Annotated in this window: 50 protein-coding genes (1 of these 50 only partly in view); 24 read left to right on the forward strand and 26 right to left on the reverse strand. The window is 65.8% G+C overall.

Annotation, left to right across the window (positions count from 1 at the left end; all coding sequences use genetic code 11):
- Positions 1–786 precede the first annotated feature (786 nt).
- On the reverse strand, positions 787–1,632 hold the full coding sequence (locus tag CRO22_RS13025) for a prephenate dehydratase (RefSeq protein ID WP_097070601.1): 846 nt from the start codon (positions 1,630–1,632) through the stop codon (positions 787–789).
- Between the two features lie 125 nt (positions 1,633–1,757).
- Here CRO22_RS13025 and CRO22_RS13030 point away from each other — a divergent pair, with 125 nt between their 5' ends.
- The 6 genes from CRO22_RS13030 (at position 1,758) to CRO22_RS13055 (ending at position 9,593) form a co-directional block, all read left to right on the forward strand.
- Positions 1,758–2,435: a c-type cytochrome gene (locus CRO22_RS13030; RefSeq protein ID WP_097070602.1), complete on the forward strand. Its 678-nt coding sequence runs from the start codon at positions 1,758–1,760 to the stop codon at positions 2,433–2,435.
- A gap of 131 nt (positions 2,436–2,566) precedes the next feature.
- A complete protein-coding gene (locus CRO22_RS13035) occupies positions 2,567–4,462 on the forward strand; it encodes an extracellular solute-binding protein (protein ID WP_097070603.1) in 1,896 nt (631 codons plus the stop codon).
- A 49-nt stretch (positions 4,463–4,511) separates the two neighbouring features.
- Positions 4,512–5,663 carry a microcin C ABC transporter permease YejB gene (locus CRO22_RS13040; RefSeq protein ID WP_097070604.1) on the forward strand — a complete coding sequence of 384 codons (1,152 nt, stop codon included), beginning with the start codon at positions 4,512–4,514 and terminating at the stop codon, positions 5,661–5,663.
- Positions 5,663–6,769 carry an ABC transporter permease gene (locus CRO22_RS13045; protein WP_097070605.1) on the forward strand — a complete coding sequence of 369 codons (1,107 nt, stop codon included), beginning with the start codon at positions 5,663–5,665 and terminating at the stop codon, positions 6,767–6,769. The genes CRO22_RS13040 and CRO22_RS13045 overlap by 1 nt, the downstream gene beginning before the upstream one ends.
- Positions 6,766–8,370: an ABC transporter ATP-binding protein gene (locus tag CRO22_RS13050; RefSeq protein ID WP_097070606.1), complete on the forward strand. Its 1,605-nt coding sequence runs from the start codon at positions 6,766–6,768 to the stop codon at positions 8,368–8,370. The genes CRO22_RS13045 and CRO22_RS13050 overlap by 4 nt, the downstream gene beginning before the upstream one ends.
- Positions 8,367–9,593, forward strand: coding sequence for a glycosyltransferase (locus CRO22_RS13055; protein WP_097070607.1), 1,227 nt, complete (start codon positions 8,367–8,369; stop codon positions 9,591–9,593). Before CRO22_RS13050 ends, CRO22_RS13055 begins: the two co-directional genes overlap by 4 nt.
- 181 nt (positions 9,594–9,774) lie before the next feature.
- Here the strand turns inward: CRO22_RS13055 and hemN are convergent, their stop codons facing one another.
- Entirely contained in the window at positions 9,775–11,130 is a 1,356-nt protein-coding gene (hemN, locus tag CRO22_RS13060) for an oxygen-independent coproporphyrinogen III oxidase (protein WP_097070608.1), read from the reverse strand.
- Between the two features lie 57 nt (positions 11,131–11,187).
- Between hemN and fnrL the strand changes: the two genes are divergently transcribed.
- Complete coding sequence (gene fnrL / locus CRO22_RS13065; protein WP_097070609.1) at positions 11,188–11,934, forward strand: transcriptional regulator FnrL; 747 nt, start codon at positions 11,188–11,190, stop codon at positions 11,932–11,934.
- 30 nt (positions 11,935–11,964) lie between these two features.
- On the opposite strand, the gene CRO22_RS13070 is transcribed toward fnrL, so the two are convergent.
- From CRO22_RS13070 to CRO22_RS13075, 3 genes are all read right to left on the reverse strand, one after another.
- A complete protein-coding gene (locus CRO22_RS13070) occupies positions 11,965–12,570 on the reverse strand; it encodes a DUF1638 domain-containing protein (protein WP_097070610.1) in 606 nt (201 codons plus the stop codon).
- Positions 12,567–12,737 carry a hypothetical protein gene (locus tag CRO22_RS18890; RefSeq protein ID WP_176518640.1) on the reverse strand — a complete coding sequence of 57 codons (171 nt, stop codon included), beginning with the start codon at positions 12,735–12,737 and terminating at the stop codon, positions 12,567–12,569. The genes CRO22_RS13070 and CRO22_RS18890 overlap by 4 nt, the downstream gene beginning before the upstream one ends.
- A gap of 155 nt (positions 12,738–12,892) precedes the next feature.
- Positions 12,893–13,591: a corrinoid protein gene (locus CRO22_RS13075; protein WP_097070611.1), complete on the reverse strand. Its 699-nt coding sequence runs from the start codon at positions 13,589–13,591 to the stop codon at positions 12,893–12,895.
- A gap of 172 nt (positions 13,592–13,763) precedes the next feature.
- Here CRO22_RS13075 and CRO22_RS13080 point away from each other — a divergent pair, with 172 nt between their 5' ends.
- The gene (locus CRO22_RS13080; protein ID WP_097070612.1) at positions 13,764–14,870 is read left to right on the forward strand and encodes a PA0069 family radical SAM protein; all 1,107 of its coding nucleotides are present in this window, start codon (positions 13,764–13,766) and stop codon (positions 14,868–14,870) included.
- A gap of 102 nt (positions 14,871–14,972) precedes the next feature.
- On the opposite strand, the gene bmt is transcribed toward CRO22_RS13080, so the two are convergent.
- From bmt to CRO22_RS13095, 3 genes are all read right to left on the reverse strand, one after another.
- Complete coding sequence (gene bmt, locus CRO22_RS13085; protein WP_097070613.1) at positions 14,973–15,986, reverse strand: betaine--homocysteine S-methyltransferase; 1,014 nt, start codon at positions 15,984–15,986, stop codon at positions 14,973–14,975.
- A gap of 67 nt (positions 15,987–16,053) precedes the next feature.
- Positions 16,054–18,048, reverse strand: coding sequence for a phosphatidylglycerol lysyltransferase domain-containing protein (locus tag CRO22_RS13090; protein WP_176518642.1), 1,995 nt, complete (start codon positions 18,046–18,048; stop codon positions 16,054–16,056).
- Positions 18,049–18,272: 224 nt separating this feature from the next.
- On the reverse strand, positions 18,273–18,587 hold the full coding sequence (locus CRO22_RS13095; protein WP_097070615.1) for a DUF1476 domain-containing protein: 315 nt from the start codon (positions 18,585–18,587) through the stop codon (positions 18,273–18,275).
- 278 nt (positions 18,588–18,865) lie between these two features.
- Between CRO22_RS13095 and purC the strand changes: the two genes are divergently transcribed.
- The 7 genes from purC (at position 18,866) to CRO22_RS13130 (ending at position 27,223) form a co-directional block, all read left to right on the forward strand.
- On the forward strand, positions 18,866–19,627 hold the full coding sequence (purC, locus tag CRO22_RS13100) for a phosphoribosylaminoimidazolesuccinocarboxamide synthase (RefSeq protein ID WP_097070616.1): 762 nt from the start codon (positions 18,866–18,868) through the stop codon (positions 19,625–19,627).
- 212 nt (positions 19,628–19,839) lie between these two features.
- Positions 19,840–20,079, forward strand: coding sequence for a phosphoribosylformylglycinamidine synthase subunit PurS (gene purS / locus CRO22_RS13105; RefSeq protein ID WP_097070617.1), 240 nt, complete (start codon positions 19,840–19,842; stop codon positions 20,077–20,079).
- A 68-nt stretch (positions 20,080–20,147) separates the two neighbouring features.
- The gene (gene purQ / locus CRO22_RS13110) at positions 20,148–20,816 is read left to right on the forward strand and encodes a phosphoribosylformylglycinamidine synthase subunit PurQ (protein ID WP_097070618.1); all 669 of its coding nucleotides are present in this window, start codon (positions 20,148–20,150) and stop codon (positions 20,814–20,816) included.
- A gap of 138 nt (positions 20,817–20,954) precedes the next feature.
- Entirely contained in the window at positions 20,955–22,658 is a 1,704-nt protein-coding gene (locus CRO22_RS13115; protein ID WP_394341495.1) for a sensor histidine kinase, read from the forward strand.
- 6 nt (positions 22,659–22,664) lie between these two features.
- Positions 22,665–23,993: a sigma-54-dependent transcriptional regulator gene (locus CRO22_RS13120; protein ID WP_097070620.1), complete on the forward strand. Its 1,329-nt coding sequence runs from the start codon at positions 22,665–22,667 to the stop codon at positions 23,991–23,993.
- A gap of 204 nt (positions 23,994–24,197) precedes the next feature.
- A complete protein-coding gene (locus CRO22_RS13125) occupies positions 24,198–25,772 on the forward strand; it encodes a cobyric acid synthase (RefSeq protein WP_097070621.1) in 1,575 nt (524 codons plus the stop codon).
- Positions 25,769–27,223 carry a cobyric acid synthase gene (locus CRO22_RS13130; RefSeq protein WP_097070622.1) on the forward strand — a complete coding sequence of 485 codons (1,455 nt, stop codon included), beginning with the start codon at positions 25,769–25,771 and terminating at the stop codon, positions 27,221–27,223. Before CRO22_RS13125 ends, CRO22_RS13130 begins: the two co-directional genes overlap by 4 nt.
- Here CRO22_RS13130 and CRO22_RS13135 read toward each other — a convergent pair.
- Together CRO22_RS13135 and CRO22_RS13140 are read right to left on the reverse strand one after the other, a co-directional pair.
- Positions 27,207–27,494: a DUF6525 family protein gene (locus CRO22_RS13135; protein WP_097070623.1), complete on the reverse strand. Its 288-nt coding sequence runs from the start codon at positions 27,492–27,494 to the stop codon at positions 27,207–27,209. The genes CRO22_RS13130 and CRO22_RS13135 overlap by 17 nt on opposite strands.
- Positions 27,491–28,699: a GTP-binding protein gene (locus CRO22_RS13140; protein WP_097070624.1), complete on the reverse strand. Its 1,209-nt coding sequence runs from the start codon at positions 28,697–28,699 to the stop codon at positions 27,491–27,493. The genes CRO22_RS13135 and CRO22_RS13140 overlap by 4 nt, the downstream gene beginning before the upstream one ends.
- A gap of 529 nt (positions 28,700–29,228) precedes the next feature.
- Here CRO22_RS13140 and CRO22_RS13145 point away from each other — a divergent pair.
- A complete protein-coding gene (locus tag CRO22_RS13145; protein WP_097070625.1) occupies positions 29,229–31,322 on the forward strand; it encodes a putative bifunctional diguanylate cyclase/phosphodiesterase in 2,094 nt (697 codons plus the stop codon).
- Positions 31,323–31,355: 33 nt separating this feature from the next.
- On the opposite strand, the gene CRO22_RS13150 is transcribed toward CRO22_RS13145, so the two are convergent.
- The 4 genes from CRO22_RS13150 to lhpI form a co-directional block, all read right to left on the reverse strand.
- On the reverse strand, positions 31,356–32,606 hold the full coding sequence (locus CRO22_RS13150) for an NAD(P)/FAD-dependent oxidoreductase (RefSeq protein WP_097070626.1): 1,251 nt from the start codon (positions 32,604–32,606) through the stop codon (positions 31,356–31,358).
- A 64-nt stretch (positions 32,607–32,670) separates the two neighbouring features.
- Complete coding sequence (locus CRO22_RS13155) at positions 32,671–33,603, reverse strand: 4-hydroxyproline epimerase (RefSeq protein WP_097070627.1); 933 nt, start codon at positions 33,601–33,603, stop codon at positions 32,671–32,673.
- Positions 33,594–34,553 (reverse strand): dihydrodipicolinate synthase family protein, encoded by a 960-nt coding sequence (locus tag CRO22_RS13160; protein ID WP_097070628.1) that lies wholly within the window; start codon positions 34,551–34,553, stop codon positions 33,594–33,596. The genes CRO22_RS13155 and CRO22_RS13160 overlap by 10 nt, the downstream gene beginning before the upstream one ends.
- A gap of 32 nt (positions 34,554–34,585) precedes the next feature.
- The gene (gene lhpI, locus CRO22_RS13165) at positions 34,586–36,262 is read right to left on the reverse strand and encodes a cis-3-hydroxy-L-proline dehydratase (RefSeq protein WP_097070629.1); all 1,677 of its coding nucleotides are present in this window, start codon (positions 36,260–36,262) and stop codon (positions 34,586–34,588) included.
- Positions 36,263–36,419: 157 nt separating this feature from the next.
- On the opposite strand from lhpI, the gene CRO22_RS13170 reads away from it, so the two are divergent.
- Together CRO22_RS13170 and CRO22_RS13175 are read left to right on the forward strand one after the other, a co-directional pair.
- Entirely contained in the window at positions 36,420–37,070 is a 651-nt protein-coding gene (locus CRO22_RS13170; RefSeq protein ID WP_097070630.1) for a helix-turn-helix domain-containing protein, read from the forward strand.
- 48 nt (positions 37,071–37,118) lie between these two features.
- Entirely contained in the window at positions 37,119–38,156 is a 1,038-nt protein-coding gene (locus CRO22_RS13175) for an Ldh family oxidoreductase (RefSeq protein WP_097070631.1), read from the forward strand.
- Positions 38,157–38,220: 64 nt separating this feature from the next.
- Here CRO22_RS13175 and CRO22_RS13180 read toward each other — a convergent pair whose 3' ends face one another.
- The 4 genes from CRO22_RS13180 to CRO22_RS13195 all read right to left on the reverse strand — a co-directional run bounded on the left by CRO22_RS13180 (position 38,221) and on the right by CRO22_RS13195 (position 41,147).
- The gene (locus CRO22_RS13180; protein WP_097070632.1) at positions 38,221–38,943 is read right to left on the reverse strand and encodes an amino acid ABC transporter ATP-binding protein; all 723 of its coding nucleotides are present in this window, start codon (positions 38,941–38,943) and stop codon (positions 38,221–38,223) included.
- Entirely contained in the window at positions 38,936–39,589 is a 654-nt protein-coding gene (locus CRO22_RS13185; protein ID WP_097070633.1) for an amino acid ABC transporter permease, read from the reverse strand. The genes CRO22_RS13180 and CRO22_RS13185 overlap by 8 nt, the downstream gene beginning before the upstream one ends.
- Positions 39,590–39,598: 9 nt before the next feature.
- On the reverse strand, positions 39,599–40,264 hold the full coding sequence (locus CRO22_RS13190) for an amino acid ABC transporter permease (RefSeq protein ID WP_097070634.1): 666 nt from the start codon (positions 40,262–40,264) through the stop codon (positions 39,599–39,601).
- 76 nt (positions 40,265–40,340) lie between these two features.
- Complete coding sequence (locus tag CRO22_RS13195) at positions 40,341–41,147, reverse strand: ABC transporter substrate-binding protein (protein WP_097070635.1); 807 nt, start codon at positions 41,145–41,147, stop codon at positions 40,341–40,343.
- A gap of 247 nt (positions 41,148–41,394) precedes the next feature.
- Here CRO22_RS13195 and CRO22_RS13200 point away from each other — a divergent pair, with 247 nt between their 5' ends.
- Positions 41,395–42,909, forward strand: coding sequence for an aldehyde dehydrogenase (NADP(+)) (locus tag CRO22_RS13200; RefSeq protein WP_097070636.1), 1,515 nt, complete (start codon positions 41,395–41,397; stop codon positions 42,907–42,909).
- Positions 42,910–42,966: 57 nt separating this feature from the next.
- On the opposite strand, the gene CRO22_RS13205 is transcribed toward CRO22_RS13200, so the two are convergent.
- From CRO22_RS13205 to CRO22_RS13235, 7 genes are read right to left on the reverse strand one after another with little or no spacing between them, the layout of a single operon-like run.
- Positions 42,967–43,764, reverse strand: coding sequence for a dimethylarginine dimethylaminohydrolase family protein (locus CRO22_RS13205; RefSeq protein WP_097070637.1), 798 nt, complete (start codon positions 43,762–43,764; stop codon positions 42,967–42,969).
- On the reverse strand, positions 43,761–44,687 hold the full coding sequence (locus CRO22_RS13210) for a DMT family transporter (protein ID WP_097070638.1): 927 nt from the start codon (positions 44,685–44,687) through the stop codon (positions 43,761–43,763). The genes CRO22_RS13205 and CRO22_RS13210 overlap by 4 nt, the downstream gene beginning before the upstream one ends.
- Before the next feature lie 23 nt (positions 44,688–44,710).
- A complete protein-coding gene (locus CRO22_RS13215) occupies positions 44,711–45,889 on the reverse strand; it encodes a M20 aminoacylase family protein (protein ID WP_245860978.1) in 1,179 nt (392 codons plus the stop codon).
- 1 nt (position 45,890) lies between these two features.
- Positions 45,891–46,679, reverse strand: a complete 789-nt coding sequence (locus CRO22_RS13220) for an ABC transporter permease subunit (protein WP_245860979.1) — start codon at positions 46,677–46,679, stop codon at positions 45,891–45,893.
- Positions 46,676–47,395: an ABC transporter permease gene (locus CRO22_RS13225; RefSeq protein WP_097070640.1), complete on the reverse strand. Its 720-nt coding sequence runs from the start codon at positions 47,393–47,395 to the stop codon at positions 46,676–46,678. Before CRO22_RS13225 ends, CRO22_RS13220 begins: the two co-directional genes overlap by 4 nt.
- A gap of 56 nt (positions 47,396–47,451) precedes the next feature.
- Positions 47,452–48,228: a transporter substrate-binding domain-containing protein gene (locus tag CRO22_RS13230; protein ID WP_097070641.1), complete on the reverse strand. Its 777-nt coding sequence runs from the start codon at positions 48,226–48,228 to the stop codon at positions 47,452–47,454.
- Between the two features lie 42 nt (positions 48,229–48,270).
- On the reverse strand, positions 48,271–49,044 hold the full coding sequence (locus CRO22_RS13235) for an ABC transporter ATP-binding protein (protein WP_097070642.1): 774 nt from the start codon (positions 49,042–49,044) through the stop codon (positions 48,271–48,273).
- Positions 49,045–49,312: 268 nt separating this feature from the next.
- On the opposite strand from CRO22_RS13235, the gene CRO22_RS13240 reads away from it, so the two are divergent.
- Together CRO22_RS13240 and CRO22_RS13245 are read left to right on the forward strand one after the other, a co-directional pair.
- Positions 49,313–49,954, forward strand: a complete 642-nt coding sequence (locus tag CRO22_RS13240) for a TetR family transcriptional regulator C-terminal domain-containing protein (protein ID WP_097070643.1) — start codon at positions 49,313–49,315, stop codon at positions 49,952–49,954.
- 2 nt (positions 49,955–49,956) lie between these two features.
- Positions 49,957–51,156, forward strand: a complete 1,200-nt coding sequence (locus CRO22_RS13245) for a pyridoxal phosphate-dependent aminotransferase (RefSeq protein WP_097070644.1) — start codon at positions 49,957–49,959, stop codon at positions 51,154–51,156.
- Between the two features lie 4 nt (positions 51,157–51,160).
- On the opposite strand, the gene CRO22_RS13250 is transcribed toward CRO22_RS13245, so the two are convergent.
- On the reverse strand, positions 51,161–52,090 hold the full coding sequence (locus CRO22_RS13250) for a LysR family transcriptional regulator (protein WP_097070696.1): 930 nt from the start codon (positions 52,088–52,090) through the stop codon (positions 51,161–51,163).
- 180 nt (positions 52,091–52,270) lie between these two features.
- On the opposite strand from CRO22_RS13250, the gene CRO22_RS13255 reads away from it, so the two are divergent.
- The 3 genes in view from CRO22_RS13255 to amaB are tightly spaced (at most 29 nt apart) and all read left to right on the forward strand, a layout consistent with a single transcriptional unit that may run on beyond the window.
- Complete coding sequence (locus CRO22_RS13255) at positions 52,271–53,554, forward strand: NAD(P)/FAD-dependent oxidoreductase (protein ID WP_097070645.1); 1,284 nt, start codon at positions 52,271–52,273, stop codon at positions 53,552–53,554.
- Positions 53,555–53,562: 8 nt separating this feature from the next.
- Positions 53,563–55,002, forward strand: coding sequence for a hypothetical protein (locus tag CRO22_RS13260; protein WP_097070646.1), 1,440 nt, complete (start codon positions 53,563–53,565; stop codon positions 55,000–55,002).
- 29 nt (positions 55,003–55,031) lie between these two features.
- Positions 55,032–56,139: the 5' portion of an L-piperidine-6-carboxylate dehydrogenase gene (amaB, locus tag CRO22_RS13265; RefSeq protein WP_217991903.1), read on the forward strand. Its footprint extends 404 nt past the window's final position; the window shows 1,108 of its 1,512 coding nt (coding positions 1–1,108); its start codon is at positions 55,032–55,034; its stop codon lies beyond the right edge, outside the window.

Consider the following 56,139-nt stretch of genomic DNA (forward strand, 5'->3'; position numbering starts at 1 on the left):
TGACGCGGAAGCGTGGCGGCCCGGAGGGACACGCAGCCGCAGAAACTCCCGATCACGGAAGATCCTTCTCGTCGCCTGACTATTTCAGCAACCTGTTAACAGTCCTCCGAAGGTGGGGTCACAGGTTCAGAGTTTTTCTTGAGTACGGCATTTTTTGTTTGCATTTGTATCGTAACTTATTGATTTTATTTACTAGTGGTCGCCTGCGTTTACAGGCTTTTCCGCATTAAAATCATGGGAAACTGCGAGCCTCATAATCAAGGGGTCGTGCGGTCGATTCCCCCCTCGCCATCATTTTTGCATTACCTCAATATTTTATTGCAAATATATGTTTGGGTCGCGCTAGCTCTACCTGATTGGCGCCATTCCAACTAGCCATTCTAACGAGTTTGACGGCGTGACTGATCCAACCGGGACTAGGGCGTTTCTTGGACCTGAAAACTCCGGCAAAGTTTTCCGAGACCCTACCTCGACCGAAGTGATCAGGCGCGCATCCCCCCGTGCCGCCCCGCGCCCTCCACATGCCGGGCCGCCAAAAGGCGGCCACCCCACCCCCCTTCCGATCCAGCCGCGCGGGAGGGCTCGAAGGTCTTCGACGGCGGCCCTGTCACGCCCCTGCCTCGCGGAACACCCAGATGGCCGCTTCTACTATATAGGGGCAAGACGCGCCGCCTCTCCGGATCAATCTGGTACAAGTGCCGTTAGGAGGGGCTACTCAACCTATCATCAATGCCGGGCAGGTCTGAGAGCAAGCGGCAGGCCGCGAGCGGGCAGACCGTCTGCGCTTCAGTCGTAACGCTTCAGATCGGCCGGATAAGTGCCGAGCAGATGCAGATGCGAGGTGAAATAGCGCAGCTCCTCAAGCGCGAGCTTCACATTGGCATCCTCGGGATGACCTTCGATATCGGCATAAAACTGGGTGGCAGTGAAAGAGCCGTCGAGCATGTAGCTCTCAAGCTTGGTCATGTTCACGCCATTCGTCGCAAAGCCGCCCATCGCCTTGTAAAGCGCGGCGGGAATGTTGCGCACTTCGAAGACGAAGGTCGTCATCATCCGTTCGGCGCGCCGGTTCAGATCGGGCGCGCGCCCCATCACCAGAAAGCGGGTGGTGTTGTGGCCGTAATCCTCGATATCTCGGGCGAGCACGTCGAGCCCGTGGATCCGGGCCGCGAGTTCGGAGGCCAGCACGCCTTCCCCCGGCATGCGATGCAGCGCGAGATCGGCCGCCGCCCCCGCGCTGTCGGCCGCGGCGATGCCGGTGATGCCATGGTTGCGCAGAAACCGCGCCGATTGCGGCAAGAGCACCAGATGGGCGCGCACCAGCTTCACCGCGTCAAGCGGCGTCCCGGGCAGGCTCATCAGCGCGATCCGCACCCGCAGGAAATGCTCGTCCAGGATATGCAGACCGGAGGAGGGCAGCAGACGGTGAATGTCAGCCACTCGCCCGTAGGTCGAGTTCTCGATCGGCAGCATCGCGAGTTCCGCCCGGCCTTCGCGCACCGCCTCGATCACATCCTCGAAGGTGTTGCAGGGCAGGGGCGCATGGCCCGGACGGGCCAGATTGGCCGCTTCATGCGAATAGGAACCCAGCGCGCCCTGAAAGGCGATCAGGCCCGGCTCTGCGTGTTCCATCCCATCCTCCAGCCACTTCGACCCCCTCTATGGCGCAAGCGACGCGGCAGGAAAAGCGCCGATTTTCCGCATAAAAGGGGCCGAGCGGTTCTATTTGACGCAGCCGATTCCGGCGCGAACCGTATATGATCCTTGAAATCCCGGCCGCGAAGCGCGTAGATGCGCGCAACGGCCAAATTGAGAATGCAAATCGCGGGGGAGCCATGCTCAAGACGCATATGATGAAGTTGGGGGCCGCGCTGTTCGGCGTGGTGCTGTTCTACGGATTTATCTCCATGACCTCGGCGGCGCTTTTTGCGACGCGTCCTGCGACGGCGGTGCCGGTCGGCGAAGACGGTCGCGCGATCGCCATGGATCCCAATGTCGTGCTGGCCGAAGCGGCCCCGGCAGCCTCTGCCGCCCCGGCGCCCGCCGCCGATGACGCGGCCCCGGCCGCCGAAGAACCCGCCGAAGCGCTGGCGCCCCGCACGGAGATCGACCCGGCCACCATCGTGGGCGACGCGACCGCGGGCGAAGCCGTGTTCCAGAAGAACTGCAAGACCTGCCACAAGGTCGATGGCAAGAACGCCGTTGGCCCGCATCTGGACGGCGTCGTGGGCCGCGCCACCGCCACCGTCGAAGGCTTCAAATATTCCAAGGGCATGCAAGCGCACACCGGCTACTGGACGGCGGAACGCATGACCGCCTACCTGACCGATCCGAAAGCCGAAGTGCCGAAAAACAAGATGGCTTTCGCCGGCTTCAAGGACGATACCACCTCGATCGAGAACGTGATCGCCTATCTCTACTCGCTGTCGAAATAATCGATCCTTCGAGCGATGTTCCAGGGCTGCCCCTCCGGGCAGCCCTTTGCTTTGGTCGCGCCCGTTTCACACCTTTGCAACTTGCCGACGGCGCGCAGAGGCCCTTTAGTGGAGCAAACGAGGAGAGATGCATGGGCAAGGCGAAAGCGTCACTGGGGATGATCGAACGGCGCGCGCGGCATTTGCCGCGGCTCGCCGGGGCGGGGCTTGCGGCATTGGCACTGGGGGCCGGGGGCATCCTCCCCGCCCGGGCCGAAGAAACGGTCACCGCTGCCGCCATCGCCACGCTCGGCGCGGTCAAATACCAGCCCGGCTTTGCGCATCTCGACTATGTCAACGCCCTGGCGCCGAAAGGCGGCGAGATCTCTGAATGGTTGCCGGGCGGGTTCGACAATTTCAACCCCTTCACCATTGAGGGGCGAGGGGCAGCACTGGCCTCAATCCCGCTGGAGACGATGCTGACAGGCACGGCCGACACCGTGGGCGAGGCCTATTGCCTTTTGTGCGAGAGCCTCGAATATCCGCCCTCGAAAGACTGGGTCATCTTCACCCTGCGCCCGGGGATCACCTTCTCCGATGGCAGTCCGCTCACCATCGACGACGTGCTCTTTTCCTTTGAGCAGATGCGCGACAAGGGCCTGTCGAGCTTCCGTGCCGTGGTGGCGCAGCAGATCAAAGGCGCCGAGGTGCTCGACGATCGCCGCATCAAGTTCACCTTCACCGCCGATGCTCCACGCCGCGACATCATCCAGCTCGCGGGCGGCTTCCCGGTGTTCTCGAAAGCGCAATTCGCGCGCGAGGGCATCGACCTCGAAAAGCCGAGCCAGATCCCGCTGATCGGCACGGGCCCCTATATGTTCGACAGCGCCAAGGACGGGCGCAGCGTGGTCTGGCGGCGCAACCCGGACTATTGGGGCAGAGCGCTGCCGATCAACATCGGGCGCAACAATTTCGACCGGTTGCGGGTCGAATATTACGGCGATTATCAGGCCGCTTTCGAAGGTTTCAAGGCGGGCAGCTACACCTTCCGCAACGAGTCGAGCTCGCTCATCTGGGCCACGCAATACGACTTTCCCGCCCTCACCAAAGGCCAGGTGGTGAAGGCCGAACTGCATGACGGCGATGTGGCCAGCGCCCAGGCCTTTGCCATCAACCTCCGGCGCGAAAAGTTCAGCGACATTCGCGTGCGCGAGGCGCTCGGGCTGATGTTCAATTTCGAATGGTCGAATGACTCACTGTTTTACGGCCTCTACACGCGGGTCAATTCGATCTGGGAGAACTCGGATCTCGCCGCCACAGGCACGCCCGGGCCCGACGAACTGGCGCTGCTTGAGCCGCTCAAGGCCGACCTGCCAGAGGGGGTGCTGACCGATCCCGCGGTGATGGCGCCCACCTCCGGCGCACGCCAGCTTGACCGTGCCAACATGCGCAAGGCGGCCGCGCTGCTAGATGCGGCGGGCTGGGAAGTGGGCGCGGACGGGATGCGGCGCAATGCGAAGGGCGAGCTTCTGAGCATCGATTTTCTCAATGACAGCCAGACTTTCGACCGGGTGATCAACCCCTTTGTCGAGAACCTGCGCGCGCTTGGTGTCGATGCGAAAATGTCGCGCGTGGATGACGCGCAATACGAGGCGCGCAAGCGCAATCACGATTTCGACCTGATCACCACCCATTTTGCGCAGGATCTGATCCCCGGCGCGGGGCTGCAGCAATATTTCGGCTCGGACTCGGTAGGAGATGTGTTCAACGCCGCTGGCATCGCCAATCCGGCCGTTGATGCGCTCATCCGCAAGGTCGAGGAGGCGCAGACCCATGAGGATCTTCTGCCCCGTGTCCATGCGCTTGACCGGGTGCTGCGCGCGCTGCGCTTCTGGGTGCCGCAATGGTACAAGGACAGCTACACCGTTGCCTATTACGACATGTATGAACACCCCGCCGAGATCCCGCCCTATAGTCTGGGCGAGATGGACTTCTGGTGGTATAACGCCGAAAAAGCCGCAAAACTGAAGGCTGAAGGGGCGTTCTGACCCTCTCGCACCGCGAAAATGTTGTAAAAGTGCAGGGCTAAAAAACACGATGGGCGCCTATATCCTGCGGCGGTTGATGCTGGTGCTGCCGACGCTCTTCGGCATCATGCTGATCAACTTCGCCTTGACGCAATTTGTCCCCGGCGGGCCGATCGAACAGATCATCGCCCGCGTGCAGGGCGAGGCGGATGCCACCCGCAACATCACCGGCGGCGCCGATGCGGGCCAGTCTCAGGGGCTGGACGAGGGCGGCTATCAGGGCGCACGCGGCATCTCGCCCGACCTCTTGGCGCAGCTCGAGGTGCAGATGGGCTTTGCCCGCGTCGTCTGCGCGGAGGGCTTCACTGGTACGCCGGATCTGAAGAACCCCGCCTGCGAAAAGGAAAAGATCTCCGCCACCGAGCGCTTTTTCACGATGATGGGGAATTACCTGCGCTTCGACTTTGGCACCTCGTTCTTCAAGAACAAATCGGTGGTGGATCTGGTGATCGAGAAGATGCCCGTTTCGATCTCGCTTGGCCTGTGGTCAACGCTTCTGGCCTATATGATCTCGATCCCGCTCGGCATCCGCAAGGCGGTGAAGGACGGCACCGCCTTTGACACATGGACCTCCGCCGCGATCATTGTCGCTTATGCGATCCCGACGCTGATCTTTGCCGTGCTCTTGATGGTGCTCTTTGCGGGCGGCAGTTACTGGAAGCTCTTCCCGCTGCGCGGCCTCACCTCGGATGATTGGGAGAGCCTGAGCCTTGTGGGCAAGGCGCTCGATTACCTCTGGCACATCACCCTGCCGACGATCGCGATCACGCTTTCAAGCTTTGTGACGTTGACGCTGCTGACCAAGAACTCCTTCCTCGACGAGATTAACAAGCAATATGTGATGACCGCCCGCGCCAAGGGGCTCACTGAGGGCCGCGTGCTTTATGGCCATGTGTTCCGCAATGCGATGCTGATCGTGATCGCGGGCTTTCCGGGGCTTTTTCTCTCCGTGCTCTTTTCCGGCTCGCTGATCATCGAAACCGTGTTCTCGCTCGATGGCCTCGGGCTTCTGGGCTATCAGGCCGCGGTCGAGCGCGACTATCCGCTCGTCTTCGGCACGCTTTACGCCTTCGGGCTGATTTCGCTGGTGATCGGTATCGTCTCCGACATCACTTACACGCTCGTCGATCCAAGGATCGACTTTGAGAAGAGGGCGGGCTGATGGCACTCTCTCCGCTCGCCCGGCGCCGGTGGCGCAACTTCCGCGCCAATCGCCGCGCCTTCTATGCGCTGATCGTGTTTTCGGTGCTCTTCATCGCGTCGCTCTTCGCGGAATTGATCGCCAACGATCACCCGATCGTGGTGAAATATCGCGGCGAATATTTTTTCCCGGTCTACACCTTCTACCCCGAAACCGCCTTTGGCGGCGATTTCCGCACCGAGGCGGTCTACCGCGACCCCGCCGTGCAATGCCTGATCATCGCAGGCGGGGCCGAGGCCTGCTGGGATGACCCCGAGGCGGTGATGGAGGAGGCCAGGACCAAGGGCACAGTCGAGGGGCAAAAGGTCGAGACCGGCTGGATCCTCTGGCCGCCGATCCCCTACCATTACCGCACCATCAACAACGTCGGCACCGCTCCCTCCGCCCCCGATGCCGATCACTGGCTCGGCACCGATGACACCACCCGCGACGTGGCAGCCCGCGTGATCTACGGCTTCAGGATCTCGGTTGCCTTCGCGTTGATCGTGGCGGCGGCCTCTTCGGTGCTGGGCGTGGCGGCGGGCGCGGTGCAGGGCTATTTTGGCGGCAAGGTCGATCTGATCTTCCAGCGGCTGCTGGAGATCTGGTCTTCCACCCCCTCGCTTTACGTGATCATCATCCTCTTCGCGATCCTCGGGCGCTCGTTCTGGCTTCTGGTCTTCGTCACCATCCTCTTTGGCTGGCCGGCGCTGACGGGCGTGGTGCGGGCCGAATTCCTGCGCGCGCGGAACTTCGAATATGTCCGCGCGGCCCGCGCGCTCGGTGTCTCTGACAGGGTGATCATGTTCCGCCACATCCTGCCCAATGCGATGGTGGCCACCATCACCATGCTGCCCTTCGTCATCACCGGCGCAATCTCGGGCCTCGCCACGCTCGATTACCTTGGCTACGGGCTGCCCTCCTCGGCGCCCAGCCTGGGGGAACTGGCGCTTCAGGCCAAGCAGCACCTGCAGGCGCCCTGGCTCGCCTTCACCGCCTTCGTCACCTTTGCCACTATGCTCTCGCTTCTGGTCTTCATCTTCGAGGGCCTGCGCGATGCCTTCGACCCGCGCAAGGTGTTCAAATGAGCCCCGCAAAAGATCCCGTCCTGTCTGTCGAGAATCTTCGCATCACCTTCACGCAGGAGGGCCGCGAGATCCCCGCCGTGAAGGGGGTGAGCTTCACCGTCGCCAAGGGAGAGACCGTGGCGCTGGTCGGCGAATCCGGGTCAGGCAAGTCGGTCACGGCGCTTTCCACCGTCGCGCTTCTGGGCGGCAATGCGCGCGTGGCGGGCTCGGTGCGCTATCTTGGGCGCGAGATGGTCGGCGCCTCCGAGCGCGATCTGCGCGCGGTGCGCGGCAATGACATCAGCTTCATCTTTCAGGAGCCGATGACCTCGCTCAATCCGCTCCATACGATTGAAAAGCAGATCCGCGAAAGCCTCGCGCTGCATCAGGGGCTGACGGGCGCACCGGCGCGGGCGCGCATCATCGAGCTTCTGACCCAGGTGGGCATCGCGGACCCCGAAAGCCGCTTGGCGGATTATCCGCACCAGCTTTCGGGCGGGCAGCGCCAGCGCGTGATGATCGCCATGGCGCTGGCAAACGGGCCGGAGCTGCTGATTGCCGACGAGCCCACCACCGCGCTCGATGTGACGATCCAGGCGCAGATCCTCGCGCTTCTTGCCGATCTCAAACGCGATCTTGGCATGAGCCTTCTCTTCATCTCGCACGATCTGGGCGTGGTGCGCCGCATCGCCGACCGGGTCTGCGTGATGCAGGCGGGCGAGATCGTCGAACAGGGGAGGGTGGCGGAGATCTTTGCCAATCCGCAGCATCCCTATACGAAAAAGCTCCTCGCCGCCGAGCCGCAGGGGCTTGCCGATCCGGTTCCGGCGGGGGCGGAGACGCTTTTGACGACCAAGGATCTCAAGGTCTGGTTCCCGGTCAAGCGCGGGTTCTTGCGCCGCACGGTCGGGCATATCAAGGCGGTGAACGGGGCGAGTCTTTCGGTGCGGGCGGGCGAGACGCTCGGGATCGTGGGCGAGAGCGGCTCGGGCAAAACCACGCTTGCGCTTGCGTTGATGCGGTTGATCGAAAGCGAGGGGCCCATCCTTTATACCGGGCAGGACATCTCGCGCTGGCAGGCGCGCCAGCTCCGGCCCCTGCGACGCGACATGCAGATCGTGTTTCAGGATCCGTTCGGCAGCCTTTCGCCCCGCATGACGATCGAGCAGATCATCGCCGAGGGGCTCACCGTGCACGGGGTGGAGCCCGGGCGCAACCGGCGCGAGATGGTGGCCGAGATCATGACCGAAGTGGGGCTCGATCCGGCCGCGATGAGCCGTTACCCACATGAGTTTTCGGGTGGGCAGCGCCAGCGCATCGCGATTGCGCGCGCGATGATCCTGCGCCCGAAAGTGGTGGTGCTCGACGAGCCCACCTCGGCGCTCGACATGACCGTGCAGGTGCAGATCGTGGCGCTCTTGCGCGAATTGCAGCGCCGCCACGGGCTTGCCTACCTGTTCATTTCGCACGACCTGCGCGTTGTGCGCGCGCTCTCTCACCAGATCCTCGTGATGAAATCGGGCGATGTGGTCGAAGCGGGCGCGGCACAGGATATTTTTACCAGACCAGTGACAGGATATACCCGCGCCTTGATTGCGGCCGCACTGGGAGAGGCTTCATGAAAATACTGTTCGTGCATCAGAATTTTCCGGGCCAGTTTCCGCATCTCGCGCCTGCGCTGCAAAAGCGCGGCCATCAGGTGCTGGCCTTGACGGTGGAGACGAACAAGCGGCCCTCGCCGGTGCAGGTGCTCAAGTATCGCAAGCCCGCCGAAGTGAAGCTTGAACCGCGGTTGACCCGGCTTTATGCCGAGGTTGCCGAGCGCGGTATGAGGGTGGCCTTTGCGGCGCGGCAGATGCGCGCTCAGCATAACTTTGTGCCGGATGTGATCTTCGGCCATCCCGCCTGGGGAGAGACGCTGTTTTTGCGCGAGGTCTGGCCGGAAGCGAAGCTCCTTGTCTATGCCGAGTTCATGTATAAAACGACCGGGCTCGACACCGATTTCGACCCCGAATTCGCCAAATACGCGCTCGAAAACCGCATCGCCACGGTGACGCGTTCGGCGCATCTGGTCCAATCCATCGTGCAGGCCGATGCGGCGCTTTCGCCCACCGTGTTTCAGGCCGGAACCTTCCCGCCCGAGCTGCGCCAGAAAATCACGATCTGCCATGACGGGGTGAATACGGCGCGGCTTGCGCCCACCCCCGAGGCGCGCTTCACCGTGCCGGGGACAACGCTCACCTTCCGCCCCGGCGACGAGGTGATCACCTTCATCAACCGCTCGCTTGAGCCGTACCGTGGCTATCATACTTTCATGCGGTCGCTCCCCGATGTGCTGGCGGCGCGGCCCCAGGCGCATGTGCTGATCATCGGCGAGGAGGGGCAGAGCTATGGCAGCCCGCCCCCCGAGGGGAGCTGGAAACAGAAATTTTTGGATGAGGTGAAGGACCGGCTCGATCTCTCCCGCGTGCATTTTCTGGGGCGTGTGGCCTATGCCGATTTTGTCGCGATCATGCAGATCGGCCGGGCCCATGCCTATCTGACCTATCCGTTCGTGTTGAGCTGGTCGGTGCTTGAGGCGATGGCGGCGGGGGCGATGGTGGTGGGCTCGGATACGGCCCCGCTGCGTGAGGTGATCGAGGACGGGGTGACGGGCAGGCTTGTCGACTTCTTCGACATCAAGGGGTGGTCGGAGGCGTTGACCGATGCGCTCGCCCATCCCGAGAAATATGACGCGATGCGGCGCGCAGCGCGCGCTTCAGTGGTCGCGAAATACGATCTGGAGACGATCTGCCTGCCGCGGCTGATCGAGTTCGTCGAGACCGCTGGCGGCACGCTGGCGTAAATTCCGCCGGGAGTGCGCCCTCCTCGGGCGGGCCCGGGGCCCGCACCTCGTCGGGCGCCCGGGGGCGCGGCCCGGGATATTTGGCCGAGTCGAAGGCAAGCCCTCTGCCCCCGAGACGACAGAAAAGAAAGGGCGCCTTTCGGCGCCCAGTCTGCCCTTCCCGGTATGCTCCGGGAAGTTCTCAGATCGCCGAGCTGTGCCCGGCTTTCGAGAGGTCATAGGCATCGAAATGCCGCGCGATCATCCGCGTCAGCGGACGACCCGGCTCGGGGATCGCGAGCCCGGTCTCGGTAATCTCGACCATCTCGCCGAATTTTGCCACGCAGGCGGCGAATTCGCTGTCGAGGACCGCCGGATCGGCGCCCCATTGCTCGACCAGTTCCTGTTTCGATACCGCAAAATCGCACATCAGCATCTCGATCAGCCGCGCCCGCATCAGGTCTTCGGGCGTGAAGACATGGCCGCGATGGGTCGAGAACCGGCCCTCGCGGATCGCGCCGGTATGCGCGCCGGTGGCAGATTCGTTTTGCGCATAGCCTTGGGGGAACCGCGAGATCGAGGACGCACCGATGCCTACCAGCGCCTCGGCCAGGTCGTCGGTATAGCCCTGGAAGTTGCGGCGCAGCAGGCCGGTGCGAAGCGCTTTCGAGAGCCCGTCACTCGGCAGCGCGAAATGGTCGATGCCGATGATGTCATAGCCCGCGTTCGAGAACAGCTCCTGCGAGCGCTCGAAGAGGCCAAGCCGCTGTTGCGGGGTCGGCAACTGGTCCGAGGGGATCAGCGTCTGCCGCCGCGCCATCCACGGCACATGGGCATAGCCGTAAAGCGCCACCCGGTCAGGCTTCAGCGTCAGCACCTTCTCGATGCTTTCGGTGATCTTCTCTTTGGTCTGATAGGGCAGGCCGTAGAGAATATCGGTGTTCAGGCTGTCGATGCCGCGCGACCGGATCATGTCGACCACTTTCGCGGTGACTTCGTAGCTTTGCTCGCGCCCGATCACCGACTGGATGAACGGGTCGAAATCCTGAATGCCGATCGAGGCGCGGTTCATCCCTGATTGCGCCAGCGCATCCATGCGCTCGTCGTCGATCTCGTTCGGGTCGATCTCGACCGAGAACTCGCCGTGCTCGCCCAGCTCCACCGCATTGAAGACGGCATCGGCCACCATGCGCATGGAATCAGCCGGCAGCAGCGTGGCGGTGCCGCCGCCCCAATGCAGCCGCGAGAGCTTCACGCCGCGGGCAAGGTGCTTTTTCAGCATGCCGAGCTCGGTGACGAGCGTCTCGGCATAGGCCTTCACCGGCGCATCGGTCTGCGTGCCCTGGGTGCGGCAGGCGCAGAACCAGCACAGCCGGCGGCAGAAGGGCACGTGGATATAAAGCGAAATCGCGGCGCCCTCGGGGATCGCTTCGATCCACTCCACGAATTTCGGAGCCCCGACGGCGGTCGAGAAGTGGGGTGCCGTCGGGTAACTGGTATAGCGGGGCACCCGGGCGTCGAACAGGCCGAGCCGGGCGAGTTGCGATTCATGTTTCATAGGCGTATTCTATCCTTCAAGACGCGCACCAGGATTTGACCCATATCAAGCAAGGCAATGTCTCACGACGACGTGTACCCAGCCTCGTTGCAATGCGGAGATTGCCCGATTCGACACCGGGCCGTCTGCGCGCGCTGCGAGGCCAACGAACTCGATGAACTCGAATCGGTCAAGTACTACCGAAGTTTCGAGGCGGGCCAGACGGTGATCTGGTCGGGCGACAAGATGGACTTTGTCGCCTCTGTCGTATCGGGCATCGCAACCCTTACCCAGACCCTCGAGGATGGCCGCACGCAGATGGTGGGGCTCCTGCTTCCCTCTGATTTTGTTGGCCGTCCGGGGCGGGACCGCGCCGCCTATAACATTACGGCGACGACAGATATCCTGATGTGCTGCTTCCGCCGCAGACCGTTCGAAGAGATGATGGAGCGCACGCCGCATATCGCGCAGCGTCTGTTGCAGATGACGCTCGACGAGCTCGATGCCGCGCGCGAGTGGATGCTTTTGCTCGGCCGCAAGACCGCGCGGGAGAAAATCGCCTCGCTTCTGTCGATCGTGGCGCGGCGGGATGCGTCGATACGTCACCGCCGGACAGACAACCGTCTGACCTTCGATCTGCCGCTGACGCGCGAGGCGATGGCCGATTATCTCGGGCTGACGCTCGAGACGGTGAGTCGGCAGATCTCCGCGCTCAAGCGCGAGGGCGTGATCGAACTCGAGGGCAAGCGGCATGTGACCGTACCCGACATGCAGCGCCTGTTGATCGAGGCGGGGGATGACAGCGACGGCGGGCTGATCGTCTGACGCGGGGTGCCCGGGCGGGAAACGCGCGGCTCAGAGCTGCGCGAGTTCCCGGGCAAGGTCGCCATAGCCGGTAAAGCGGCGCTCATAGGCAAGGCCGAGCCGCGTGGCAGATTCCTCGGCCTTCGCGTCCAGCGCCGGGTCTTCGGTCTGGGCGAGATAGACGAGCTTTTCGTAATTGCCGAACATCATCGCGATCAGTTCGGGATGGCGATCAAAGCCCATCGGGCGCCAGACGAAGGCCTCGAACTGGCGCACCAGGAAATCGGTGAGATAAAACGCTGTCGTTTCGCTCTCGGCATGGGCGGCGAAAGTGTCGTTCCCCTCGAAAAAGGCATAGCAATGCGGCCCCGGCACCATCTCGACACCCAGCTCGGCGCATTTTGCGGCGAGTCGCCCGCCTGTGCCGCAATCGGCGTAGACAACATAGATCGCGGCATGGTGGGGGCGGTGCTTTTCCACCGCGGCTGCCACGGCCTCGGTGATCCGCTCGGGGTAAAGGTGCAGGTTCGCGGGCAGGCAGGTCAGATCCAGATGATCCCAGCGATTGGCCGCTTTCAGCGCAAGGATCTCTGTGGCGAGGGCACCGCAGGCGATCAGCAGCACGCGCTCCGCCGCTGCGCCTTCGGCTGGGCTCATTCGACGCGTTCGAAGAGCCGCATCAGCGCGGCACCGATCAGCGCGGCAAGACCCAGCGCGGCCAGAGGTACCGCTGCATGCACCGCCACGACGATGGTGAGCGCGGCGGCAAGAATCACCACAAGCAGCATCAACAGGAAATGGGGCAGGGGCATGGGCTGGAACATGGGCACTCTCCTTGAACCGAATATGGAGCGCCTTTCGCCAAAGGAAAAGGCCCCAGTCGCAGCATGGGGCCTTTAAGGTTCACATTTCGTTGCCAGCGGTGCGATTGCGCGCGGCCCTGTGCCCGTGTTTCAGGCAGGGCCGGCACCGGCAGGCCTCAGGCGCCCATGCGGTTGTGCTTGCGCGCAACCATGTCTTTCGCGGTTTCCACCGCGACCGCGGCATCGCGGCAATAGGCATCGGCACCGATCGCCTTGCCGAACTCCTCGTTCAGCGGCGCGCCGCCGACGATCACCAGATAATCGTCGCGGATGCCCTTTTCCTTCATCGTGTCGATCACGACCTTCATATAGGGCATCGTCGTGGTGAGCAGCGCCGACATGCCGAGAATGTCGGCTCCCTCGCGGTCGAGCGCTTCGAGATAGCTTTCCACCGGGTTGTTGATGCCGATGTCGACCACTTCGAAGCCCGCGCCCTCCATCATCATCGCCACAAGGTTCTTGCCGATGTCATGGATGTCGCCCTTGACGGTGCCGATCACCATCTTGCCCATGCGCGGCGCGCCGGTCTCAACCAGCAGCGGTTTCAGGATCGCCATGCCGCCCTTCATCGCATTGGCGGCGAGCAGCACTTCCGGCACGAACAGGATGCCATCGCGGAAATCGTTGCCGACGATCGTCATACCCGCCACCAGCGCCTTGGTGAGGATGTCATAGGGCGTCCAGCCGCGGTCGATCAGGATATGAACGGCCTCTTCGATCTCTTCCTTGAGCCCGTCATAGAGATCGTCATGCATTTGCAGCACGAGCTCTTCGTCGTCGAGTTCCGAAAGAATGATGTCGTCTTCATCGGCCATGGGGGTTCTCCTGAGGGGACTGTTCCGGTGATGCGAAAATTGCGCCCCGGTTACTACTGTGTTTGCGACATGCGGCGCTCCGTCCCCGACGCGGGGGCAGGGCAGGGGCGAGACCCGCCGCGAAGCGACGAATCCCTTGCATGATGTTCTCTCTATGTTCTAGTTTTGTGGCATGAGTCTTGCGCCGAATCTGCCCTTTGATCTGCCGCCTTCCGATCCGCGCCAGCGGCTTCGGGCGCGGGGTGCCGCGGCCAATCCGGCGGGGCGGTTCGAGCCCTATGCGCGGCTTGTCGAGCCCGATGGCTGGGAGATCGCGGAGGAGGAAAAGCTCTTGCGCACCGAGGTGAGCCTTGAGCATCCGAAAACGATCATTACCCGCAATACCTCGCCCGATGTCGCCTTCGACCGGTCGGTGAACCCCTATCGGGGGTGCGAGCATGGCTGTGTTTATTGCTACGCGCGCCCGACACATGGCTATCTCGGCCTCTCGGCGGGGCTCGATTTCGAGACGCGGATCGTGGCGAAGCCCGAGGCGCCGGAGCTTCTGGCGCGGGAGCTTTCGAAGCGCGGCTATGCGGTGGCGCCGCTTGCCATCGGCACGGCAACCGACCCGTATCAGCCGATCGAGGCCGAGCGGGGCATCATGCGCGGGCTTCTGGAGGTGCTGAGCGCTTTCAACCATCCGCTCTGCCTCACCACCCGCGGCGCGGGGGTGTTGCGCGATCTTGACCTCTTGAGCAGCATGGCCAGGCGCGGGCTCGTGCATCTGGGCATCTCGCTCACCACGCTCGACGAGGAGCTTGCGCGTAAAATGGAGCCGCGCGCCCCCACGCCGCAGACCCGGCTCAGGATGATCCGGGAGGCGGCGCGGGCGGGCATTCCCGTCCGTGTCATGGCCGCGCCGGTCATCCCGGGGCTGACCGATCACGCCCTCGAGGCAATCCTGACCGAGGCGCGGCGCGCGGGGGCAAAGGCCGCCCACATGATCCCCTTGCGCCTGCCGCATGAGGTGGCGCCCCTTTTTGCCGACTGGCTCGCGCGGCATTACCCTTTGCGGGCCGAAAAGGTGCTCAATGCGGTCGCCGCCTTCCGCGGCGGCAAGCTCAACGACCCGCGCTTCGGCACGCGGATGGAGGGGGAGGGGACCGAGGCGGAGTTGCTCGCGCGCCGGTTCGAGGTCTCGTGCCGCCGTCTCAGCCTCGCGGCTGATCTGCCCGCGCTTGATTGCCACCGGTTCGGGGTGCCGCCGCGGCCGGGCGAGCAGCTCGAACTGTTCTGACCTTTCCGCCATCGTTTGCCCTCATCGGCTGGCAATAGACCATCGTTCCAGAAAGACGCTTTCGTCTTTCTGCCACGAATCCATGACTTTGCAACGGTTTCTTCAGCTGCGGCGGCGGCCGCGACGCTCCCGCCCCGGGCCGTCGTCGTCGCCCGTGCCATCGGAAGCGGAAGAGAAGGCGCCGAGTTTCGCGGTGATGTCCTCAAGGCTCGGACGGGGCCCGCGCGGGCGTGTCGTCAGCGCTTCATGCATCGCCTTCAGATGCTCGGGCATCGTGCCACAGCAGCCGCCGATAATCGTCGCCCCCGCATCGCGCGCAAGGCAGGCGTAATCGCCCATCAAGGCGGGCGTGCCGTCGTAATGGATGTGGCCGTCGTGATATTTCGGGATGCCCGCATTGCCCTTGGCGATGATCGGCCGCTCGGTGCCCGCCGAAGCAAAGCCCATCACCGTGCGCATCAGATCGGCCGCGCCGACGCCGCAATTGGCACCGAAGGCGAGCGGCGGGTTCGGCAGCTTTTCCACAAGCGCAGCGAGTTGCGCAGAGGTCACCCCCATCATCGTGCGCCCGGCGGTGTCAAAGCTCATCGTGCCGCACCAGTCCATGCCCGCAAGGCGTGCGGCCTCCGCGGCGGCCTTGAACTCCTCGGGCGCCGAGATCGTCTCGACCCAGAGCACATCGGCGCCGCCTTCCTTCAGACCCTCGGCCTGTTCGTGGAACATCTCGACCGCAAGCTCATGGGTCAGCGTGCCCATCGGCGCGAAGATCTCGCCCGTCGGCCCAATCGAGCCACAAACCGCGACCGGGCGGCCCGCCTTGTCGGCGACCTCGCGGCCGATCTCGGCGGCGATGCGGTTGAGTTCGCGCACGCGCGCTTGCGCATTGTGCAGCTTGAGCCGCGAGGCATTGCCGCCAAAGGAGTTGGTCAGGAACAGGTCCGAGCCCGCCTCGACGGCAAAGCTGTAGAGCTTCGCGATCCGGTCCGGATGCTCGACGTTCCAGAATTCCGGCGGCTCGCCCGAGGAGAGCCCCATGTTGAACAGGTTGGTGCCGGTGGCGCCGTCCGCCAGCAGCCAGTCGCGCGATTGCAGAAGGCGGGTGAGCGTGTTCGTCATGGGGCCTCTCCTGATCCGGTCGCGCTCTCCCTGCCACGGGCCGGGCGAAGTTGCAATTTCCTTTCGTTCAAGATGATCTTGAGGCTGGCATGAGCTCGGCAGTCCGGGCGCTGGCGCAGATGTTGGGAACCACCGTCACGAGCGCGGCGGGGCGATGGATCGCATGGGCGATCTCGGCCGCGGCCAGAGCGAGCGCAGCCCGCGAGGGGGCGGCAATGTAGCGGGTGGAGCTTTCGGGGGCGAAGCTCATCTTGAACTGGCGCAATCCCGCGGCGCCCGCGCCCTTCTCGGCACGGCGCCAGATATGTGCGGCCGGGCCCTCGACATCCTCGGCCCGGGGCGGCAAGGCGGCGAGCGAAAGCCGCGCCACGCCGGCCTCGGCGGCCGCGGAGATCGCGCCGGCGATCAGCGCCTGCATCGTGCCGTCGGGCGCGCCCTCGGCAGGGCGCATCAGGTCCAGCACCCATTCGGAGCGATTGGCATGGAAAGAGGCAAAGCCCACCAGCGTCTCGCCCAAATAGGCAAGCATCACCTGTTGATGGGCAACATATCCGGGCGCGAACCGGCCCATCGAGAAGCCGCGCTCGCCGCCACGGGCGCTTCGCCAGCCCTCGGCAATGGTCGCCATCGCGGCGAGCGGCAGCGGCCCTTCGGCGGCGCGCACGCTCAGGCCCGATTTCGCCGCCTTGCGCAGCTTGCGTCGCAGCCCGGCGCGGGAGGGGCAGTCAAGCGTGAAGTTCTGCGGGGCGAGCCAGACTTCGGTGGCAACCGGGGCGACGACCCAGCCAGCACGGCGCGCAACGGCTGCGGTGCGCGCAGAGATCTTGTAAAGGCTCGCGCGACGTCCCTCGGCCCGGGCCGCGGCCTTGAGGGCGGCGAGCATCTCGGGGCGGGCCTGTGTGCCCACCGGGTCGAGCACCGCGGCAAGCGTGCGCCCGGCGCGCCCGGCCATCCATCCGCCCGGCGCCCGGTCGCAGCGCAGAAGGCCAAGGTCTCCCTGCCGCATCAGGCCGAGTTCCGCCTGACGGTCCTGCGCGACCAGATGGGTGATCTGCGGGCAGTCGAGCGGCGCGGCGACGATGCGGGGATGATCGAGCGGGCGGCCCGGGCGCAGCGCGACGAGGGCGGCGGCGGCAAGCGCGGGGAGGCCGAAATAGACGATCCGCCAGGCGAGAATCGCGGCCAGGAGTTCGGGCTCGGGCGTGGCGGGGAGAAGCGCGACGAGGGTGATCTCGAACGGGCCGACGCCCCCCGGCGTGCCGGAGACGAAGCCTGCGCCGAGTGCCAGCAAAAAGGCGGGGTAGAGTGCGAGAAGGCTCAGCTCGCTGCCGGGCGGCAGCAATACCCAGAGCGCGAGCGCGGCAAAGGCCGTGTCGATCAGCGCCAGCACGAGGATCTTGCCAAGCATCGCCGGGGCGGGAAGGCGCAGCGTGAAGCGACCGATCTTCAGACCCGGCAGCTTCAGGGCTGCAAGCGCCAGCGCGCCGCCGAGCGCGAGGCCCAGAAGTGCGAGCCCCTGCACCGCCCAGACATCGAGATGCGGATGGGCGATCGGGGCCACGAGCAGCACCGCCGCAGTGAGCACCGCCCAGGCAGCAAGAAAGGTCGCAGCGACGGTTGCCGTGATCTTTGTGGCCTGCGCAAGCGTGGTTTCGGGAAGCATGCGCCAGCGCACCAGCGCCCCCGAGACAAGGCCAAAGCCGATCGTCTGCGACAGCGCGATCGAGGTCCAGCCCGCGCGGCGCGCGGCATCGGCGGGCGTGGGGCGGTGCAGCATCCGGTGGATCAGCGCGTCATAGCGCGCGAGCGCGGCGAAGCTCGCGCAGGTTGCGCCGAGCGCCAGCGCCCAGTCGAGCGGCTCAAGACGCGCAAGCGCGGCGAAGACGGCTTCAGTGTCGAGCGCGGCAAGTCGGTCGCGCAATGCCCAGAGAAAGGCTGCGACAAGGGCGATGCCCAGAACCTGTCGCCCGGCGGCGGCGCCCATGCGCAGCCCGCCCGACGGTCCTCCCTGCACCGTTTCCATCACGCGCGCGCGCGTGATCCCGTTGCGCTGCTCAGCCATGTGTCCCCCGTCACCTACAAACGTTACCGACAAACTCCCGGGTGAGGTTTGCGGCCGGAAGGCTAAAAAAGGCTGAAAATCGTTCTGGAAACGGGGGAATTGGTGAGCGCGCGTTAACGCTTTGGGCCGGAGCTCCGGCCGATTTGGCAAGCCGCCGCGGACAGGCATAAAAAAGCCGGCATTCGCATGCCGGCCTCAGGGCGATGTGGGCCTCGGGGCGGTGTTCAGCCGACTTCGGCGATTTGCTTGAGCGCGGCGCCCATCGCCTCGCGCACCCGTGCGCGGATCGCGCCCTCATCGGCCAGGCCTGCGAGGTCATTGATCAGCTTGCGGATCACATCCTCCTGCCCGGCTTCCTCGAAATCGGCAGCAATCAGGGCCGCGGTATAGGCTTCGGCCTCAGCGCCGGTCTTGCCGAGAAGCTCCGCCGCCCATTGCGCGAGGATCTTTACAGAGCGCGCCTCAACCTTGAAGCGCAGATCGGCGTCATGGGCGAACTTGGCTTCGAAAGCGTGTTCGCGATCGTCGAAAGTGGTCATCTGTCCCCCCAAAGTCGATTCCTTCTTCTGATATGGTTTCTTGGCCCCCCGCTGCAAGAGTTGATCGTGTCGCGGAGAAGTGATTGCGCTAGCAGGTCAAATCTCTGCCGCGCCGCCGCACGAATCATGCCGCGGGGCAGCGTTCCCTCCCCGCAGCGGGAACGGGGCGCGCCCGGCCGCCTCGCCGGCCTTGCGGCGCAGGCCTGCTTGGCCTATAGGGCGGCAAGGGGAGCCCCTCGGCAGCGGGTCCGTCGGACCCCAGAGTTATCGGAGAGCCCATGGCACCGCGTCGCAAGAAGATCTACGAAGGCAAGGCGAAGATCCTTTACGAAGGCCCCGAGCCCGGCACGCTGGTGCAGTATTTCAAGGATGACGCGACGGCCTTCAACGCGCAGAAGAAGGCGACGATCGAGGGCAAGGGCGTGCTCAACAACCGCCTGTGCGAGTTCTTCATGAACGGGCTGACGAATGTCGGCATCCCGAACCATTTCATCCGCCGTCTGAACATGCGCGAGCAGCTGATCCGGCAGGTGGAAATTGTGCCGCTCGAAGTGATCGTGCGCAATTTTGCGGCAGGCTCCATTGCCAAGCGCCTCGGCCTCGAGGAGGGCACGGCGCTGCCGCGCCCGATCGTCGAATACAGCTACAAGAACGATGAGCTTGGCGACCCGCTGGTGCCCGAAGAATACATCATCGCCTTCGGCTGGGCGAACCAGCAGGATCTCGACGATATCGTGAGCCTCGCGCTGCGCGTGAACGATTTCCTCTCGGGCGTGTTCTTCGGTGTCGGCATCAAGCTCGTCGATTTCAAGATCGAGATCGGCCGGGTTTGGGATGGCGACTACATGCGCCTGATCGTGGCTGACGAGATCAGCCCCGACAGCTGCCGGCTGTGGGATGTGAAAACCGGCCAGCACCTTGACAAGGATGTGTTCCGCCGCGATCTGGGCTCGCTCACCGATGCCTATACCGAGGTGGCGCGTCGGCTCGGCGTGCTGCCCGCCAATGCCACGCCGATGAAGCCGACGCTGATCAACTGATCGACGCCTAGGCAGAAGCGTTCGGAGGGGCGGCCGGGGGCCGCCCCTTTTGCCTTCGGGCGAGCCCGGTTGAGCTGCGCAACACGTCAACGGGCGGGGCCGTGCACGGCTTCGGCGCTTGCCCCGTGACGGGGCTTGCGCTATCAGGACGCCAACCGGCCGTGCACCCGAGCGGAGCGCACGGCAACGTCCGCCAAGCGAGGAGAGCTGCCATGAAAGCGCGCGTGCATGTGATGCTGAAGGACGGGGTGCTTGACCCGCAGGGCGAGGCGGTGCGGCATGCGCTTGGACATCTGGGGTTTTCGGGTGTGGAAGGCGTGCGGCAGGGCAAGGTGATCGAGCTTGATCTGGCCGCCACCGACAAGACCGCCGCCGAAGCCGAGGTGAAGGTGATGTGCGAGAAGCTGCTCGCCAATACCGTGATCGAAAAATATACCGTCGAGATTGCCTGATCTCGGCCATATCGGGGGCACCGCCCCCGGGGTATTTCGGGCAAGATGAAAGCAGGAGCCCTGTCGCGATGAAAGCCGCCGTCATCACTTTTCCGGGGTCGAATTGCGACCGTGACCTCTATGATGCCTTTGCCAAGAGCGGTGCCGAGGTGGTGCGGGTCTGGCACAAGGAAACCGCGATCCCGGAGGGCACCGATGTGGTGGGGGTGCCGGGGGGCTTTTCCTTCGGCGATTACCTGCGCTGCGGCGCGATCGCCTCGCGTTCGCCGATCGGCGAGGCGGTGGTGGATTTCGCGCGCCGCGGCGGCCATGTGATCGGCATCTGCAACGGTTTTCAGGTGCTGACCGAAATGGGGCTGTTGCCGGGCGCGCTGATGCGCAATGCCGGGCTGAAGTTCGTCTGCCGTCAGCAGCGGTTGACAGTGGCCACGAGCACGAGCCCCTTCACCGAGGGCTATGCGCGCGGCGCGGAGATCACCTTCCCGATCGCGCATCACGACGGGAACTATGTGATCGACGCCGAAGGGCTCAAACGCCTTGAGGGCGAGGATCGGGTAGCATTTCGCTATGTCGACAACCCGAACGGATCGGCGGCCGATATTGCCGGCGTGCTGAGCGAGAACCGCCGCGTGCTCGGCTTGATGCCGCACCCCGAGCGCGTGGTCGAGCCGGCGCAGGGTGGCACGGACGGGGCGGCGCTTTTCCGCGCGCTTACCGGGCTGCTCGCCAAGGCGTGATCGGCCGCGCTTGTTGGGGCGGGCGGCTTCGCCTAATCTGACGCCATGCCCGAGACCGCGCTCCGCTCCGATATCCCGACCCGCGCCGAGACCCGGCGACGCATCCGTCGTGCCGCCTACCGGCTGCTGGCGGTGCTGATGCTGGGGGCCACTGTCGCCGGGGTCTGGATGACGAACACCTGGCTCACCGAGCGGTTTACCGAGACCACGCGGATGCGCACCGAGCTGCGCCTCGCGCTCTATTCCGGCAATATCATTTCCGAATTGCAGCGCACCTCGGTGGTGCCGCTTTTGCTCGCGCGTGATCCGGAGCTGTCCAAGTCGCTCAATTCCGGCGATTTTTCTACCACTTCGGGGCTTCTGATCGCAGCGCGCGACGAGGTGGGCGTGGCCTCGATCCGGCTTTTGGACCTGCAGGGCCGGGTGGTGGCGGCGACCGATCGCAACGTGCTGAGCACCACGTTCAAGGATGCGCCGTTCTTCGTCGATGCGCAGCGCTCGCGCGACACGATCTTCACCGCGGTCAAGGGGGTCACCGGCGCCTCGGACTTCGTTTATTCGCGCGCGGTGCTCTCCGAAGGCAAGCTCATCGGCGTGATCGTCGTCGGCGCCGATCTCGCGCGCTATGAGCGCGCCTGGGCCGGGATTTCGGATGCGGTGGCGGTGCTCGACAGCTCTGGTCAGATCGTGCTGGCCACCGAGCCGCGCTGGCGGGGCGTGACGATGGAAGAGGCGCTTGCGGTGCGCTCCGCCCCCTCGGCAATCGAGCGCGCGTTGCAGGCGACGGCCGATTGGGCCAATGAGCCGCCCGATGCCTGGGTCTCGGGGCAGGCGGTGATGCGCACCGAGGCGCGGCTGCCGTTTCGCGGCTGGCGGATGGTGGCCTTTACCCCCTACACCTCGGTGCGCGACCGCGTGAACGCGGTGATTGCGCTTGAAATCATGGGCTTTGCAGTGCTGATGGCGCTGGGCTTCTACTTTGTGTCGCGTCGCGCCAAGGTGCAATCCGCCGTCTACCGGCGCGAGTCGGCCGAGCTGCGGGCGCTCAATGCCCGGCTCAAACGCGAGATCGCCGAGCGCGAACGGGTGCAAAAAGACCTGAGCCTTGCCGAACAAACGCTTGAGCAAAGCTCAAAGCTCGCCGTGCTGGGCGAGATGTCGGCGGCGGTGAGCCATGAGCTCAATCAGCCGCTCGCCGCGATGAAAACCTACCTTGCCGGGGCGCGGCTGTTGCTTCAGCGCGAGCGGGTGGCGGAGGCGCTCTCTTCCTTCCAGCGCATCGACGATCTGATCGAGCGGATGGGCGCGATCACGCGCCAGCTCAAATCCTATGCGCGCAAGGGCGGCGATGCGGTCGAGCCGGTCGATCTGCGCGCGGCGCTCTCCTCTGCGCTGGCGATGATGGAGCCGCAACTCAAGGCGCGCACGGTGCGGATCTTGCGCAACCTGCCGCGCGGGCAGGTGATGGTTCTGGCCGACCGGATCCGGCTCGAGCAGGTGATCATCAACCTGTTGCGCAATGCGCTTGATGCGACCAAGGCAGTGCGCTCGCCCGAGATCGAGATCAGCCTCACCGCGGACGAGATGGCGGTGCTGACGGTGGCCGACAACGGGCCCGGGATCTCCGATCTCGAGAAGCTGTTCGAGCCGTTCTGGACGACGAAAAAACCGGGCGAGGGGACGGGGCTGGGCCTCGCGATCTCTTCGTCCATCGTGAGCGATTTCGGCGGTCGGCTGACCGCGCAAAATGCCGAGACCGGGGGCGCCGTGTTCGAGTTGCGGCTGCCGCGGCTGACGGCGGGGATGAATGCGCCCGAGAGCGGGCGCCGTGCAGCGGAGTGACACGCGATGCGGATGATGAAAGTGGCGATCGTTGACGATGAGGAAGACATCCGCCAGTCGATCGGGCAATGGCTGGCGCTTTCGGGCTTCGACACCGAGACCTTCGCCTGCGCCGAGGAGGCGCTGAAAGTGATCGGCCCGGATTGGCCCGGCGTGGTGATTTCCGACATCCGCATGCCGGGCATGGACGGGATGGCCTTTCTCAAGCGGCTGATGGGGCTCGACAGCGGGTTGCCGGTGATCATGATCACGGGCCACGGCGATGTGCCGATGGCGGTCGAGGCGATGCGGCTCGGCGCCATGGATTTCATGGAAAAGCCCTTTAACCCCGACCGGATGACGGAACTCGCCAAACGCGCCACGCAGGCGCGGCGGATGACGCTTGATGCGCGCGCCCTGCGTCGCGATCTGGGCGAGGGGACGAAGGTGATGGGCAAGCTCATCGGCACGTCGGTGCAGATGGAACGGCTGCGCGAGGATCTGCTCGACATCGCGCAATCGGATGGCCATGTGCTGATCGATGGCGAGACCGGCACCGGCAAGACGCTGGTGGCGCATGCGCTCCATGCCGCGGGCACGCGTGCGGGCAAGAAATTCGTCACGCTTTCCTGTGCGGCTTTCACCGAGGAGGCGCTCGCCGAACGGCTCTTCGGCCCGGTCGCCGAGGGGGGCGGGCTGCCGCTGGTGGAAGAAGCGCGTGGCGGCACGCTGGTGCTCGAGGATATCGAGGCGCTCAGCTCCGGGCTGCAGGCGCGGCTGCTCACGCTGCTCAACGAGCAGGGCACACCGGCAGAGACCCGGATCGTGGCGATCTGCAATGCGCATGGCGAGGGGCGGATGCTCGAAGACCTGTTGCGGCCCGATCTCTACTTCCGGCTTGCCGCACACAAGCTCACCCTGCCCCCCCTGCGTGCGCGGGGTGAGGATGTGCTCACGCTCTTCAACCGGATGGCGGAGCAATTCGCCGATGATTACGGCTGCGAGCCGCCCGAGGTGAGCGCACAGGAGGCGGCACAGCTTCTTCAGGCGCCTTGGCCGGGCAATGTGCGTCAGCTCATCAACGTGGCCGAACGCGCGGTGCTGCAGGCGCGCCGCGGACAGGGCTCGATCGCCTCGCTCCTGATGGCGGAAAGCGACGATCTCGGCACGGCGATGACCACCGAGGGCAAGCCGCTCAAGGAATATGTCGAGAGCTTCGAGAAAATGCTGATCGACAACACGATGCGCCGCCACAAGGGATCGATCGCGGCGGTGATGGAAGAGCTCTGCCTGCCGCGCCGCACGCTCAACGAAAAGATGGCGAAATACGGGTTGAGCCGGGCCGATTATACCTGAGGCCGGGCGAAAGTGGCGGCGATCCGGGGCGGGGCGTTTCTCCGTTACAAGGCTCGCCCGCCGAGCATAATGTTATTTAGATCAATGTTTTGATCGTATCGGGGCGAGCCGGAGTAACACCGGTCCGAGTTCGTCTCGATCCCCGCAAAGGGAAGTGGTAGCGTCACCCACCTGATTGCCTTGAACGACCGAACGGACCCCGACATGACTTTCGACCTGCCCGCCGACGACCCGGTGCCGCCCTTGCCGGACCTCGATTTGCCCTTTCTGACCCCACCACCGCCGCGCCGCGGACGGGCGCTGATGATTCAGGGCACGAGTTCGGATGTGGGCAAGAGCCTGCTTGTCGCCGGACTCTGCCGCGCCTATGCGCGCCGTGGGCTGAAAGTGGCGCCCTTCAAGGCGCAGAACATGTCGAACAATGCCGCGGTAACGGTGGACAGCGATCTGCCGGTCGGCCCCGATGGGGCGGTGCATCGGGGCGAGATCGGCCGGGCGCAGGCGTTGCAGGCGCGCGCAGCGGGGCGTGCCGCCTCGATCCATATGAATCCCGTTTTGTTGAAGCCGCAGGCGCTGATCGGATCGCAGGTGGTGCTGCGCGGTCGCCCGCTCGGCAACTGGCCCGCGCGCCATTATCACCATCTGAAACCCTTCCTGATGCCCGCCGTGATCGACAGCTATCGCCGGATTGCCGCCGAGGCTGATCTGGTGCTTGTCGAAGGTGCGGGGGCGGCGACCGAAACCTGGATCAAGGAAAGCGACATCACCAATATGCGGTTGGCAGAAGAGGTCGATCTGCCTGTTGTGCTGCTCACCGACAATGACCGAGGTGGCGCGCTTGCCGCAGTCGTCGGCAGCTGGATGCTCCATGACGCGGCCGAGCGCGCGCGCGTGAAAGGTATTCTTGTCAACAAGTTCAGAGGGTATCTTTCGCTTTATGAGCCCGCCTGCCTGACCATGACCGAGTACACCGGCTGGCCCGTTCTCGGGGTCGCGCGCTGGTTCGAGGGGGCGGCGCAACTTCCTGCCGAGGATGCGCTCGCGCTCGCGCGGCCTGCCGAGGGGCAGGGCGCGGGGCTCGTCATCGCGGTCCCGCATCTCGACGGCGTGGCGAATTTCGACGATCTCGACCCGCTTGGCGCCGAGCCCGGGGTCGATTTGCGCTGGGTGCGCCCCGGCCAGCCGATCCCGGCCGACGCCGATGTCGTGCTGCTGCCGGGGTCAAAGACCACGCGCAAGGCGCTCGAAACACTTCGCGCAGAGGGATGGGATACCGATATCCGCGCGCATCTGCGCCGCGGCGGCCGCGTGGTCGGCATCTGTGCGGGCTTTCAGATGCTCGGCCGTCTGGTGCGCGACCCCGAAGGTATCGAAGGCGCGCCGGGCGAGACCGCGGGGCTCGGGCTTCTCGATCTGGAAACGGTGATCGGGGCCGAAAAGGCGCTCACCGAGATTACAGCCCTTGACCGGATCAGCGGCACGCGGATCCGCGGTTACGAGATGCATATGGGGCGCACCAGCGGAGAGGGGCTGTCGCAGCCGTGGTTCGACCTGGAGGGACGGCCGGAAGGGGCGATTTCCCCCGATGGCCGGGTGATGGGGGGCTATCTGCACGGGATCTTCGGGGCGGACGGGTTTCGCAATCACTGGATTGAGGCAATGGGGGGGCGTGCCGCGGGGCGCGATCACGAGGCGCAGATCGACGCGGCGCTTGATGCGCTCGCCGACCAGCTTGAAAGAGACCTCGATCTCGACGCACTTCTGGCGCTCGCGCAATGAGCGCGCGGCGGCTGATGGTGCTTGGCACCGGCTCGGACGTGGGCAAAAGCCTGTTCGTGGCGGGGCTTGCGCGCGCCTATGCCCGGCGCGGCCTGAGAGTCGCTCCGTTCAAGGCGCAGAACATGTCGAACAATGCCGCCGTCACCGCGGATGGCGGCGAGATCGGCCGGGCGCAGGCGTTGCAGGCGCGCGCGGCGGGAGTGGCGCTCTCGGTCGATATGAACCCGGTGCTTCTGAAGCCCGACACCGATATCGATGCGCAGGTTGTGGTGCAGGGCGAGGTGCTTGGCCGCTACTCCGCGGCCGGGTATCAGCGCCTCAAGCCGCAGCTCCGGCCGCGTGTGCTTGAGAGTCTGAACCGGCTTTCCAGCTCGCATGACCTCGTGCTGATCGAGGGGGCGGGAAGCGGAGCGGAGCGGTATCTGCGCGCGCAGGACATTTCCAACATGGGGCTTGCAGAGGCTGCCGATCTGCCGGTCCTGCTTCTGGGAGACGAGTCGCGCGGCGGCGTGACCGCGGCGACGATCGGTCATCATTATCTCTGGAGCGGTTCCGAACGCGCCCGGGTCGGCGGGGTGGTGGTGACAAAATTCCGGGGTGATCCGGCGATTTTCGCCCGCGCCGCGGCCGAAATTCGTGCCGAGACCGGCTGGCCGGTGCTCGGGCTGCTGCGCTGGTCGGAAGCGGCACGGCGTCTGCCGGAAGAAGACTCGCTCGGGCTTGGCCGCGCTGCGCGCCGCAAGGGCGCGCTCGTCATCGCCGTGCTCGACCTGCCCCGGGTCGCAAATTTCGACGATCTCGACCCGCTTGCGGCCGAACCCGGGGTTGATCTGCGCTGGGTGCATTCCGGCCAGCCGATCCCGGCCGAGGCTGCCGTGGTGATCCTGCCCGGCTCGAAAGCGACGCGCGCGGCGCTTGCAACGGTTTTTGCCGAGGGATGGGACATCGATCTGCGCGCCCATCTCCGCCGCGGCGGGCGGGTGGTGGGTATCTGTGCGGGCTTCCAGATGCTCGGCCGCAAGGTCTGCGACCCCGATGGCATCGAGGGCGCGCCGGGCGAGACCCCCGGTCTGGGCTTGCTCGAGATTGACACCGTGATCGGAAAAGCGAAGCGGCTGGCGGAGATCGACGCGTCCGATACCCTCTCCGGTGCCAGGGTGACGGGCTACGAGATGCATATGGGCGAGACCCGCGGTGCGGGTCTCGCTCGCCCCTGGCTTTGCCCCGGCGGTCGGCCCGAGGGGGCAGTTTCCGCCGATGGCCGGGTGGCAGGCACCTATCTGCACGGAATTTTCGCTGCCGCGGGCTTTCGGGCGCAGTGGCTCGCGGGGCTCGGCTGTGCCGCCCAGGCGCAGGACCATGGCGCGCAGCTCGAGGCGGCGCTTGATGCCTTTGCCGCGGAGATCGAGGCCGATCTCGATCTTGAGGCGTTGCTCACTCTGGCCCGCTGAATCGCTGCGCCGCAGGCGGCGGAGATCCCGCCGGAGGGCGCCCCTCGCGGGCGAGGGTGCGCCTCTCGGCGGCGTCGAGATATTCGCGCGCGGCCTGTGCGCACCCGCTCTCCGCCAGCGCCCGCGCCCAGAGCCGGGCCACCGAGGCGGCTGACCAGGGCAGCACCGCCTGCGCCAGCCAGGCCCGCGCGGGGGCGGGCAGGCGGTCATAGGCGGCCATCGGATCGCGGCGCATCCGCCGAGGCAGCGGGCTGGAGAGATTGCGCCTCATGCGGCGCGGCCCCAGCGTGGGAACGGGTCTTCCAGCCCTTCCCAAAGCCTGGGCAGAAAGGCGGTTTCCGGCACGAGACAGCGGTTGAGCATGCTCTCGATGCGGGCACGGTTCATCGCGTCCATCCGGCCGATGAATACCATCTCCTGCCGCCGGTCGCCAAACTCCTGCGCCAGCTTTGCCGCCATCCGTGCGCGCGCCTCTTCGGGCCAGTGTTGCTCCGGCACGGCAGCCCACCACAGGCCAAGCGCCTTCACCTCCAGCATCGGCCCGGCGACCGAGAATTCCCCTACCCAGTCGGGCCGCGTGGCGAGCCAGAAATGCCCCTTGGCGCGGATCACGCCGGGCAGCGGGGTTTGAAAGAACTCCGCCAGTTTCGCCGGCTCGAAGGGACGCTCGGCGCGGAAAACGAAGGAGGTGATGCCGTATTCGGCGTCTTCGGGCACATGGTCGGCAAAGCCGTAAAGCTCCTGCGCCCAGGTGGGGTGGCGATGCGCCGCCGCGAAGCTGAAGCGCCCGGTGCCAAGGATGTCTGAGGGCGCGACCTTACCGTGATCCGTTTCGATGATTCTGGCATCGGCATTCAGCGCCCGCAGGATCGCGCGGGCATTGGCCAAGTCTTCGGTGCTGGCCGAGGAGACCTTGTTGAGCACGATCACATCGGCAAATTCGATCTGTTCGGTCAGAAGCTGCACAAGGCTGCGTTCATCCTCGGGCCCCAGTTCCACGCCGCGATCGGCCAGAAACTCCGGTGCGGAAAAATCCCGGGTAAGGTTGGCCGCATCGACCACCGTCACCATCGTGTCAAGCCGCGCGATATCATCGAGGGCCGCCCCCTTGTCATCGCGGAACTCGAAGGTCGCCGCGACCGGCAGCGGTTCGGAAACCCCTGTTGATTCAATCAGCAGGTACTCGAACCGCCCTTCCTCGGCGAGGCGGCGCACCTCCACCAGCAGATCGTCGCGCAGGGTGCAGCAAATGCAGCCATTGGTCATCTCGACCAGTTTTTCCTCGCCGCGGCTGAGGCTGGCGCCGGCGCGCACCAGATCGGCGTCAATATTCACCTCCGACATGTCATTGACGATCACCGCCACCTTGAGCCCCGCGCGATTGGCGAGGATGTGGTTGAGAAGAGTGGTTTTTCCGGCACCGAGAAAGCCGGAGAGAACAGTGACGGGAAGGCGATCCGGGGTGGGGGCGGCCATGCAGAGCTCCTGTTACAAGATAACTATTGTTATAGTATAACAGTCATCGAAGGCAAGTGCCCGATCCTGCGCCATGTCTGGCGGCTGGGGCCGCCGTGCGACAAACCGCGCCCTTGAAGCGGGTTGCGCCCGGCTTGAGTGCCCAACCAATACCTGCGCGAGCTTCCGAGACACCGGGGCAGGCCCGCAGATACGCCTCCTCGTCTTTGATGCTCCAAGAGAGGCGCTCGACAAAACGGTCTCCCGCCAAGCTGCAAGCTGAGGCGCTTTGTTTCACGAGGGTGGGGAGAGCACGGCGCGGATGCTGCATTTTGACGCGGCCGGGGGCGCAGATCTGCGCCGGCTCGCTCTTCCTCGGCGCTTCGGCCTCGGCCGAAGGGCCTCTCGCCCGTGGCCAAAGCGCCGTACACACTTCGTTAATGTCCTGTCGGTTATGAAATACCGACAATTCTACTGATCTGCTTGAAGTCGCGATGCCAAATGGCGCGCGAGTTCGGGCGCAGGGTGCAGCGTGCCGAGGGTGACAAGTATGACGGAAGCGCCGGGGCATCCCGCCGCACAGGTGGAGCCAGCGGCACCGGCCGGAGCCTCTCCGCTTCCGGACAAGATCGAGCGCTGGCTTCTCAAAACGGCCTACAGCAACAATTTCGCGAATATCGGCGTCAACCTCGTGGCCGGGATTGCGATGACGGCGCTGCTTGCCCGCGCCTCGCAAAGCGCTGTTCCGGCGATTCTTCTCGGTATCGCGCTGTTTCTGCTTTCGGCCGGACGTTTCGCCCTGAGCTGTGGCGTCGGGCTCGGATGCGATGATATCCTCGCGACCCCGGCCCGCAGGCTCAGCCGGTTGCGCCTGCTCTATGGCACCGGGCTCTTTCTCGGCGCGCTGTGGTGGGTGGGAATGACCGCGCTTGCCTTCGAGAGCGGGGATGACAGGGTGCGCTATGCGGTGCTGATCGTGCTTTCCGCGCTGGCCGCCGGCGCCACCGGTATTCTTGCCGCGCAAGTGCAGATCGGGCGGTTCTACATCGCGCTGATGCTGATCCAGGGCTCGGCACAGCTCGCCCTTTCGAGCGACGGCGATATCGTGCTGGCGGGGCTCGGGCCGGTGTTTCTCGTGGTGATGCTGATCGTGCATCGCAACAACCATGCGATCCTCGTGCAATCGCTCGACCTGCGCTTTCGCAACGATGACCTTCTGGCCGATCTGAAGACCCAGAAAGGCGCGCTGACCGAGCTCAATACCACGCTCGAAGGGCGCGTCGCGCTGCGCACCGCGGATCTCAAACATGCCGCCGAACATGATTGCCTGACGCAGTGTCTCAACCGTCAGGGGATCCTCGAATGGGTCGACCAGCAGACCAGCCCGGGCCGCTTCTGCACCACGATCTTTCTTGATCTCGACCGCTTCAAACAGATCAACGACGGGCTCGGCCATACGGTGGGCGATTGTGTGCTGACCGAAGTGGCGCGCCGGCTTGAAGCGGCGATGCCCGAGGGCGCGGCGCTGTGCCGTTGGGGCGGCGATGAATTCGTGGCGATCGCGCCGAGCTGCGAGCCGGAGGCAATCGCCACGGGTGCGGCGCTTGCCGACCGGCTGCGCAGCGCGATCCGCGAGAAGATCAGCGTGAGCGGGTGCGAGATTCATGTCTCTCTGAGCGCCGGCGTCGCCGTTTGCGCGCTTGAGGCGGCCGCGGTGAGCGAGGCGATCCGCTTTGCCGATCTTGCGGCGAGCGAGGCGAAGGGGCGCGGCCGTGGCGCCACCGTGGTCTTTTCGGAAGATTTCGCCGCCCGGCAGGAGCGCAAGGCGATCCTCGGGCAGGCACTCAAGGGCGCGGTTGGCAATGGCGAGCTTTCGGTCGTGTTCCAGCCGATCGTCGATGCGGTGACGCAGGAGCCGGAGGCCTATGAAGTGCTTCTGCGCTGGACGAACCCGGTTCTGGGGCGGATCTCTGCCGAGGAATTCATCCCGATGGCGGAGGAAACGGGGCTGATCGTCGAGATCGGCGCTTTCGCGATCGACGCGGCGTTCAGCCGGTTCTCCCGCTGGCCGCAGCGCAAGGAAAGCTGCCGGATTGCCCTGAATGCCTCGATCCAGCAATTGATCGCGCCGGGGTATGTCGAGACACTGCGCGCGGCGGCGCGTCGATATGGCATCGCGCCAAAAGCCATCGTGATCGAGGTGACGGAATCGATTTTTGCCGATGCTTATATGGACCTGACGCAGAACGTGCTGTTCCGGCTTCAGGATCTGGGCATCGATATTCATATCGACGATTTCGGCACCGGATTTTCCTCGCTTTCGCGCCTTCATGAGATGCCGGTTCAGGCGATCAAGATCGACCAGTCCTTCGTGCGGCGGATGGATCCGCAGGCCGTCGCGATCATCGAGGGCAGCGTCAGCATCGCCGAGAAATTCGGCATTGCCACCGTTGCCGAGGGGGTGGAGACGCAGGCACAGGCCGCGCAGCTTCGGGCAATGCGGGTCACTTATATGCAGGGCTATCTGTTCGGTCGGCCCGAGATCGCCCCGACCCTGACCCCGGCCACCGAAACCGCTGCCGCGCCACGGGCTGCGCCCGGCGCGGAGGGGTTCGGCGGGGAACAAGCGCGCCGAAGCGCCTGACAGGCGAAGGCGCGCGGATGAACGCGCGCGGGTTCAGAAGCGGTTCGGAGCGAAAGGCGCAAGCGCGATCGGCGCGGCGCGGTGCGCGGCGAGCGCGGCCACGAGTTCCGCCGTGCCCGCCGATTGCGTGAGCCCGAGGTGCCCGTGCCCGAAGGCATAGATCACCCGCGCGCAGCCCGGTGCGCGGCCAATCACCGGCAGGCTGTCGGGGAGCGAGGGGCGGAAGCCCATCCATTGCACGCCCCCTTTCGGGTCGAAGCCGGGCAAAAAGGCCGCGGTCTTTTCCACGAGAATTTCGGCCCGGCGGTAATTCGGCGCGAGGTCAAGCCCGCCCAGTTCCACCGCCCCGCCGACGCGCAGCCCGCCTCCGATCTTGCTCACCACAAAGCCGTGGTTGGAAAATGTCACATGCGTGCGCAGATCGACGCTCGCGGTCGGGAAGGTGGTGTTGTAGCCGCGCTCGGTCTCAAGCGGGATCTTGTCGCCCAGCATCTGCGCGATCCGGTGCGACCAGGCCCCTGCGGCGACCACGATCCGCCCGGCGCGGCGCAGCCCCGCGGGCGTGACCACCTCGACCCCGCCGTCAAAGGGGCGCACCGATGTCACCTCGGTAATCTCGATCGTGCCGCCCTGCGCGCGGAAACGCTCGGCCAGATGTTCGGTCCAAAGTGCGGGATCGACGGTGTTCATCCAATCCGGCGTAAAGCCCGCATGGGTAAAGCGCGGGCTCAGCCCGGGCTGAATTTCTGCAATCGCCTCGGGGCTTTGCAACAGATCAAAGGCGATGCCATGGGCACGCCGCATCGCCCAGGCGGGGGCGGCGGCGTCGAATTCTCCGCGGCCCTCATAGAGCTGAAGCTGGCCCTCGCGCCGCATCAGCGCCTCGCCGTCGACAGCCGCGATCTGCCGCTCCAGCGCGGCGCGCGAGAGCGCCATCAGCCCCGCCTGTGCCTCGATTGCGGCGGCAAAGCGGGCCTTGGCCGTGGCGCGCCAGAAATGCACCATCCAGGGCAGGATCTTGAGCGCATAGGCCGGGCGCAGCGACAAGGGCCCGAGCGGATCGAGGAGCCATTTCGGCGCCTTGCGCATGATGCCGGGCGCGGCGAGCGGCTCGACATCGGTGAAGGCAAAGGCCCCGGCATTGCCGCGCGAGGCCTCTGCCGCCACGCCCTTGCGGTCAAGGATATAGACCCGATGCCCCTCTGCCTGAAGGGCGAGGGCGGTGCTGATGCCGATGATCCCGGCGCCGATGACGAGGATATCCGGTTCGGTCGATTGAGGCATGGCGAGGCTCGCGCGGTTGGATAAAAGGCGCCCCCGAGGCACCGGGTGCCGGGGGCGCAGGGGGTCAGAGGTGAATGCCCTGCCGGAACGGGTCATTCGGCAGGAAGAAGAGCTGGCTTTCGGCCATCACATGCGCCTGTCCGGTGATCGAGGGGATCACGCCGCCGCCCGGACCGGGTTGCCACGAGAGCCGATAGGAGCTGCCGATCACGCTTTCCTGCACGATCTCTTCGCCCTGGGGCAAACGCCCCTCGGCGGCGAGGCAAGCGAGGCGGGCCGAGCTGCCGGTGCCGCAGGGGGAGCGGTCATAAGCATCGTCGGGACAGAGCACGAAGTTGCGTGAATGCCCCTCGGGCGTGCGCGCGGGGCCATAGAAGATCACGTGATCGACGGGCATCCCGTTCTCGCCGCCAAGCCGGGCTTCATGGAGCGCCGTGCGCACGGCGATGGTCGCCTCGGTCAAGGCCTTGATGTTGCCGGGCTCGACCGGGATCGGGCTCGGATCGACGAGGAAGAAGCAATTGCCGCCATAAGCGATATCGCCCGTCACGGTGCCCAGCCCCGCCACCTCGACCGAGACGGCGCGGTGAATGCGCCGGCTCTCGATATTGGTCACGGTGACGGTGTTCGGGTCGCGCACATCAACCGTCACCACGCCCACCGGCGTCTCGATCCGGTGCTGGCCAAGCCCGATCCGGCCCATATGCACGAGCGTCACCGCAAGCCCGATGGTGCCGTGCCCGCACATGCCAAGCACGGCCTCGGCGTCGAAATAGATCACGCCTGTGACGCAGCTCGGATCGACGGGGGGCACCAGCAGCGCGCAGACCATCGCCGCCTGACCGCGCGGCTCAAGGATCACCGAGCGATAAAAATCGCGGTGGTCGGTGGCGAGGGCGGCCGCGCGTTCCGAAAGCGGCCCGGTGCCAAGGTCCGGCCCGCCATCGAGGATCACCCGCGTCGGCTCGCCGCCGGTGTGGCTGTCGATCACATGCATTCAGCGATCACCCCGCCCTGTTTCGACCAGTTCGCAAACCAGCGGTTGAACTGGTGGAACTGCGCCTCGCAGAACTTGGCTTGCGAGGGCGAGAGCGCATCGGTCTCGTTGAGGTTGATCGCATATTGGGTCTCGCCCTTCAGCACCATCAGATGCTTGAAGTAGAGCACGAGATCGACGCCTTCATCGAATTTTGCCAGCACCGAGAAAGCTTCGGCGAGTTCGCGCGCGCGCAGGTCCGCCTCCGGGCAGCCCTCGGCGGCGCGCTTCGACAGCGCGACCTGCAGGAGCGACTCTTTCGGGAAGATCGAGCCGATGCCGGTGATCGTGCCAACGGCCCCGCATTTGACGAAACCGTGGTAGACCTCGGTATCGACGCCGACCATCAAGATCACCTCGTCATCTTGCGAGGTGATGTGCTCGGCGGCGTAGCTCAGATCGGCCCGGCCCCCGAATTCCTTGAAACCGATGAGGTTCTTGTGCTCGGCGCGCAGCGCGAAGAACAGATCGGCCTTGGTCGAATAGCCGTAATAGGGGCTGTTGTAGATGATCGCGGGCACATCGGGCGCCGCTTCGAGGATCGCCTTGAAGTGGTTGCGTTGCGCGGGCACCGAGAGCGAGCGGGACAACAGCCGCGGGATCACCATCAGCCCCGCCGCGCCGATCTTTTGCGCATGGGCGGCATGGGCCACCGCCGATTTCGGGCTCACCGCGCCGGTGCCAACCACCACGGGCACGCCCGCCTTGGTGAGCCGTTCCACGCCCTCCATCCGCTCTGCGTCGGTCAAAAGCGGCCATTCCCCGCAGGAGCCGCAATAAACGACGCCCGACATCCCCGCCGCGATCAGCTCCTGCCCCTTCGCCACCAGCGCGTCAAAATCGGGGCGGCGGTCGGGCGTGCAGGGGGTCAGCAGCGCGGGGATCGTGCCGAGGAAAACATCTTTGTTCATGAGGGGCTCCGTTGGTTGTTCGTGTAGGGCGCTCAGGCCGTGATCCATTTGGGAGGCGCGGCGGGGGCAAGGCCGGTGCGCAAGGTGCGCGCGCAATCGGCAAGGCTGCCAAAGCGCACCGCGCGCTGGCTCAGCCCCGGCGCGTAATGGGCGTATTTACCCGAATTGGTCATCAGGACTTTCGTTTGCGGCGGGAACACCGGCTCGGAGATCGAGCACCAGCACAGGTCCGGGATGATCCGCACCCCGGCAGCCTCCAACGTCGCGCGCACGCCGTTTTGCGAGATCTCGGAGAGCGTGGCGCGCCCCAGCGTGACAATGGTGCTCAGTCCGGGGGCGGGCGTGGCCCCTTCGACGAGCCGCGCAAAGGCGGCGCATTCGGCCCCCGAGAAATGCGGGCTGCCAAGCGCGATCAGTTCGACCGTTCCGGCGCCGCGATTGAAGATGCCCCAGAGACGGGCGAAATCGGCGGAGGTGAGCGTGACATGGTCAGCGCCGGGGGCGGGTGGCAGGTCCGCCTCGGGCGTATGGCCCGCAATGTGCAGCATCGGCGCGGCCGAGGTGGTGCCAAAGGCGGCACAGAGCGCCTTGAGGTCATCTTCGGTGGGCTGTGCCGTCTCGAGCCCGCGCAGAAGCGGAATGCGGTCCGGCGCGGCTTGCCCCAAAAGCCAGCCAAGCATCGGCCAGAAGGCATCGTCCGCGCCTTCGGGCATGACCACATCCACGATCCGGCGCGGTGCGCGGTGGGCGGGAAGGTACACCCCCGCCTGCGCCGTGCGGCCGGTGAGCGCGATGCACAGATCCATGAAATCGGCGTGTTTCACGGTGCGCGCGCCCAGCACGCTGTTGGCATAGATCACCGCATTGCTCTCGGCCCAGGCGATGTCTTCGCCCTGCGCGGGGCGGTCGGCGAGCAGATAGGGCGCGCAGGTGAAACTCGGCTTCGCCCCCATCTCGACATAGGCATCGGCCAGGGCGGCGGCGGCGGCGCCATAGCGCTCCGCAACGCCCTGGCGGCGCCAGTTCGCATGATCGACCGAGATCGCATTCATCGTGGTGGGCACCCGAACCCGGCCCCCGCGCCCCGCCATCGCGCGGGCGAAGGTGAGAAAGGCGGGGCTTGCAAAGATGCAGCCGTCGATATGCACCCGGGTCACATCCATCAGGCGCGGCGCGCCCTGGGCGCGCGCCATCGTGGTGATGACCTCCATCGCGAGCCGTGCGGCCGAGCCGTGCGCCCCGTCCAGAAAGGCCCGATCCTCGGGGCTCAAGGCCAGCGCGCCTGCTACGGCATGGAGCGGAAGTTCGAGCGCCCCCGCCTTCAGATGCGAGGCCGTGATCTCGGCGGTGTTTTCGTGCGCGAGCGCGTCATATTCCGCAGCCTCGAGCCGCAATACTGCGATGTCATGACCAAAAAGCCGCCCCGCGACGAGGGCGCCGAGGGTGAGAATATCTTCCCCCTCGCGAAAGATCAGCGCGCGCGGCGCGGTGCCGGCAAAGGCGAGCCCCAGCAGCACGCCGCTGCCGGTGCACGAGCCCCGGCTTGTCGGCATCATCACCACATGCCCCGCGAGCGATGCGCCGTGTTGCGGGTGCAGCGCGTCGATGATTACCCCGGTTTCGGGGTCGACCCCGCCCCAGACGCTCAAGCCCTCGGTGCAGACCAGAACCGGGCCTTCAACGCTGGCGGGGACGATGACTTGTGCCATTGTGAACCTCGTTCGGTCGAAAAACGGTCGCTCCGCTGACCCAGCGGCATCCGCTCGCAACCGCCTTTGGGACTCTCTTTGCTGCGGCGCGCTTGCTAGTGTTGCAACGGCCATGGAAATGTGCTTAAACGATCACAAATGGTAAGAAAAGAAAAATATGACGCAAACGGAAAAATCTTCCCCCGATGAGGCGGAGCCCGCGTCCAGCGCCGAGGGCTGGGAGGCGGAGCGGCTGCAATTGCGCTCGGACCTGGGCAGCCGGATGAAGGCGGTGCGGCAGGCCTGCGGGCTCACGCTTGAGGCGGCGGCGCAGCGCACCGGGCTCGCGCTCTCGACCATCCACAAGATCGAGAACGGCCGCGTCTCGCCGAGCTATGAGAACCTCGTGCGGATCGCGCGCGCCTATGACATCGGCATGGAGCGGCTGTTTTCGGCCGATCATGAGGCGGTGCAGACGACACGGATGACGGTGACAAAGGCGGGGCAGGGGCGCAAGGTGCGCTCCAAGAACTTCGAATATGAGGTGCTTTGCAACGCGCTCGCGGAAAAGAAGATCATCCCGCTCGTGACCAGGGTGGAGCAGCGCGGCCCGCTCAAGCCCGAGGAGCTGGAGGCCCATACCGGCGAGGAAACGCTTTATGTGCTCTCCGGCCGGATCGAGCTGGTGGTCGAGCATTACCAGCCCGTCGTGCTGGAGCCCGGCGATTGCGCCTATTTCGACAGCACGATCCGGCACGGGCTGCGCGCGCTTGATGCCGAGGAGGCGCGGGTGTTCTGGGCCTGCACCTATGTCGACGTTGACAAATAGCGCCCCCGCGCTGCCGATCTGATCCCTTCTCAAGGAGTTTGCCCGACCATGGCCGAGCCGAACATGATTTCCTACGAAGCGCTTTTGGCGCGCGTCGAGACGATTTTCACCACTGTGGGCGTGCTGCCCGCCGCCGCGAAGGCGGTGGCGAAAGTGATCGTCGCGGGCGAGCGTGACCATTGCAAATCGCACGGGATCTACCGCCTCGAGGGCTGCTTGCGGGTGCTTGCGGCGGGCAAGGTCAACCCCGAAGCGTTGCCCGAAATCCATGATGCGGGCGCCTCGGTGATCGAGGTTGATGCCAAGGGCGGATTTTCCAACCCGGCCTTTTATGCCGCGCGGGAGGTGCTGGTGGCGCGGGCGCGCAAGCATGGCATCGCCGCGCTGGTGATCCGCGATTGTCTCCACTTTTCCGCGCTCTGGCACGATGTCGAGGCGCTGGCCGAAGACGGGCTCGCCGCGCTTTCCATGTGCCCGAGCTATGCCTTTGTGGCCCCGGCGGGCGGCAAGGAGCCGCTTTTGGGCACCAACCCCTTTGCCTTCGGCTGGCCGCGCCCGGGCGCCTTTCCCTATGTGTTCGACTTTGCCACGAGCGTTGCGGCGCGTGGCGAGATCGAACTCCATCGCCGCGCGGGCAAACCGATCCCGGAGGGCTGGGCCGTGGACGCGGACGGCCACCCCACCACCGACCCCGAGGCGGCGCTCGGCGGCGCGATGCTCACATTTGGCGGCCACAAGGGCTCGGCCATCTCGACGATGGTGGAGCTGCTCGCGGGCGCGATGCTTGGCGAGTTCATGAGCAAGGAAGCGCTTGATTTCATGGGCGGCACGGATCTTTTGCCGCGGCATGGCGCGCTGGTGCTGGCGCTCGATCCGCGGGTTTTTGCGGCCCGCAGCGGCCGCGACCCGATTGCAGAAGGGGAAAAGCTGCTCACCGCGATTGGCGCGCAAGGCGCGCGGCTGCCCTCCGAGCGCCGCTTTGCGGCGCGGGCAAAAGCGATGGCGGAGGGGATCGCGCTCAGCGAGGCGGAACTGGCGCAGCTTGACCGGTTCGAGCGGCTCGGCCTCGACGCGCTCAAGGCCTGACCCCACGCATATAAAAGGCGCGCGTCCCGGGCTGGGGCGCGCGCCTTTTATTTTATGTGCCGTCTCAGCGCACGCTGGCGAGAAACTTTTGCGTTTCCGGGTGTTGCGGGTCGTTGAAGATCTGCTCGGGCTTGCCGATCTCGGCCATGATGCCCTTGTGGAAATAGGCCACCCGGTCCGAGACATCGCGCGCAAACGCCATCTCGTGGGTCACGCAGATCATCGTCATGCCTTCCTCGGCGAGCATCTTCAGCGTTTCGAGCACCTCGCCCACAAGCTGCGGGTCAAGCGCCGAGGTCACCTCGTCAAAGAGCATGTAATCGGGCGACATGGCGAGCGCGCGGGCAATCGCCATGCGCTGCTGCTGCCCGCCCGAAAGCCGCGAAGGATAGGTGGAGAGCTTGTCGCCCAAGCCCACATGTTTGAGCTGCTTTTCCCCGATCGCCTCGGCCTCGGCCTTGCCCATGCCCAGCACCTTGCGCGGCGCCAGCGTGACGTTTTCGAGCACGGTCAGATGCGGGAAGGCGTTCCATTGCTGGAACACGATGCCGATCTTCTGACGCAGCTTGTTGAGGTTGGTGGATTTCGCATGCACCTCGGTGCCGTCCACCACGATCTTGCCGGTGTCGATCGGCTCAAGCCCGTTGATGCAGGTCAGAAGCGTCGACTTGCCCGAACCGGAGCCGCCGATCACCGTCACCACTTCGCCCTTCTCGACCGTCAGGTCGATGCCCTTGAGCACCTCGAGCTTGCCAAAGGACTTGTGGACGTTCTGGATCTCAATCATTGGACCACCTTTTTTCGAGATATCCGCCGAGCCTGGCAAGCGGGAAGCTGATGATGAAGTAGAAAGCGCCGCAGATCATCAGCAGGAACAGGGGCTCCTGCAGGCGCGTGATCAGGATCTGGGTGGATTTGAGAAGCTCGGTCACCTGCACCACATAGACGAGGGCGGAGTCCTTCATCACGCCGAGCGCGAGCCCGATCCAGGAGGGGAGCGCCACGCGGGTGGCAAGCGGCGCCACGATGTAGCGCATGTCCTGCCACCAGCTCATGCCGAGCGAGCGCGCCGCGCGCCGCGTGGTGGCGGGCACCGCACCGATGCCGCCGCGCACGATCTCGGCGCAGTAGGCCGCGGTGTAGAGCGAGAGCACCATGCAGGCGATGGTGAAGCCCGAGAACCGCAGATGCAGCACCATGCCCATGAAGGCATTGGCGAGCACAAGCTGGATCAGGAGCGGCACCGAGCGGAAGATGTCCAGAAAGAAAGTCAGCGGCGCGGCAAGCACGGCGCCAAGCTGCACCCGGATCACCCCGAAGAGGATGCCGAGCACGGTGCCAATCGCCACCGAGATCGCGGTGACGATGATCGTCATCCCCGCGCCCTTGGCGAGAAAGATCAGATCGGCGGCGGAGAGGGCGGTGTCGAACATGGGGCCCCCTCAGTACCGGAACAGCCGCCAGGCAATCGCCCGGGCGCCGAGGGTGATGATCTTGGTGATCAGATAGAAGATCACCGCGGCAATGGCGAAGAGCTCGAAGGTGCGGAACGTGAGTGCGTTGAGATCCTGCGTCACGCCATAAAGGTCGGTATTCATGCCGACGGTGACGCCGAGCGAGGTCATCAGCACCGCCCAGACCATCTGGTTGGTCATCGGCAAAAAGGAGATCCGCAGCATCTGCGGCAGGATGATGTAGCGAAACGCCTGCCCCTGCGACATGCCGAGCGAGCGGCCGGCGCGGGTCTGCGTTTCCGGGATGGCCTTCAGCGCGCCGCGGAAGTTTTCCGCCAGATAGCCCGCATTATTGAAGGTGATGCCGATCAGGAGCGACACGAAGGGGCTGAAATGGATGCCGAAGCTCGCAACGCCGAAATGGGCCATGTAGATCTGGAACAGCGCCGGGGTGTTGCGGGCCACTTCGACCCAGGTGGTGGCAATCGCCCCGAGCGGGCGGGAGCCGGAGAGGCGCAGCAGCGTCAGGAAAATGGCGAGCGCGATGCCGATCAGCATCGAGAGCACCGCCACTTCCATCGTCACCGCTGCCCCGTCCAGGATCTTCGGGAGCCGGGCGAGCGCCTGGTTCCACTGGAAGGTATATCCGAACATGGCTTTGTCCTGCAGAGGAAGGAAAAGGAACAGCGGCGCGGGGGGAGGCCGCGCCGCTCTCCACTCCGGTCCCCGATTAGCGGTAGGCGTTCGGGACCGTCAAGGCGGGCAGCTCGCCGCCGACCCATTTTTCATAGAGCTCGGCATAGCGGCCGGTACGGATCTGCTGGTTCACGAACAGGTTGAGGTAGTTGATCAGCCCGTATTCGTCGCGGTTGGTGAAGAGCGCGACGTAATCAGTGTCAAACGGCGCCTTGCCAACCACCGAGATGCCCGGGAAGTTGCCGGTCTTCACGTTGGCCTGCGCGACGGTCGAGGTGGAGACGGTGGCGTCGATCTGGCCCTGGCTCAGTGCGAGGAACACGTCGGCCTGGGTCTGATAGGGGCGGAACGTGCCGTCACCCCATTCATTGATCTGCTTTTCGAGCGCGATCGCCTCGAAGGTGCCTGCGGTGGCGCCGACGGTGTGGCCCTTCATGTCATCGAAGGATTTGATGCCCGAGGCGTCATTCGAGGTCACGGCCATCTCGAAGGCGAAATAGGGGATCGAGAAGCCCACGGTTTTGGCCCGCTCGAGCGTGTCCGAGGTCGAGGCAACGCCGACATCGACGCGGCCCGACATCAGCGCCGGGATGCGTTCGGGGAAGGGGGTCTCGACGATCTCGGATTTCACGCCGAGCGCGGCGGCGAGGTCGTTGCAGTAATCGACGTCAAAGCCGATCGGGTTGTTGTTCTCGTCGCGCATCCCCATCGGCGGGAAGTCGAGCACGACCGCGCAGCGCAGCGTGCCCGAGGCGATGATGTCGTCGAGCTTGTCGGCTTGCGCCGTGCCCGCAAGCGCCGTGGTGGCGATCAGGGCGGCGGCCATGGTGAGCGTTTTCATAGGGGAACCTCTCTGCTGATTCTCGGGCAACCCTGCCCGCGGTTTTTCTTTCTCGCGATAAATTTTCATATAAGAAAAAAGCTGGCGCAACAGGAAAATTTTGGATAGAGCAAAGTTGCGATCTAAACGGCTGAATTCGCGCCCTTAAAAAACGGGTTTGCAATGAGAGTTCCGGGCAATAGGTCACGTTGACGCAGATTTCGCGAGCCGGCTGCCCGGTTTGCGGGCACAGATGGAAGGACCTCCCATGAGTTTCACCCCCCGCGGCATGCATCTGATCGCCGGAACCTGGATCGATAGCGGCGAACGCTTCGCCTCGGCGCCGGTGGAGGGGCCGGTGCACAGCTTTGCCAAGGGCACGCCCGCGCTTGTCGATCAGGCCGCGCAGGCGGCTGAGGCGGCTTTCCCGGCCTACAGCGCGCTCACGCGCGCAGAGCGCGCGGCGTTTCTTGAGGCGATTGCCGATGAGATCGAGGCGCGCGGCGCCGATCTCACCGAGATTGCGATGCAGGAAAGCGGCCTTCCCAAGGGCCGGCTGGAGGGCGAGCGGGGGCGCACCACGGGTCAGCTGCGCCTCTTTGCGCGCCATATTCTGGCGGGCGATTATCTGGACCGGCGCCACGACCCGGCGCTGCCCGAGCGCGCGCCGCTGCCGCGCCCCGATCTGCGAATGATGCAACGCCCGATCGGCCCGGTCGCGGTGTTTGGCGCCTCGAACTTCCCGCTCGCCTTCTCGACGGCGGGCGGCGATACGGCGGCGGCGCTGGCCGCGGGCTGCCCGGTGGTGGTGAAGGGCCATGAGGCGCATCCCGGCACCGGCGAGATTGTCGCCGAGGCGATTGCCGCCGCCGCCGCGCGCACTGGCATGCCCGCGGGGGTCTTTTCGCTCGTGCAGGGCGGCGCGCGCGAGGTCGGCGCCGCGCTGGTGCAGCATCCGTTGATCTCTGCCGTGGGCTTTACCGGCTCCTACGCCGCGGGCCGTGCGCTTTATGACCTTTGCGCCGCGCGCCCCGAGCCGATCCCGTTCTTTGGCGAACTGGGCGCGGTGAACCCGATGTTCCTGCTCCCCGAAGCGGTGGCGGCGCGCGGCGCGGCCCTTGGCAGCGGCTGGGCGGGCTCGCTGACAATGGGGGCGGGGCAGTTCTGCACCAATCCGGGCATCGTCGTGGTGATCACGGGCGCCGAGGCGGAGGCTTTCGTGGCCGCGGCCCATGCCGCGCTCGCGGCAAGCGCCGCGCAGGTGATGCTGACCGAGGGGATCGCCAAGGCCTATGTGTCGGGGGCCGAAAAAATCGGCGCGCAGACCGGTGTGCAGGAGCTGCTCACCTCGATGTGCGAACCGCGCTCCGCGCGGCCCTTCCTTTACAAGGTGTCCGCGGCGGATTGGCTTGGCAATCATGCGCTCTCGGAAGAGGTGTTCGGCCCGCTCGGCCTTGTGATCGAAGTCGGCGATGCGGAAGAGATGGTGGCCGTGGCGCAAAGCTTCCGCGGCCAGCTCACCGCAACGCTGCATATGGATGCGGGCGACCGCGCGCTGGCGGGGCGGCTTTTGCCGATCCTTGAACGCAAGGCGGGCCGGGTGCTTGCCAACGGCTTTCCGACCGGTGTCGAAGTCTGTGACAGCATGGTTCATGGCGGGCCCTTCCCGGCCTCGACGAACTTTGGCGCCACCTCGGTGGGCACGCTTTCGATCCGCCGCTTCCTGCGCCCGGTCTGCTATCAGGACATCCCCGCCGATCTTCTGCCCGAAGACCTGCGCTGACAAAATGCCCGCCCTCGGCAAACCGGGGGCGGGCAAGGCTCTCGTTCGGCGCTGAAATCAGGCGGCGAACCAGCGCAGCGACATGCACGACAGCCCCGCATCGACCTTGCGGATTTCCTGCGTGGCGAGCGGCACCACCGCGTAGCCCGCTTGCATCAGCATCTCGATCGTGCGCGGGAAATCTGCGCCCACCAGCACCACATCGTTCACGCGCAGCGCGTTGGCGGCCTCTTCCTCGCCCTCGGGCACAAGCAGCGTGCGCAGATCGCCAAACACGCCCGAGGCGGCGAGCCGCGCGGTCGAGAGCACGGTGTCTTCCGCGAGCAGCGAGCAATCGCTCTTGAAATGCAGCACACCCTTCGGCGTGGTGACGATTTCAGAGGCATGTCCCAGCGCTTTCAGGCAGCCCTGCAACGCCTCGGCGCCCTCGGCGTTGGTGCGCGCGCTGAGCCCGATCATCACCTTGTCGGCGGTGCGCAGGATGTCGCCGCCATCGGCAAAGCCGGTGCCGGGCAGATGCAGCACCATCTCGAAATGCTCTGCCAGCACCGGGGCCATGAACCCCGCCTCATGGCGGCGGGTGGGGGCGCCGGGGCGCAGCACGATCGCGCCTTCGGTAAAGACGAGGGCGGGGTCTTCCACAAAAACGGAATCGGGGAAGTCCTCGAGCGCGGGCAGCACGGTGACGGTGCAGCCCGCCGCCTCAAGCGCCGTCACATAGGCGCGGTGCTCGGCGATCACGCCCTCATAGCTCGGATCGCCCATGTCGACGGCGCGCAGCCCCGCCGTGATCGAGCGGGAGGGCGTGCGCGCGAGAATGGAATTGAAACGGGTAACAGGGATCTTCTGGGTCATGGGGTGGGTCCGTTGAGGGGAGAAAGGGCAGGGCCGGGTTCGGGAAGAGGGGCGGGGCGGCGTTTGTCGCGGTTGACCGCATGCACACCAATCAGCCCGCTCGCCGCAATCAGCACCGCGCCGAGGATCAGCGCGAGATCGGGGCGCGTGCCCCAGATCAGCGCGCCAAGGAGGAAGGCCCAGATCAGGCCGGTATATTCAAAGGGCGCGAGCACCGCGGCGCTGGCGCGCTCGAAGCTCGCGAAAAGCGCATATTGCCCGGCCCCGCCGATCAGCCCGACCGCGGCCATCAGCGCAATCTCCGAAAGCCCCGGCATCGGCCCTTGAAAGGGCAGCATCCCGCCGGTGACGAGACAAAAGACGATGTTGGTGACAAGCACTTGCGCGCCCACCGTCATGCGCCCGTTGATGCGGCGCAGCAAGATGTAGCCAAAGGCCCAAAGGAGCGCCGAGAGCAGCACGAGCGCGGTTGCCGTGGGCGCGGGCGCATGGGTCGGGTGCACCGCCACGATCACGCCCGCAAACCCAACCGCGACCGAGGCCCATTGCAAGGGCCCGACCCGCTCTTTCAGGACCAGCACGGCAAGCACCACCACCATCACCGGGGCGGAGAAATAGATCACCGTCATCTCGGCGAGCGAGAGGTCACGCGCGCCGGTATAATAAAGGATCCAGGCCACGATCGAGATCGTGGCGCGCAAGATCACCATCGCCTGCGCCGAGGAGGCGAGCGCGCCCCGAACCATCGGCCCGCGCCCGAAGAGGAGGCAGGCCGCCGTCACCGCGAGCGAGCGGAAGAACAGCGACACCGGCACCGATTGATCGGCGACGAGCCATTTCATCGCCGCATCCTGCAGCCCGAGAAGCCCATAGGCGAGCACGCACAAAAGCACGCCCGTCAAAGCGGGATCGAGACGTTTCATTCAAGCCTCGCGCGCGGGCCGGGTCATGACCGGCCACGTTCCAAAAACCGCTCCGCCAGTCCGACAAAGAAGGCCGCGCCCGGTGCGATGGCCGCGTCGTTGAAGTCGAACTTCGGATGGTGATGGGCCGGGTCGTTCGGGCCTTTTGCGGTGCCAAGGAAGAAATAGGTGCCCGGGCATTCGTTCAGGAAATAGGCGAAATCCTCGCTCCCCATCATCGGGCGGGGAAAGTCCTTGGCCTTCTCTGCGCCAAACATCTCGGCGGCGAGATCGCGCGCGAAGGCGGTTTCTGCTGCGTGGTTGATGGTGGGGTCGTAGCTGCGGACATAATCGATGTGCGCCGCGCAGCCGAAGCTTTGCGCCTGCGCAAGGGCAATCGCCTTGATCCGCGCCTCGATCACGTCGCGCACACCGGCATCGAAGGTGCGGATGCCCACGACAATCTCGGCCCGCTCGGGCACGATATTGCTCGCCGTGCCCGAATGGATTGCCGCCACCGTCACCACGGCATTGTCGAGTGCCGAGACATTGCGCGCCACGATGGTTTGCAGCGCCATCACGATGGAAGCGGCCGCCACCACCGGGTCACGGCAGAGTTCGGGCGTGGCGCCATGGCCGCCAAGGCCGGTCACGGTGATCGTGCATTCATCGACCGCGGCCATGATCGCCCCGTCCCGAAAGGTGAATTGGCCAAAGGGCAGCGCGGGGTCGTTGTGCATGCCAAAGACCGCATCGCAGGGGAAGGCGCGAAAGAACCCCTCTTCGACCATCATCTGCGCACCGCCAAAGTTCTCTTCGGCGGGCTGGAAGATCAGATGCACGGTGCCATCGAAATTTTGCCGCTCCGCGAGGGTTTTGGCGGCAGCGAGCAAGGTCGCGGTATGGCCGTCATGGCCGCAGGCATGCATCTTGCCCGGGGTCTGGCTCGCGTAGGGGGCGCCGGTTTCCTCAAGGATCGGCAGCGCATCCATATCGGCGCGCAGGCCGATCGCGCGATTGCCCGCGCCGTAGCTGAGCGTGCCCACCACGCCCGTGCGCGCAAGCCCGCGCGAGACGGAATAGCCATAGCTCTCCAGTTCTTGCGCGACGATATCGGCGGTGCGCAGCTCCTCCAGCCCGATTTCGGGATGGCGGTGCAGGTCTTTGCGCAGCGCGATGAAATGGTCGAGGTCGGTGATCTGGTGCGAAGAGATCGGGGTCACGTCAGGCTCCCCTTGTGGGCAGGCGGTTTTCGAAGAAGCGGAAGATCGCGACCATCAGCGCGGTCAGGATCAGGTAGATCAGCGCGAGCAGCAACAGCGGCTCATAGGTGAGCAGCGTCGCCGAGCGCACGCGCGAGATCACGCCGTAAAGGTCCACCACGGTGATGGTGGCGACGAGCGGCGTGGATTTGAGCTGCAGCACCATCTCGCCATTGAGCGTTGGCAGCGCGCGGTAAAGCGCGCGCGGCAGCCAGATCCGCCAAAAGAGCTTGAGCGGGCTCATCCCGAAGGCGCGCCCCGCCTGCAATTCGCCCCGCGGCACACCGGCAAAGGCGCCACGCATCACCTCGCCCTCATAGGCGGCAAAGGAAATGGTGAGCGCGGCCAGCCCGTAGGGCCAGGCCTCGCGCAGGTAAGGCCAGAGGAAGCTGCCGCGGATGCCGGGGATCATCGGGAAAAGCGAGCCGATGCCGTAATAGAGGAGCCACAGTTGCAGCAGAAGCGGCGTGCCGCGGATCACCGTGCAAAAGAGCTGCGCCGGGGCCGAGAGCCAGCGCGGCCCGGTCACCTGCACAAGCCCGATCGGCAGCGCCACCGCCGCGCCGAGGATCACCGATTCGGCGAGGATGGCAAGCGTGGTGCCAAGGCCCTTGAGCAAGAGCGGCGTGTATTTCGGCAGCCACGCCCAGTCACCCGCGAGCACCGCCCAAAGAACGATGCCGAGCGCAAGCGCGAGCATCACGAGCCGGTGCGGGCGGAGCCAGCCGCGCAGAGGGGAGGGGGCGCTCATGCGTGCACCTGTGGCATGCCGCGCCGGGCCCATTTCTCGATCCGGGCGATGGCGATGTTGGAAACGAGCGTCAGCGCCAGATAAAGTGCGCCCGCAGCCAGGAAAAAGAGCATGTAATGCTTGGTTGCGCCCGCCGCTTGCCGGGTGACGAGGGTGAGTTCGCTGAAGCCCACGACGGCAAGGAGCGCGGTATCCTTGGTGGCGATGAGCCAGAGGTTTGCCAGCCCCGGGAGCGCATGGGGCAGCATTGCGGGCAGCGTGACGCGGCGCAAAAGCAGCCCGCCCGGCATGCCGTAGGCGCGCCCCGCCTCGATCTCGCCCGCGGGAATGGCCTTGATCGCGCCGCGGATCACCTCGGTCGCATAGGCGCCCTGCACCACGCCGATCACGAAGATGCCTGCGGCGAGCCCCGAAATATCGACCGGGCTACGGCCCAGGGCCGCCATCAGCCGGTTGAGCGCATCGGTGCCCGCATAATAGAGAAGCAGGATCAGCACGAGTTCGGGCACGGCGCGCACGACGATGGTGTAAGTCTCCATCAGGTCGCGCACGATCTCATTGCCGTAAAGCTTGCCGACCGCGCCGCCGACGCCGAGGATCAGCCCGAGCAGATAGCCGCCCACGGCAATTTCAAGCGAATGCGCAAGCCCCGTCAGAAGCACGCCGCCCCAGCCGGGGGGGGCGAGCGCAAGAAGCTGCCAGAAGGTCTGATCCATGCTGTCGGGGCCTTGTCAGGAAAGGGGCGGGCCAGCGCTGGCCCGCCCGGAGCATCTCAGTAGATGTCGAAGTCGAAGTATTTCGCGTTGAAGGCGGCATAGGTGCCGTTTTCGCGGATCGCCTTGATCGCGGCGTTGAGCTTGTCTTTCAGTTCCGTATCTTCCTTGCGCAGGCCGATGCCCGCATCCTCGGCCATGATCTCCGGGTCGCTCTCGACCACGCCTTTCAGGTCACAGCAGGCTTGGCCCGCTTCCGAGGCGAGGAAGTCGCGCAGGGTGATCTCGTCGGCCTGCACCGCATCGACGCGGCCCGCGGCGAGGTCGGCATTCGCCTCGTCCTGGGTCTGGTATTCGCGCAAAGTCGTGCCTTCCGGGGCAAAGTGCTTTTGCGCATAGGCCTGGTGGATCGTGCCGACCTGCACGCCAAGGATCTTGTCGGCGAGAGCGGCGGGGGTGGCGTCAAAGGTCATGTCCTTGAGCCCGATCACCACCGCTTTCGAGCGGTAATAGCCATCGGTGAAGTCGATCACCTGTTTGCGCTCGGGCGTGACCGACATCGAGGCGATGATCATGTCGATCTTGCCGCTCGTCAGCGCCGGGATGATGCCGTCCCAGGCCACCGGGGTGAGCACGCAGTCAAGCTTTGCCTGCGCGCAAACGGCGTTCATGAAGTCGATCTCCCAGCCGCTCCAGTTGCCGGCCGCATCGGGCACGGTGAAGGGCGGGTAGGGCTCGGCGGCGATGCCGACCTTGACCGGATCGGCCGCCGCCACAGTGGCGCCCGAAACCGCGGCAAGCCCGGCCACGAGCAGCGTAACGATTTGCTTTTTCATGATTTCCCTGTCGGTTGTGGTGGTTGGTGGATCCCGGCGCGTTCACTGAGCCGGGTTGAGGAAGCGTTGCAGCCGCTCGGAACGGGGGGCGCCAAAGATCTGTTCTGGCGGGCCCTCCTCCTCGATCAGGCCGTTGCAGAAATAGGCGACACGGGTGGCGACGTTGCGGGCGAAGGCCATCTCATGGGTGACAAGGATCATCGTGCGCCCCTCGCGGGCGAGATCGCCGATCACGGTGAGCACCTCGCCCACAAGCTCGGGGTCGAGCGCGGAGGTGGGCTCGTCAAACAGGATCACCTCCGGGTCGACGGCCAGCGCGCGCGCAATCGCGGCGCGTTGCTGCTGGCCGCCCGAGAGATGCACGGGGTAGCTGTTGCGCTTTTCATAAAGGCCAACGCGCTTGAGCACCGCCTCGGCGGTGGCAATCGCCTGATCCTTCGGCACGCCCATCACATGCACCGGCGCCTCGATCACGTTTTGCAGCACCGTCATGTGCTGCCAGAGACAGAAGTTCTGGAACACCATCGAGAGGCGCGTGCGGATGCGTTGCACCTGCCGCGGATCGACCGGGTGCAAGTCGCCATGCCGGTCCGGCCGCATCTCGATTTCCTCGCCATGAATGCGGATCGAGCCCGCCGAGGGCGTTTCGAGAAAATTGATGCAGCGCAGGAAGGTCGACTTGCCCGAGCCCGAGCCGCCGATGATGGCGATCACCTCGCCCTTCTTGGCCGCGAGCGAGACGCCTTTGAGAACATCGAGCGTGCCAAAGCGCTTGTGCAGCTCTCTCACTTCGATCGCTCGGGCCGGTTGTGCCACGCATTCCTCCTGCCGGTCTGGCGCCGCTGTGGCGCTTCGTCGCTCAGGCTTGACGGGGCTTTGCGCCCTTGTCTGCCCCGCGGCGCGCGGAATGCGGGCAAAAATGACGCCGGGATGAAATTTTGGCTGTTTTCGGCGCGCAGTGCTCAAAGACTATACAAACGTGCAATAACTATACGGTCGTATTCTTTCAGGCGCCGAATCTCGCTTGCGCTGGCGGCGGGGGCACCGGATGGGAGGAAGAGGCCAGAGCCGGAGGGAGGCGAGAATGTCGGACACATTCCGGCGCATGCAAGAGTTCGACCGGCGCGCGGAACTGGTGCGCGCCACGCTTGACTGCATCGCCGACAAGGGCATTCAGGGGGCGACCGTGCGGGCCGTTGCGGCTGCGGCGGGGGTCAGCATCGGGCTGATCCGGCACCATTTCGAGACCAAGGAAAACATGGTGCTCGAGGCCTACCGCGAGACCATCCGCATGCTCACCGCGCCGTGTGACCGGGTGCTGGCGGCCGAGATCGAAAGCCCGCATGAGCGGCTTGCCCGCTTCATCCGCGCGAGCATCGGCGGGGAGATCTCGGATCTGCGCATTCTCTCGCTCTGGGCGGCCTTCATGAGCCAGCTCAATGCCGACCCGGAGATGAAGCGAATCCATGATGAGGCGCATCTGCCTTACCGCTCAAGCTTTGAGCCCCTGATCCGTGCGGTGATGGCGGCGGAGGGGCGCCACCTCGCCCCCGGAGAGGTCGCCCGGCTCGCGATTGCCATGACCGCGGTGATCGACGGGCTCTGGCTTGAGGGCTGCCTGCCAAAACAGGCTGAAACCTCAGAGGATTACGTCGCCATCGGCCTCGAGGCCGCCGAGGCGCTTTTGCGCGTGGCCTTGCCGCGCCCGACCAACACGAAGGACTGACCATGCATTACGCACCGATGACGGATCGGCTCAAAAACCTCGGCTCGGACAAGTGGGATCTGCATTTCCGCGGCCGTCAGATGGTGGCGGCGGGAGAGCCGGTGATCGAATTGACGATTGGCGAGCCGGACATTCCGCCCGATACCGCGCTTTACGATGCCTGTGATCAGGCGATGCGGGCGGGGCGGGTGCGCTACTCCAACGGCCGCGGCGAGCCCGCGATGCTTGAGGCGCTTTCGGCCAAATACAGCCGCCGCACCGGGCGGACCTTCACGCCGGAAAACTTCCTGTGCTTTCCGGGCACGCAGACCGCGCTTGCCATCGTCATGCTGGGGCTGGTGAGCACGGGCGACAAGGTGCTGCTGCCCGATCCCTATTACGCGACCTATGAAGGCGTGATCCGCGCCACCGGCGCCGAAATCGTGCCGGTGCGCCTGCGCAAGGAAAACCGCTTCCACCTGCGCGCCGAGGATCTGGAGGCGGCCATCACGCCCGGCTGCCGGGTGCTTTTGCTCAACACGCCGCACAACCCGACCGGCGCGGTGCTGAGCGCCGCGGAAGTGGCGGCGATTGGCGAGGTGTGCCGGCGCCATGACCTCTGGATCATCGCCGACGAGGTTTATGAAGAGCTTGTGTTCGAGGGCAGCTTCGCCTCGCCGCTTGATATTGCCGCGCTCGAAGAGCGGGTGATCGTCACCGCCTCGATCTCCAAATCCCATGCCGCGCCGGGGTTCCGCTCCGGTTGGGCGGTGGGCACGCCCGAGCTGTGCGAGCGGATCCTGCCGCTCTCGGAATCGATGCTGTTCGGCGGCCAGCCCTTCATTTCTGACATGACGGCCTATGCCCTCACCCATGACCTGCCCACCTCGGCAGTGATGCGCACGCAATATGCGCGCCGGGCAAAGCTTGTGACGGAGCTTTTGCAAGATGTGCCGGGCATCGAGCCGCTGCCGCCCGAGGCGGGGATGTTCATTCTGCTCGATGTCGGCGCGCTTGGCATTTCGGGCCATGATTTTGCCGAGGCGCTGCTTGCCGGGCATCGGGTCTCGGTGATGCCGGGCTCGTCTTTTGGCGCGCAGGCGGAGCGGCTGGTGCGACTGAGCCTGACCGTTCCCGATCCCCTTCTCACCGAGGCCTGTGGCCGGATTGCGGCTTGTGCGCAAGGCTTTGCCGGGCGCGACGCGCACGCCGCCTCGGCCTGAGCGCTCAGGGCTGTGCCGCGCGGCGGGCGGTTTCGGCCGCCTCCGCCGCCTGCGCCACCGCGCCGAGCCAAGTGCGGAACGCCTCGACCGGGCCGGTCTGGCCGCGCGCGTGCGGGGTGCAGAGGTAATAGGCCTCGTCCGAGCGCATGCGCGCATCAAGCGGCACCACCAGCCGCCCCGAGCCGATTTCCTCCTCGATCAGGAATTCGGGCAAAAGCGCCACGCCAAGCCCGACCATCGCCGCCTGTGCCGCGGTGGCAAACTGGTCAAACAGCATCCCGTGCAGCCGTTGCGGCGCGAGCCCGTTGCGCTCAAAGAACTTTTCCCAGGCATCCGGGCGCGAGGTCAGATGCAGGAGCGGCGCTGCGCGCAGATCAGAAAGCGCGGTGATGCCGTATTTCTCCACCAGACCGGGCGCGCAGGCGGGCACCACATGTTCCCCGCGCAAATAGCTGCACTCTGCCCCCGGCCAGTCCGGCGCGCCAAAATGGATCGCGGCATCCACCGCCTCGGTGGCGAAATCGAACTGGGTGAGCCGCGTGACTAAATTGATGGTGATGCCGGGGTGACGGGCGAGGAACTCGGGCAGGCGCGGGGCGAGCCAGCGGGTGCCAAAGGTGGGCAGGATCGCCAGCGAAAGCGTGCCCCCGCCCGGATTGGCGCGCAGCGTGAGCGAGGCGCTGGAAATCTTGTGCAGGGCCGCGCGGATCTCGACCGCATAGGCCGCGCCCCCCGGCGTGAGCCGGATGGTCTGCTTTTCGCGGTGAAAAAGCGCGCTGCCGAGTTGCTCTTCCAGCGCGCGGATCTGCCGGGAAACGGCGCTTTGCGTGAGCGACAGCTCCCGCGCCGCGGCGGTGATGCTTTGCGTGCGCGCCGCCGTCTCGAAAGCTTGCAGAAGCGAGAGCGAAGGCAGGAAGCGGCGCGGCGTTTTCATCGGCATCTCTCCGGGGCGGGATGGATCGTTCCTGCCGCCTTGCGCGCGCGACGGCAAGCGGTTTTGCTCCGAGGTCATTCCATAATGGAATGATCTAGGTCTTACAGAGCACTGGCGCCCGGGCGCGGAACCGGGCAGGAAAGGGCAGGCGCCTTGCCTGATTGCCGTTCCGGGTTTCTCATGAAAAACACCTCATCCACGCATGGTCTGTGGGCGCTTTCCGCCCCCGCCGCCCCCGCAACCACGCCGCTTTCGGGCCCCGTCGAGGCCGATGTCGTGGTGATTGGCGCGGGCTTTACCGGGCTCTCGGCGGCGCTGCATCTGGCAGAGGCAGGCAAATCCGTGGTGGTGCTCGAGGCCGGGATGATCGGCTTTGGCGCTTCGGGGCGCAATGTCGGGCTCGTCAACGCCGGCATGTGGGTGATGCCCGAGGAGATGCCGAAGGCGCTGGGCCCGGTCCATGGCCCGCGGCTTTTAGAGTTTCTGGGCAATGCTCCGGCAGAGGTGTTTGCGCTCGTGCGGCGCCATGGCATCGCCTGCGAGGCGGTGGCCAATGGCACGCTGCATTGTGCCGTTGGCGGCGCCGGTCTGACCGAAATCGGCGTGCGGGCGCGCCAATGGGCGGCGCGCGGCGCGCCGGTCGAACTTCTTGACGCGGGGGAGACCGCGCTGCGGCTCGGCGGCGGGCGCTACATGGGCGCGCTTCTTGATCTGCGTGCGGGCACGATCCAGCCCCTGGCCTATGTGCGCGGCCTTGCACGCGCTGCTCTTGCCTGCGGGGCGCAGATCCATACCGAAAGCCCTGCCACCGCCGTGGCGGAGCAGGGGCTGGGCTGGGAGGTCACGACCCCGTCTGGGCGGGTGCGCGCGCGCTGGCTTGTGGCCGCGACCGATACCTATACGCAGGGCCCGAATGAAAATCTCCGCCGTGAGCAGGTCGGGCTGCCCTATTTCAACATGGCGACGCCGCCCTTGCCGGAGGCGCTGCGCGCCACGATCCTGCCCGGGAGTGAGGGCTGCTGGGATACGCGCGAGGTGCTCTCCTCGTTCCGCACCGATGCGGCGGGCCGGCTCGTGTTCGGCTCGGTGGGGCGGCTCGGGGTGGCCGACCGCGCGCTCCACCGTGCCTGGGCCGAGCGGGCGATGGTGCGGATCTTCCCGCAGCTGGAGGGGATCGGTTTTGAAAGCGCGTGGTTCGGCTGGATCGGAATGACCTCCGACAACCTGCCGCGGCTGCATCTGCCCGGGCGCAATGCCATTGCGGTGAGCGGTTACAATGGCCGTGGCATCGCGCCGGGCACGGTGTTCGGGAAGGCGATTGCCCGCTATATCTGTGGCGATTGCCCGCTCGCGGCAATGCCGCTGCCGGTGAGCACGATCACCCCCGCGCCCTGGCGGCGGATGCGGGAAGCCTACTATACCGGCGGTGCGGCGGCGCTGCATCTTGTTGCCGACCGGATCTGAGGAGCAGGATGACAGTGAGCCTCCCCCCCCGTATCGCACGCCTTTGGGCGCCGCAAACCTCGCTGGCGGCGGGAGGTGTGCTGTCGCTTGTGATGCTCGCCGCACTGGTGCTGGGCAAGATCGGGGAGGGCCGGATGCCCGGCGCGGGGGCGCTGCTCGCGCTTGCCGCCAGCGCCGCAGTGGTGCTCGCGCTCCTGCGCATTGGCCGGGTCTCGCGCATCGCGCAGGTGTTTCTGGCCGGGGCTGTGGTCTCGACACTCGCGGTGGCCGTGCTCTTGCCCAGCGCACTTCCGGCGATGCAACAGGCGCTGATGCAGGGCACGGCTTTTGCGGCCTTTTTGACCGCGCTCGGCCTCATTCGCGCGCCGGTGCGCCGCTCAAAGCTGATTGCCCGCGCCGCCGAAGGGCTCTTTGCCCATTCCGCCCGCGCCCGTGTGCTGGCCGTCAGCCTTGGCGCGCAAGGCATTTCGGTGCTCTTCAATATCGGCACCATCGGCATGATCTCGGATATCGCGCGCAACCACGACGGGGCGCGGAAGGCCGCGGGCAAGCGCGGCATCGACACCCGCGCGATGACCCTTTCGGCGCTGCGCGGCACGCTTTTGATGACGGTCTGGTCGCCGATCGGGCTGGGCTTTGCCATCGTTACAAGCGCGATCCCGGGGCTTGATCCGGTGGCAATCCTCGCGCTCGCCTTTGGCCTTGTCGCGCTGCTCTCGGTGGCTGCGGCGCTGCTGCAGGCCGCGGCCACGCCCCTGCCCGAAGGGGTGCCCGTGCATGATCCGGCGCCTGCGGGTGCGGGCCGGGCGCTGGGCGCGGTGATCGCCGCGATCCTCGGGCTGATCGTTCTGACGCTCGCCGCGCATCGGCTGCTGGAGGTGAGCTTTCTGATTGCCGCCTGCCTCGTGCTGCCGCTCCTTGCAGCGCTCTGGCCGCGCATCGAGCCGGGCTTGCGCGCGGCCCCGGGCGAGCCGGGCGGGCTTGCGCGGCTCTCCGCTGCCTCCGAGGGCATGGCGACGGAAAGCACGATCTTTCTTGCCGCCGCGGTGATTGGGGCCGCCGTTGCCGCCGCCGCCAAGGCCGCGGGCATCGACGCGCTGATCGCGGGCGGCCAGCTTCCGCCCCTTGCGGTGATCCTCGCCTGCCTCGTGCTGATCCCGGCGGTGGGGGCGATGATGATCCCGCATACGATCGTGATGATCATGGCCGCGCAGCTCTTTGGCGCCGGGCCGGTGGGGGCAGAGCATCCCTATGCGCTTGGCATCGCGCTTCTTTTCGCCTGGGCGCTGGCCATTGCCGCCTCGCCGATCTCGGCCATGGCGATCATCACCGGGCGCGAGCTTGGCGTGGCGCCAACGCGCGTCACCTTTGCGCTCAACCTGCGCTTCACGCTCGGGCTGATGGCGGCGGCGGCGGTGCTCGTCTCCCTTCTTTATCTCTTCGAATGACCGACCAAAGCCGAACGAAAGGACTTCCGATGACGCTTCGTGACGAGACCAAGAGCCTGCTCCTGCGCCTCGGGGTCGCGCCCGACCGGTTTGAGGGCGGCGCGATGGCGAGCTTTTCGCCGGTGAGCGGCGCGCAAGTGGGCGCGCTCACGCCCGACACGGCAGAGGGCGCGGCGGCGGCGGTGGAACGCGCGGCCACCGCCTTCCGCGCCTGGCGGATGGTGCCTGCGCCGCGGCGCGGGGAGCTGGTGCGGCTGCTGGGCGAGGAGCTGCGCGCGGCCAAGGCCGATCTGGGCCGGCTTGTGTCGATCGAGGCGGGCAAGAGCCCGTCCGAGGGCCTGGGCGAGGTGCAGGAGATGATCGACATCTGCGATTTCGCCGTTGGCCTCTCGCGTCAGCTTTACGGGCTCACCATCGCCACCGAGCGCCCGGGCCACCGGATGATGGAAACCTGGCACCCGCTCGGCCCGGTGGGGGTGATCACCGCCTTCAACTTCCCCGTCGCGGTCTGGGCCTGGAACGCGGCGCTTGCGCTTGTCTGCGGCGATCCGGTGCTCTGGAAACCCTCGGAAAAGACCCCGCTCACCGCGCTCGCCTCAATGGCGGTGTTCGCGCGCGCCGCGGCCCGCTTCGGTGCGCTGCCGGAGGGCCTTGCGCAGGTGCTGATCGGCGGGCCGGAGCTGGGCGAAGTGCTGGTCGAGAGCCCGAAAGTGGCGCTCATTTCCGCCACCGGCTCGACCCGGATGGGCCGGATCGTCGGCCCCAGGGTGGCGGCGCGCTTTGGCCGGTCGATCCTTGAGCTTGGCGGCAACAATGCGGGCGTGGTCTGCGCCTCGGCCGATCTCGACATGGCGCTGCGCGCGGTGGCCTTTGGCGCCATGGGCACGGCGGGCCAGCGCTGCACGACGATGCGCCGCCTGTTCGTGCATGAGAGCGTATACGATGCGCTGGTGCCGCGGCTGGTGCGTGCCTATGCCTCCGTTTCAATCGGCAACCCCTTGGAAACGAACGCCCTTGTCGGCCCGCTCATCGACCGCGCGGCCTATGAGGCGATGCAGGCGGCGCTCACGGCGGCGCGCGCGGCGGGGGGCACCGTGCATGGCGGCAGCCGCGTCGAGATTGGCGGCGAGGACGCCT

It is taken from the genome of Rhodobacter maris (genome assembly GCF_900217815.1).
GTDB classification, from domain to species: Bacteria; Pseudomonadota; Alphaproteobacteria; order Rhodobacterales; family Rhodobacteraceae; genus Rhodobacter; species Rhodobacter maris.

Bases quoted from the DNA above. Each gene is read 5' to 3' on its own strand.
- CRO22_RS13170 (WP_097070630.1), top strand. From the start codon at position 36,420: ATGACGCAAACGGAAAAATCTTCCCCCGATGAGGCGGAGCCCGCGTCC.
- hemN (WP_097070608.1), bottom strand. From the start codon at position 11,130: ATGAAACATGAATCGCAACTCGCCCGGCTCGGCCTGTTCGACGCCCGG.
- CRO22_RS18890 (WP_176518640.1), bottom strand. From the start codon at position 12,737: ATGTTCCAGCCCATGCCCCTGCCCCATTTCCTGTTGATGCTGCTTGTG.
- CRO22_RS13130 (WP_097070622.1), top strand. From the start codon at position 25,769: ATGAGCGCGCGGCGGCTGATGGTGCTTGGCACCGGCTCGGACGTGGGC.
- CRO22_RS13240 (WP_097070643.1), top strand. From the start codon at position 49,313: ATGTCGGACACATTCCGGCGCATGCAAGAGTTCGACCGGCGCGCGGAA.
- purQ (WP_097070618.1), top strand. From the start codon at position 20,148: ATGAAAGCCGCCGTCATCACTTTTCCGGGGTCGAATTGCGACCGTGAC.
- purC (WP_097070616.1), top strand. From the start codon at position 18,866: ATGGCACCGCGTCGCAAGAAGATCTACGAAGGCAAGGCGAAGATCCTT.
- CRO22_RS13180 (WP_097070632.1), bottom strand. From the start codon at position 38,943: ATGATTGAGATCCAGAACGTCCACAAGTCCTTTGGCAAGCTCGAGGTG.
- CRO22_RS13205 (WP_097070637.1), bottom strand. From the start codon at position 43,764: ATGACCCAGAAGATCCCTGTTACCCGTTTCAATTCCATTCTCGCGCGC.
- purS (WP_097070617.1), top strand. From the start codon at position 19,840: ATGAAAGCGCGCGTGCATGTGATGCTGAAGGACGGGGTGCTTGACCCG.
- CRO22_RS13025 (WP_097070601.1), bottom strand. From the start codon at position 1,632: ATGGAACACGCAGAGCCGGGCCTGATCGCCTTTCAGGGCGCGCTGGGT.
- bmt (WP_097070613.1), bottom strand. From the start codon at position 15,986: ATGACGAACACGCTCACCCGCCTTCTGCAATCGCGCGACTGGCTGCTG.
- CRO22_RS13245 (WP_097070644.1), top strand. From the start codon at position 49,957: ATGCATTACGCACCGATGACGGATCGGCTCAAAAACCTCGGCTCGGAC.
- CRO22_RS13080 (WP_097070612.1), top strand. From the start codon at position 13,764: ATGAGTCTTGCGCCGAATCTGCCCTTTGATCTGCCGCCTTCCGATCCG.
- CRO22_RS13030 (WP_097070602.1), top strand. From the start codon at position 1,758: ATGATCCTTGAAATCCCGGCCGCGAAGCGCGTAGATGCGCGCAACGGC.
- CRO22_RS13050 (WP_097070606.1), top strand. From the start codon at position 6,766: ATGAGCCCCGCAAAAGATCCCGTCCTGTCTGTCGAGAATCTTCGCATC.
- CRO22_RS13135 (WP_097070623.1), bottom strand. From the start codon at position 27,494: ATGAGGCGCAATCTCTCCAGCCCGCTGCCTCGGCGGATGCGCCGCGAT.
- CRO22_RS13035 (WP_097070603.1), top strand. From the start codon at position 2,567: ATGGGCAAGGCGAAAGCGTCACTGGGGATGATCGAACGGCGCGCGCGG.
- CRO22_RS13045 (WP_097070605.1), top strand. From the start codon at position 5,663: ATGGCACTCTCTCCGCTCGCCCGGCGCCGGTGGCGCAACTTCCGCGCC.
- CRO22_RS13250 (WP_097070696.1), bottom strand. From the start codon at position 52,090: ATGAAAACGCCGCGCCGCTTCCTGCCTTCGCTCTCGCTTCTGCAAGCT.
- CRO22_RS13140 (WP_097070624.1), bottom strand. From the start codon at position 28,699: ATGGCCGCCCCCACCCCGGATCGCCTTCCCGTCACTGTTCTCTCCGGC.
- CRO22_RS13095 (WP_097070615.1), bottom strand. From the start codon at position 18,587: ATGACCACTTTCGACGATCGCGAACACGCTTTCGAAGCCAAGTTCGCC.
- CRO22_RS13175 (WP_097070631.1), top strand. From the start codon at position 37,119: ATGGCCGAGCCGAACATGATTTCCTACGAAGCGCTTTTGGCGCGCGTC.
- CRO22_RS13145 (WP_097070625.1), top strand. From the start codon at position 29,229: ATGACGGAAGCGCCGGGGCATCCCGCCGCACAGGTGGAGCCAGCGGCA.
- CRO22_RS13260 (WP_097070646.1), top strand. From the start codon at position 53,563: ATGACAGTGAGCCTCCCCCCCCGTATCGCACGCCTTTGGGCGCCGCAA.
- CRO22_RS13055 (WP_097070607.1), top strand. From the start codon at position 8,367: ATGAAAATACTGTTCGTGCATCAGAATTTTCCGGGCCAGTTTCCGCAT.
- CRO22_RS13070 (WP_097070610.1), bottom strand. From the start codon at position 12,570: ATGAGCCCAGCCGAAGGCGCAGCGGCGGAGCGCGTGCTGCTGATCGCC.
- CRO22_RS13225 (WP_097070640.1), bottom strand. From the start codon at position 47,395: ATGGATCAGACCTTCTGGCAGCTTCTTGCGCTCGCCCCCCCCGGCTGG.
- CRO22_RS13210 (WP_097070638.1), bottom strand. From the start codon at position 44,687: ATGAAACGTCTCGATCCCGCTTTGACGGGCGTGCTTTTGTGCGTGCTC.
- CRO22_RS13220 (WP_245860979.1), bottom strand. From the start codon at position 46,679: ATGAGCGCCCCCTCCCCTCTGCGCGGCTGGCTCCGCCCGCACCGGCTC.
- CRO22_RS13120 (WP_097070620.1), top strand. From the start codon at position 22,665: ATGCGGATGATGAAAGTGGCGATCGTTGACGATGAGGAAGACATCCGC.
- fnrL (WP_097070609.1), top strand. From the start codon at position 11,188: ATGTCTCACGACGACGTGTACCCAGCCTCGTTGCAATGCGGAGATTGC.
- CRO22_RS13200 (WP_097070636.1), top strand. From the start codon at position 41,395: ATGAGTTTCACCCCCCGCGGCATGCATCTGATCGCCGGAACCTGGATC.
- CRO22_RS13230 (WP_097070641.1), bottom strand. From the start codon at position 48,228: ATGAAAAAGCAAATCGTTACGCTGCTCGTGGCCGGGCTTGCCGCGGTT.
- CRO22_RS13090 (WP_176518642.1), bottom strand. From the start codon at position 18,048: ATGGCTGAGCAGCGCAACGGGATCACGCGCGCGCGCGTGATGGAAACG.
- CRO22_RS13255 (WP_097070645.1), top strand. From the start codon at position 52,271: ATGAAAAACACCTCATCCACGCATGGTCTGTGGGCGCTTTCCGCCCCC.
- CRO22_RS13040 (WP_097070604.1), top strand. From the start codon at position 4,512: ATGGGCGCCTATATCCTGCGGCGGTTGATGCTGGTGCTGCCGACGCTC.
- lhpI (WP_097070629.1), bottom strand. From the start codon at position 36,262: ATGGCACAAGTCATCGTCCCCGCCAGCGTTGAAGGCCCGGTTCTGGTC.
- CRO22_RS13155 (WP_097070627.1), bottom strand. From the start codon at position 33,603: ATGCATGTGATCGACAGCCACACCGGCGGCGAGCCGACGCGGGTGATC.
- CRO22_RS13190 (WP_097070634.1), bottom strand. From the start codon at position 40,264: ATGTTCGGATATACCTTCCAGTGGAACCAGGCGCTCGCCCGGCTCCCG.
- CRO22_RS13185 (WP_097070633.1), bottom strand. From the start codon at position 39,589: ATGTTCGACACCGCCCTCTCCGCCGCCGATCTGATCTTTCTCGCCAAG.
- CRO22_RS13150 (WP_097070626.1), bottom strand. From the start codon at position 32,606: ATGCCTCAATCGACCGAACCGGATATCCTCGTCATCGGCGCCGGGATC.
- CRO22_RS13125 (WP_097070621.1), top strand. From the start codon at position 24,198: ATGACTTTCGACCTGCCCGCCGACGACCCGGTGCCGCCCTTGCCGGAC.
- CRO22_RS13075 (WP_097070611.1), bottom strand. From the start codon at position 13,591: ATGGCCGATGAAGACGACATCATTCTTTCGGAACTCGACGACGAAGAG.
- CRO22_RS13115 (WP_394341495.1), top strand. From the start codon at position 20,955: ATGCTGGGGGCCACTGTCGCCGGGGTCTGGATGACGAACACCTGGCTC.
- CRO22_RS13160 (WP_097070628.1), bottom strand. From the start codon at position 34,553: ATGAACAAAGATGTTTTCCTCGGCACGATCCCCGCGCTGCTGACCCCC.
- CRO22_RS13195 (WP_097070635.1), bottom strand. From the start codon at position 41,147: ATGAAAACGCTCACCATGGCCGCCGCCCTGATCGCCACCACGGCGCTT.